Genomic DNA, 44,297 nt, shown 5'->3' with positions numbered 1-44,297 from the left:
CGCCGACCATGTTGAGGATGACCTGGGTCACCAGCGCCGTCACGGCACCGGCGAAGATGGCACCCCACGAGACCTGGTTGAGAAGGACGGTGCGGGTATCGCTCGCGACGAGCGGCGAGGGCGGAATGCTGGAAGAGGTGGCCACGTGACAAAACTCCGGTGTCGTCGGCCGTCCGAACGATTCGGACGGCCGATAGGGGGAAGACGGTAAAGGGAGAAAAGACGGAAGGTCGAAGCCGCGCGTCAGTCGCGACGCTGCACGAGCAGGCCGATCCCAAAGCCGAGGAGGCCGGCGAGAAGCAACGACGTCACGGGGTATTCAGCAATCTGACGGGTGACCTCGCCGCCGCCCTGGCGCAGGTAACGGCCACCGTTCTGGTAGGCGTCCTCGGCATAGTCGCCGACCGCGTGGCCGGCGCTGCGGACGGAGCGCTCGGCCCGGTCGTAGTAGTCACCGGCAGCATCCTGAGCCTTGCGGGCGCGATCCTTGAGTTCGTCCGCGTCGGAGCCGGCGAGATGATCGACAGAGTCCCGAACCTTGTCGCCAACGTCACGGACGGCATCCTTCGCCTGCCCGTAGAGGTTCTCGGCGGCACCCTGAGCTTCGCGGGCGCGGCCCTCGACGGAATTGCGGTTCGAGCCGGTCAAGTCGCTTGCAGCACTTTGAACCTTGCCGCCCAATTCCTTGGCTGCGCCGGTGATCCGATCCGTGTCGACCATTGTTCTTCTCCTGTACTGAAAGAATGCTCTGATTACACTGCACGGCGTGACCAAGCGTCGTACCGGCTTGGTTCCTGGGTTCGTCCCAACCGTCAGTAATTCTCGAAGAGTCTGTTTGTGGATTTTGCGTTCTCGTCGCTGATCAGCTTTTTCGACCCGTTTTTATCGGATCTGCAGACATCGTCATGAGGATCGAGGCCGCTGATCCGATCGTCTGAGCCTCAGCTTCACCAAGGTTCATGTCTGCGCGCACCAGGTAGATCCTTTGGCGTACCGATCAATGATACAAATGTACTGGTAGGGTGGATTATTTAATTGGTCGCGGAGGCTGGAAATCCATTCTTTCGCCCCCATACGATCGCCTCGGAGCGCTTGTGGACATCGAGTTTCCGATAGAGCGCCGCTGCGTGGTTCCGGACCGTGTTGCGCGAGAGGCTCAGGCGCTTGGCGATGGAATCGTCGTCGAGCCCGGAACAGATGAGATCGAGAATCTGGCGTTCCCGTACGGTCATGTTGGGGGAAATCGAGTCCTGATGGTCCCCGCCGGGTTGGCGGAGATTGGCGAGCTTCTCGATCAGCCCGCGACTGAACCAGGACGTATCGGCCATCACTGTCTCGATGGCCCCGAACAGGTCACGTTCGCTGCGCTTACGCTCGGTGATGTCTTGCAGGACCAGAAGTGCGTAGATCTCGTCGCCGATCTCCACCCGCTCGGCGGAAACGAGGCAATCGAGATTCGTTCCGTCCTCGTGACGCAGGCAGATCTCGAGGCCGAGGACGTAGCCGGTACGCGCCACAGCACTCTCGAACTTCGTCCGGGCGGCATCGTGTACCCAGAGATCGAGATCGGCGGGCGAACGGCCGGTGACCTTGTCGGCTGCATAGCCGAAGATCCTCGAGAACGCCTCGTTCACCCCGGTGATGGTGAAGGTGTCGGCGCGCGCGAGCATGGTCGGCACGGGGGTCAGGCGGAAAGCCTTGGCGAAACGCTCCTCGCTCTGGCGCAGGGCGGTCTCGGCCTTCCGGCGCAATTCGAGATCCGCGAAGGTGAAGAGCATGCAGGGCTCGTCACCGAGCTCCATCGGCTGGCCAGCGACGATCACGTGGCGGGTTCCGCCTCCAGGAAGGTCGAGGCAGGCCTCCATCTGCGGGATGGTGCCTCCGCTGTTGAGGCGAGAGACCGCGAGCTCCCTGTTTCTGGCATTGGCGAGGACATCGATCTCATAGACGCTGCGACCGATGATGGCGTCCCGGGTATAGCCGGTCATCTCCAGGAACCCGAGATTCACCTTCACGTGGCGCAGGTCAGAGAGGCGGCAGATCACCGCCGGGGCGGGATTGGCGTTGAACGTGGCCTCGAAACGCTCTTCGGCCTCGAACTGGTCGGACACGTCCTTGAGGATGAGCGCGAGACAGCTCGGCTTTCCCTCCCGGTCGGTGGCGACGAGACTGCGCAGGGAATGGACGAAATCGACGTCGGGCCTGTCGGTGCGCGTCACCTCGACGACGACGTCTTGGAAGACCTCACCGGAGACGACACGCTCGATCGGATATTGGTTCGGGCTGCGGTTGTTGCGGTACCGCAGGGAGAAGCGCTCCCGATAGGCGTCGATGGTCTCGCCGAGTTCTTCAATGCTCTCCGCGCCATGCATGGCGAGGGCGGCCTCGTTGGCATAGGCGATCGTCTGATCGGGCTCGACCAGGATGACCCCTTCGCTGAGCCCGGCGATGATCTGCCGGAGTTCATGCCTGTCGACGCCGAGTGTCACTGTGGCTCCCACGCTCCGCTAATTCCCCGCAAGGTCCAGCTCGTAACAAGTGCGGGCGAAAGCGGTTCCAGCGTCGCAGACCGAATGTCTGGTATATCTGGATCATTGCCGTGAACGTGATGGCTCAGCGAGGAGCCCGTCTTACGTTTCGAAGAGCTTCCGCACGTTTCGGGGCGATCGTTCACAGGGTAACGACGTGCGGCCGATGCTTCGGTGAGACAGGACGAAGTCTACGTCTCCGCCGTCGTTCGCGGCGATCAGTGAGATCTCCCCGTCGTCTATTGATCAGAGACTATGGTGGTCCCGCGGTGCGGCCTTCCGACCCGCTCCCAGCATCCGATCAAACCGAAATGTCCCAGGCGGACGGCGCTGGCGGCCGGCATGGTCCCAAATTCGGGATGAGATCGGGAGTGAGACGTTTCTCGCCTCACACGGCCTGCGTTTCGCCGATCCCTCGCTCCTGGGCGGACCTCGTCGCCCGCCCCGATCGGCAACTAGGACGATGAGCGATACGATGCCATGAAGAAGAGCTTTGCCAACGCATGCCGCCGAACGAAAATCGCGGACCTACGATGATCTGGGAGCGATCACAGGACCAACCGATCCCGCGCCGGATCAGGGAGCGTCGAAATGCCGATAAGGCCCTGAAAACACAAAAGCTCCGGACATTCGTCCAGAGCTTTGGCTATCAGAGGAATTTGGTGGGTGCACAAGGGTTCGAACCTTGGACCCGCTGATTAAGAGTCAGCTGCTCTACCAACTGAGCTATGCACCCATCGCCTTACGGCGGTCGCTGCGGCCCACCAAGTCCGCTGCGACGAGGGGGCTGATAGCAAAGCCCCCGGAGGGTGTCCACCCCCGGGGCCTCATTTTCCCGGCTAAACCGCCGTGGCGTGCTGGGCGTGCAGACGCACCGCCGTGGCCGAGAGCTTGTTCAGGGCCGAGAGATAAGCGCGGGCCGAGGCCACCAAGGTGTCGGGATCGGCGCCTCGTGCCGTCACGCTGCGCTCGCCGGCCTTGAGACGGACGGAGACCTCGGCCTGGGCGTCCGTGCCCTCGGTCACGGCATCGACCTTGTAGAGTTCCAGTTGCGCCTCGTGCGGGACCAACGCCTGGATCGCGTTGAACACCGCGTCCACCGGGCCGTTGCCGTCGGCCTCCTCGGTGACGATGCGGTCGTCGATGGCGAGCTTCATCGTCGCCCGCTGGGGCCCGCGGGTGCCGGCGATGACCGAGAGCGAGACGAGGCGGATGCGGTCGTGGGCCGTGGCGAGGTTCTCGTCCACCAAAGCCTCGATGTCCTCGTCATAGACGTGCTTCTTGCGGTCGGCGAGCGCCTTGAACCGCTCGAACGCGTCCTGCATCTGATTGTCGGCCAAGTGCAGGCCGAGTTCCTCCAGCTTCGAGCGGAAGGCGGCCCGGCCCGAATGCTTTCCCATGACCAGAGAGGTCTTGGCGACGCCGACGGAGGCCGGGGTCATGATCTCGTAGGTCTCCGTGTGCTTGAGCATCCCGTCCTGGTGGATGCCGCTCTCGTGCGCGAAAGCGTTCCGGCCGACGATGGCCTTGTTGTACTGCACGGGAAAGTTCGTCGCGTGGGAGACGAGCTTCGAGGCGCGGGTGAGCATCGTCGTCTCGATGCCGGTTTCGTAGGGCATCACGTCGCCGCGGGTGCGGATCGCCATAACGATCTCTTCCAGAGCCGCGTTGCCAGCGCGCTCGCCAATGCCGTTCACGGTGCACTCGACCTGCCGGGCGCCACCTTCGACACCGGCCAGCGAGTTGGCGATGGCGAGGCCCAGATCATTGTGGCAATGCACCGAGAAGATCGCCTTGTCGGCATTCGGCACCCGCTCTCGGACCTGACGGAACATGCTGCGGTATTCGTCGGGCGTGGCGTAGCCCACCGTATCGGGCAGGTTGATCGTGGTGGCGCCGGCCCGGATCGCAGCCTCGACGCAGCGGCACAGGTAGTCGATCGGCGTGCGGGTGGCGTCCATGGCCGACCATTCCACGTCCTCCACGAGGTCGCGGGCCTGGGCCACGGTCTTCAGGATGATCTCGATCACCTCGTCCTGCGTCTTCCGCATCTGGTGGGCGAGATGGATCGGCGAGGTCGAGACGAAGGTATGGATGCGTCCGCGCCGGGCCAGGCGCACCGCTTCGCCCGCCCGCGCGATGTCGGCGGGGATGGCGCGGGCCAGCCCCGCGATGGTCGCGCGCTTCGAGCGGCGGGCGATCTCGGCTACGGCCTCGAAATCGCCGATCGAGGCGATAGGGAAGCCCGCCTCGATGATGTCGACGCCCATCGTGTCGAGCAGTTCGGCGACCGCCAGTTTCTCGTCGAGGGTCATGGTCGCGCCGGGGCACTGCTCGCCGTCGCGCAGGGTGGTGTCGAAGATGAGGACCCTGTCCTTCGGGGAGGCATTGGGCTGGGCGGTGATGTCGGTCATGGCGTGTCGTCCTGTCGGAGGCGCGGTCGCTGAGCGGACGCGCACCTCGATCCATCGATCGGCTCGACGAGGCCGTGGAGAGCCCCAGTCGCGAAACGATCCCCTGAGAGCCCAGGCGCAGGCGCCCGGACGGCCCTCAGGGGCGGATAAGGAGCAGAAGGCCGGCGAGGAGCGCCAAGGGACGCGCATGACCGCACGCTGCCGTGAAGGCGGCGTCGGCGGTTCCCTGCGTGGAGCCGGCGCTGGCCAAGGCTCGTCTCTCCCGAATGGCGTGACGGGCGCGCGAACGGCGCGCCCGAGCGGCTTCGTACCCCTCGACGCACGGCTTGACAAGGATCGCCCGGCACGGCGCCCTTCTTCCATCAAATCTCCGTGGACAGGGTTCCGGCCATTGTCGCGTGCCGGTTCGCGACTAGCTTGACATTCGTCCGTTCAAGGGCACGGCGCGGGTCTCGTACCGCATCGACATAACAATATCGGAAGGAAACACCTCTCCATGTCGCGCACTTTCACGCGTCGCTTCGTAATGCCCGGCCTGATTCTGCTTGCCGGCACCGCTCCCGGCTTTGCCATCGATCTCACCAAGACCATCGATATCGCTGCTCCGCCGGCGAAGGTCTGGTCGACGATCGGCGATTTCTGCGGCATCGGAAACTGGCACCCGGCCATCGCGAAATGCGAGCCCTCCACCAAGGGCGGCACGATGCTCCGCACCCTGAGCCTCAAAGGTGGCGGCTCCATCGTGGAGTCGCAGACGGTGCGCGACGACAAGGCGATGAGCTATACCTACGCCATCGTCGAGAGCCCGCTGCCGGTCTCCGACTATTCCTCCACCATCGCCGTGAGCCCGAAAGGGTCCGGATCGACGGTAACGTGGAAGGGCACCTTCAAGGCCAAGGGCGCGCCGGACACGGTGGCGACGGATGCCATCACTGGGATCTACGAATCCGGCCTCGCGGCGATCGCCGAAAAGGCGAAGTAGACGCCGATCGGCAGGCGAAGGCCGTCACTCGGCGCTGGATGCCGAGATTGACCCTTGCCTTGCGTGAAGGCAGAAATCCGGCGCAGCGGCCAAGCTGCGCCGGCATGGCGTGCCGGAACGTGAAGGAACATGCCGTGATCAGGACCGTCGTTTCACCGCAACGCGCCAGCCTGTCGCTGGTCGTCTGCCTTGCCCTCACGCTCGGCGCCTGCACCTTGTCGGGCCCTTCTCCGAAGGTCGCGGCAGTGGCGCCTGTCGCCGCTCCGGTTCTTGCACCCTTGCCGGACGGTTCCGGCTGCGGCCCCAGCATCGCCCGTACCCAGGCCGTGGTCGACAGTGACGTGGCGACCGGCAATCTCAACCAGCCGGTAGGGGCACGATTTTCCTCCGATCTCGCGCGAGCGGCCGAGGCCTGCCGCGCCGGCCGCGACCGCGAAGCGATCGGCCTGCTCGCCGCTGCCAAATCGCGCTACGGCTATCCGTAGGACCGTACAAGGCGGCCTGCCCAGGGTTCGGAGGAAGTAACGGAGTCGCGATCATCGCGCCGTCATTCCGGCCATGACGAACTGTCGATGTCCACGAATACGCTATCCGGACGATCGGGTGGCAGAGATCGAGTTCACCGGCGAGGGGTAGCGCGCTGCTCCGGGAACCTGCAGGTCGTCGAGGAGCGCCCCGAAAAGTCACACCTCCGACATCCCTGCTGCGCCGCCACAAAAGGGCCGGGAAATTCCCTAATGGTCGGCAGTGATGGAATTTCGGTGATAGGCCCCGCGACGCATGAGCTCAGCGCCCAACAATATCACGCGCCTGCCGACCGCGAAGGTCAATGCGCTTCAGCCCAAAGAAGCCGTTACCAACAAAGCCGTTGCCGACGAGACCCTGGCCCGGGAAGAGCGTTCGCGGACCAACGAACTGGCAGTGAACGACGACCGCGAACTGGTGCCGCGGCGCGACGATGATCAAAGGCGCGATCTCGCGCTCGATACCGGGGAAGACGATACCTTTTCTCTCGTGCCCCTGCCGCCCCCCGAGACCGGCTGGGGCATCACGCTGATCAGCTTCGCACTGGTGGTGATTCTGCCGTTGTGCCTGCTCGGCATGTATTTCCTCTTCTTGGCGACGCCGCAATACTTCGCGGAGTTCCGTTTCTCCGTGACCGAAGTGACACCATCGAGCGGGCCTCTCGGCGGCGGAACCAGTGGCGGAACCACCGCCGCCGCCGTCGCAAGCGCCATGGGCGGCCATGGTGGGGCCGTCACCGGCGGCACGGCGCAGAACTTCGTGGTGGTCGATTACCTGAAGAGCCGGCAGGTGATCGACGAGCTGTCCCAGACCGTCAATATCCGGGAGATCTACGGTCGGCCCGAGATTGACTGGCCGAACCGGTTCGACAAGAGCCGGTCCGCGGAGCACCTGCTGAAGTACTGGAACAAGATGATCTGGACCAATTTCGACCCGCTCACCGGGCTGGCGTCGGTCGAGATCAAGGCATTCCGCCCCGATGATGCGCTGAACATCGCCAACCAGCTCGTCACGCTGTCCGAGACCCTCGTCAACAAGATCGCCAAGCGTGCCGAGGAGGATGCCGTCAAGTTCGCCGAGCAGGAGGTGGTCCGTGCCAAGGCGAACCTCGACAAGACCCGCGCCGCCATGGCGGAATTCCGTGAGAAGGAGGGCGTGATCGACCCGATGCCCAGCGTCGTCTCGGGCAACACACAGCTCATCGGCACGTTGCGCGGATCAGTGTCCCAATTGGAAGCCGATTACGACACGATCCGCAGGCAGAACCTGAGCGAGACGGCACCGTCCGTCCTGGCACTCAAATCCCGCGTCCAGGCCGCCCGCGAGCAATTGGCCTCCGTCGAGCGCGAGGTCTCGGGCAGCCGTTCCGGACGCAACGTCCTCGCTGGCGTCGTGGCCCGATACGAGGCGCTCGACATGGACCGGCAATACGCGCAGGCGATCCTCCTGACATCGCTGCAATCCCTCGACCGCGCACGCGCGAGCGCAGCAGCGCAGCATCTCTATCTCACCCCTTACGTTCGACCGGCTCTGCCCGAGAGCGCCGGGGGGCCGCGCGTCTTCCTGTCTATGGTGCTGGGAGGGCTTCTCCTGACGGCGATCTGGTTCGTCGGTCTGCTCTCCGTCCGCTCGCTCCAGAACAGCCGGGCCTGAGCCAAAGCGGCCTCTGATCCGCTGCCATCACCCGGCCAGGGACGATTGAACTCGGCCTCGCGGAGGTGACGAACAGCGTTGCTCGCACGGACATTCGGTCCATGAGAGCAACGCCGTCGACCCCAACCGCTCATATCGCCGCAAGGTCCAGGCGCACCTTCATCACCGTCCCGTCGTCTGTGTCCGGATGGATCACGAATCCGAGGCTGCGGCACACGGCCAGCATAGGGCGGTTCTCGCGCAGAACCGTGCCCTCGATGCGCTGGAGACCCTCCGCCCTCGCCCAATCGATCATCAGTTGCATCAGCGCGAAGCCGAGACCGGTGCCCTTGCGGTCGCTGCGGATGAGGATGGCGTATTCGCCGCTCTCGTGGTTGGCATCGGCGTGCAGACGAACGGCACCGAGCATCACCCCCGTCTCCGCCTCGATGGCGACGAAGGCGATGGCGCGCGCATAGTCGAGCTGCGTCAGCCTCGCCAGGAACGCGTGGTTGAAGTCGCGCACCGGCATGAAGAAGCGCAGGCGCAGATCCTCGGCGCTGACCTGTTCGAAGAAGCTCTTGAACAGCCCCTCGTCCTCCGGCCTCACCGGACGAACGGTGATCTTCTCCCGCTTCAGGACGAGGTTGCGCTCCCATTCCACGGGATAGGGGCGGATGGCGAAGCGCGCGTTGCGGGTGCCGCCCCGCCGCTCCGGGGCGGGCTCGATCATCACGCGGGCATCGAGGGCCAGCACGCCGTTCGCGTCCGCGAGGAGCGGGTTGATGTCGAGTTCGCGCACTTCCGGCAGGTCGGCCGAGAGCTGGGCGAGCTTCACCAGCACGAGGCCGAGCGACCGCCGGTCCACCGCCGGCACGTCGCGATAGGCGGCGAGACGTCGTGCCACCCGGGTTCGGTCGATGAGCTCGCTGGCAAGCCGCAGGTCGAGGGGAGGCAGGCTGAGCGCCCGGTCGTCGATGACCTCCACGGCGACGCCGCCCCGGCCGAACACAACGACGGGGCCGAAGACGGGATCCTCGGCGAGGCCGGCGATGAGTTCGCGGCGCTTGCCCTTGCGCACCATGGGCTGGACCGCGAACCCCATGATCCGCGCATCCGGTCGCTGGCGCCGGGCGCGGGTGAGAATGTCGGTGGCGGCCGCGCGCACATCCGCCTCGCTGGTGAGATCGAGGCGCACACCGCCGACATCCGATTTGTGAACGATGTCCGGTGAGACCACCTTCAGAGCCACGGCGCCGCCCTTGGCGAGGATGGGCCACGCGGCGGCGGCGGCCGCGTCGCTGTCGGGGGCCAGCGTGAGCGGCACGCTGTCGATGCGGTAGGCGGCCAGCAGGCCCGCCACGGCGAGGGGATCGAGCCAGGTCTCTCCCGCTTCGAGGGCCGTCGCCACGATCGCGCGGGCGGCCTCCACGTCCGGCGAGAATTCCCGGGGCAGCGAATCCGGCGTGCGCATCAGGTCGTCCTGCGCCTCGCGGTAGCGGACGAGGTGCATGAAGCCTTCGACGGCGTCCGCATCGGTGGCGAAGCGCGGGATGCCGGCAGCGGCGAGCATCGCTCCGGCTTCCCCATCATCGCCGATCGTCACCGCGAAGACGGGCTTGCGCCGGCCCCCCTTGCGTCTGGCCGCGGTCACCGTATCGGCGATGGCCGCCGCGACGCCGGCGCTGTCGGAGCGTGCGGTGGGAACGTGGATCGCCAGGATGGCGTCGCTGCTGGAATCGGCGAGCAGAGGAGCGAGAGCGTCGGCATAGGCCTTCGCATCCGCCTCGACGCCGAGATCGGCGGGGTTACCGACCGCTCCGGCCGCAGCGAGCGTGCCGCCCCGGTCCGCGAGCCTGTCGGCGGCGAGGGCGCCGATTCCTTCGCCGTTGCCGAGGATGGCCAGGCGCTGACCGGGAAAGGGACGCTGCCGGCCGAGGGTCTCCACCGCCGAGAACATGGCATCGAGCCCGTCGACGCTCAGCAAGCCCGCCCGGCGGAACGCCGCTTCGTAGACCGCATCCGGCCTGGCGAGGGCACCGGTATGGGTGACGGTGTGGCGCAAGGGGGCAATGTGGCGCCCGGTGCGCAGGACGAGGACGGGCTTGGCGCGGGCCGCGGCACGAGCCGCCGACATGAACTTCCGGGCGTTGGGGATCACGCTCAACGAGAGCAGGATCGCCCTGGTATGGATGTCGGCGGCGAAATGGTCGAGGCAATCGGCGATGTCGATGTCGCAGGCGGTGCCCAGCGACAGGATGGCGGAAAAGCCGACATCGCGATGCGCGGCCCAGGCGACGATGCCGGCCGCCACCGTGCCCGATTGCGAGACGAGAGCGAGATCGCCGGCTTTCGGCACTCCTGCGAACAGACTCGCATCGAGTTGCGCGCGCGGCACCATCAATCCCATGCTGTTGGGACCGAGGAGGCGCATGCCCCATTGCCTGGCACGGTTGCGCACCGCCTCGCACAGGTCGTCCGGCATGTCGGGCGTGAGGATGACGGCCACGGCCGCGCCTCGCGAACCCGCCTTCTCCACCCAGCCTTCCACGGCCGGGGCCTCCGCCACGACCACGACGAGATCCGGCGCCTCGATCAGGTCGTCGAGGGTCGGAAGCTCCGTTTCCCCGACGAGATGGACGGGCCCGGCGAACCCGGCCTTCGTCAGGTTGCCGATCACGGCTCGGCCGAGGGCAGCGTTGTCGCGGCCAAGGCCGACGACAGCGATCGCCCGTGGCGCCAGCAACGCCTCGAAGCGATAGGTGCTCATGGATAGGCGTGACCTTCGTTCGGGCCGGCGCGAAGGAATGCGACACCGCGCCAAGTGGCAAGGTATAGGGCGCAGGTCATTCTCGACCGGGGGAAGCGCATGTCAGAGGCCACAGCTTACGAGATTTCCTGCGCGATCGTCGAGGCGATGCGATCGCTGATCACGCTGGGACTGAGCCAGGGCACCGCCGGCAACGTATCCGTACGCTTTCGTGACGGCTTCCTCATGACGCCGTCCGGCATCCCGGCCGACGAGTTGCGGCCCGAAGACATCGTTAGGATGACGATGGAAGGAACCCACGACCATGTTCTCGCTCCTTCCTCGGAATGGCGCTTCCATCGCGACATCCTGAGACGGAGGCCCGAACTGAGTGCCGTCGTCCACGCCCATCCGACCTATTGCACCGCCTTCGCCATGTGCGCGCGCGAAATCCCCGCCGTCCACTACATGATCGCCGCCGCCGGCGGTCCGACGATCCGCTGCGCGCCTTACTCACCCTATGGCACGGAAGAACTCTCGGTCGCAGCGGTCGCCGCCCTCGAAGACCGTCTCGGCTGCCTGCTGGCCAATCATGGGATGATCGCCACGGGCAGGACCCTCGCCAAGGCCCTCTGGCTGGCGGTGGAGATGGAGGCCCTGTGCCGCCAGTATGCGGTGGCTCTCCAGATCGGGCAGCCCGTCATTCTCTCCGATGCCGAGATCGCCCGAACCGTGAAGCGATTCGAAAGCTACGGACCGCGGAACCGGCCTAGCGAACCGTAGGATGGTCCGCCGAATGAGGGCGGCCCGGCACAGGAAGAATACGTAGCGGTTGTCGGCACGCGCCTTTCGAAACATCGGGGGAACCCATCCGAGACCGGAACTTCGCGAAAAGCTCGATGTGCTCCGACATCATTCCGGCGGACGGTGCGGCCGCCCCGGCTTGCTGGCGCGCAATTTTATCGGATCATATTCGATCGTGGAATAGATCACTCTGAGTTGCAGGATTGAACCAAAAAGGTTCGAGCATCGACGAAAAAGTCTCGGTTCAGTAAATGAGCTGCCTAATCCCCGATCATCAGCAATTTTTTTCAATACCGGGCTAGACGACAGATTCTGTATAATGTCTGCGCTATCAGGCGATCATTCGTATGTGGAAGCTGCCATCTCGGACGTAAAGCTTCCGAGCAATGGAATTCTACCGACCTTGTCTTTCTAACGCCTCTTGCGCTTTAATGTCGGCTATCTTACGTACGCTTTAGTGCGTTCCGCCTGACGCAAGACCTTGTCGCCCATTTCAAGAGGCGTTCCGGTCTGCTCGTCTAGGCTGTCTATTTTTGGGGGATGAGCGTGGAAATCGAAGACGACTTCGTGGCAAGTTACATTGAGCTTACGGCGGACATCGTTTCCGCGTTCGTGAGCAACAATTCCGTGCCGGTTTCCGATATTCCGGCGCTCATCGCGTCGGTTCACGCGACCCTGGGAACTCTTGCGACATCCCGGACTCAAGAGAAGATCGAGCCTCCGACGCCAGCCGTCTCAGTCAAGCGCTCGATTACACCGGACTTCGTTATCTGTCTGGAGGATGGAAAGAAGTTCAAATCGCTAAAGCGTCACTTGCGGACGCGGTATTCGATGACACCCGAAGAATACCGGACCAAGTGGAACCTCCCAAGCGACTATCCGATGGTTGCGCCCAACTACGCAGCGGCTCGGTCGGAACTGGCGAAGAACATGGGCTTGGGGCAGCAGCGCAGGAAGACCCGCGCCAAGGCTGCCGTTGTCGAAGCGCCTGCGACCCCTGCACCGCGTGGTCGCAGACCTCGTGCGGCTGCTGCGGCCACCCAATCGTAGAGGCAACGGCTTGGCAGGCCGGAACGGCCTGCCTCGACATGATCGAAGACTCTGCGCGGGACGGTCAGGTCGATACCGCCTGTTTGAATGGCCTACGGAACGCCTGAGAGGCGTCACCCATACGGGCCGAGAAATGATCCACAGGATAGTTCTTGTGGTAGCGAGCTTAGCTTACCACGGATTTGGCACGATCGACCGGTCTTAACCTGGCTGCTTTCGCGTCGCTTTCCTTTTCAAGTCAAATTCTTATCTGAAATTTATTTGATGTCATTTTATTTGGCGCAAAATTATCATATCTCTTATACGCCTTTATGGCACTTTATATTATGAATTCATAATTTTATTCGTATTTTCGCGAAGATTATCTCCAAGATCAAGCATTATTATATGAATTTTATTGTAATCCCAATCGGCGATCCCGATGAGGCCTTCCGAGCACGGCTTAGACGTTAGGCCTGCCGCAAGACCCTCCATGCATCGTGGAACGATGGAGGAGGCCGTCGCGACATCCGCAGCGAACCTCCCGCCGGTGAGGAGGTTCCGCATGTCCGGTCGTTCGAGCCTCGTCGCGCGTCTGTTCTGGACGACCATCATCGGCGGTGCCCTCGCCTTCGGGTTCGGCCTGCCCGCCTTGGCGGCGACCGGTCTCGTACTCCTCTATATCGTCCTGCATAGGCTCGACCGGCCTCGCCGCTTCAGGAGAGCCGCGCGCCGTCTCGCAAGGGTCCATGCCGAGACGCTTGCGTTGCGTCGCCACCAGGAATGTTTCGAGGACGCCTACGGCAACTGGATCGATGACGGCTGGTTGCGCGAGCGGGATTACTTCGCCGAGCGGACGATACTGCCTCATCTCGATGCCAGGGGCTTTGCCGATCTCGCCGATACCCGTTGGGCCGTCGTTCTCGACATCATCGACGACGTCGCCCTATCGGTGGATCTACCGGACGATGCCGAGGTTCCGGATGACGGCATCGCCTACGAACGGTTCTGTGCCGAGGCCCTGCGCGAAGCGGGCTGGTCGGCGCGTCCGACCAAGGCCAGCGGCGATCAGGGGGCCGACGTCGTCGCCGAACGAGCGGGCATCCGTCTGGTCCTGCAGTGCAAGCGCTATACGAAGCCGGTCGGCAATGCCGCCGTACAGGAGGCGGCGGCGGCGGCGCGCTACTGGCAGGCGGACATGGCCGCCGTCGTCTCCAATGCGGGATTCACTCCCGCCGCCCGCAAGTTGTCGGGCGCCACCGGCGTCCTCCTTCTCCATCACGATGCCCTGCGCAGCCTCTCGCCCGGCCGCAAGGCCAGACGGGTCAACGCCGCGCCGGCGTGATGGCGGAAACACCAGAGCGCCGCGACCGACGGACATCACCTGCGCCGGCCGCGAGAAAAGCCGAGTTCGGTCTCAGCCTTCCTTCAGGGGAAGCCAGGCACGCCCATCGCGGGCGAGCAGCGCATCGGCTCCGGCCGGGCCGTCACTGCCCGCCGCATAGGCCTCCACCGGGGCATCGGCCCAAGCCTGGATCAGCGGATCGACGGCAGCCCAACCGGCCTCGATGGCGTCGGCCCGCTGGAACAGCGTCGGGTCGCCGACCATGCAATCGTAGAACAAGGTCTCGTAGCCGACGCTCGGCGTCTCGGCGAAGAAATCTCCGAAGCGGAAGGACGACGTGACCGCACCGAGATGCATTTCCGGTCCCGGCCGCTTGGCGTTCCACTGGGTGCTCAGCCCCTGTTCCGGATCGATATGCAGACGCATTATGTTGGGCGCCAGATCGGTTCCGGCGAACAGGCCGTGGCTCGGCGGCTTGAAATGGACGGCGATCTCGGTGAGCCGCCCCGCCATGCGCTTTCCGGTACGCAGGTAGAACGGCACGCCGGACCAGCGCGGATTCTCGACCGAGAGCTTGAGAGCGACGTAGGTCTCTGTACAGGATAGCTGCGAGACGTTGTCCTCCTCGCGATATCCCAGCACGGACCTGCCCTGCTCCTCGCCGGCCGCGTACTGACCGCGTACCGCATGGTCCGGTGCCACCGGCCGAACGGCCTCCTCCACTCGTGCCTTCTCGTTGCGGATATCCTCGGCGTCGAAGCTGCCAGGCGGCTCCATCGCCACCATCGAGAGGAGTTGGAACAGATGGTTCGGCACCATGTCGCGCAAGGCACCCGTCGGCTCGTAGAAGGCACCACGTTCTTCCACGCCGATCGTCTCGGCGGCGGTGATCTGGACGTGATCGATGTGGTGGGCGTTCCAGATCGGCTCCAGCATGCCATTGGCGAAGCGGAGAGCCATGATGCTCTGCACCGTCTCCTTGCCGAGGAAGTGGTCGATGCGGAACACTTGGCTCTCGTCCGCCTGTTTCAGGATACGAGCGTTGAGGGCCTGGGCCGAGGCGAGGTCGGTGCCGAACGGCTTCTCGATCACCACGCGGCGGAAGGCACCCTCATCTTCCTTCAACAGGCCGGCGGTACCGAGATGGTCGACGACCGGGCCGAAGAAGCGGGCGGACACGGCGAGATAGAAGATCACGCTGCCGCTGATCGCGTGTCCGAGTCGCTGATAGGTGTCGGCAGCCTCGAAATCGCCCTTGGTGAAGTTCAGCCGCTCCCGGATGAAGCCCCAATGGTCGGGATCGATGGAATCCGGATGGAATTCGGAGGTCCGATCCTGCGTGAAGGATTGCATGGTCTGCGAGAGGTCGTCGCGCCATTGCTCGGTCGTGCGATCATTGTGGTCGATGCCGAGGATCTTCAGCCCATCCGGAAGCAAGCCGTCCGAGGCGAGATTGTAGAGAGCCGGCATCAGCAGGCGCTTCGTCAGGTCGCCGGCGGCTCCGAAGATGACGAGGGTGCAGGCCGGAGCCTTCCTGATCTCGTCGTTGGCGCGGGGCTGCTTGCCGCCGCTCGCTGCGGCATCGGTATGGATCATGGGACGGGACGCTCCGGACGTCGACGGCGACGCCGGTCAAACCGCCGATGCGCCGCGCCGTTCCGAAGCATGGTGCAAAGCAGCGATCACTCGTCCGTGCGGACGGCCTGACCTCGATCGATCGGCAGGCGGTCGCCCTTCAATTCGTCGGGAGTCGGCAGGCTGCGTGCGTCCCAGCCGCCGCCCAAGGCGCGGATGAGGGACACAGCCGTGGTGAAGCGGTTGAGCCGTACCTGCAGCGAGGTCACCTCGTTGTTCAGTTCCAGCGCCTGGGCGGTGATGACCGTGGTGAAGTTCTGCGTGCCGGCGCGATATTCGTTGAGGGTGATCTCCACGGCGCGGCGGGCCGAGGCCACCGCCTCCTCCTGCGCCACCTGCTGGCGGGCGAGGATGCGCACGCCGGCGAGGCCGTTCTCCACCTCGGCGAAGGCCGTCAGCACGGTCTGGCGATAGGTCGCCACCGTGGCGTCGTAGGCGGCCCTGACGATCTGCACCGCGGCCGTGCGGGCGCCACCGTCGAACAGGGTCTCGCTGCCCGCGGCGGCCACCGACCAGACCTGGTTCGCCGCCGAGAACACGCCGTTGCTGGTCAGCCCTGAGACGCCGCCGGAGCCCGAGAGGACCAGGGTGGGATAGAAGGCCGCTACCGCGACGCCGATCTGCTCGCTCTGAGCTTGGACGCTACGCTCCGCCTGCGCGATGTCGGGCCGCCGCTCAAGCAGAGCCGAGGGGATGCCGACGGGGACCGCGGGCGGCGTCCTCGGCAGGCTTCCCGCCGGCAGCGACAGCTCGGACGGGGGGCGTCCGATCAGCGTCGCGATGGCGTGTTCGAACGTCGCCCGCTGCAAGCCGACCGCGATGGCGGAGGCCTGCGTCGACTGGACCTGCGTCTGCGCCGTGATCACGTCGGACCGGGCCGCCACGCCGGCATTGTACTGGTTCTCGGTGATGGCGAGGCTTTTCCTGTAGGCCTCCACCGTCTCGTTCAGCAGACGCTGGAGCGAATCCTGGTAGCGCAGGCTGAAGTAGTTCGCGGCGATCTCGGACTGGATCGCGAGGCGGACGGCGGCGAGATCCGCCGCACTCGCCTGCGCGCTGGCGACCTCGCTCTCGATGTTGCGCCGGATACGGCCGAACAGGTCGAGCTCCCAGGAGGCCTGGGCCTGGAGCGACACCGACGTCCGCTCGGTCCCGAGCGTCCGCGAGCGCGTGATCGTCGGCGCGCCGATCACGGTCGGGTAGAGTGCCGAGCGCGCCTGGGCGACGAGGCCACGCGCCTGATCGTAGGACGCCACCGAGACGCGCAGGGTCTGGTTGTCCACGTCGACGAGGCGGATCAGCCGGTCGAGGGCGGGATCGCGGAACACGCGCCACCAATCGCCGCGCTCGGCCCCGTCATTGGGCTGGGCCGCCCGCCAGCCCTTCCGGGTGGCGACATAGGCCGCGCCGTCCTCGCGCATTCCGCCCTGCTTGAACGCAAGAGGAGTTTCCACGGAGGGGCGGGAATAGTCGGGTCCGACCATGCAGCCGGAGAGGGTTGTTGCGAGGGCGAGGATGGTAACGAGCAAGCGCGACGGGCTCCCTCTCCTGGAAGGAGAGGGACCTGCGCCGTCATCTGAGAGCGGCGCACTCCCGCTCGAAAGGGAAGCGACGAGCCCGCTCATGCGACTGTCCGTCAAACCGCCCACGCTCATTCGGCCGCGCCCGGAACTACGCCCAAGGCCGGGCGGCGCCGGCGGAGGCGGTCGAGATAGAGATAGACGACGGGCGTTGTGTAGAGGGTCAGGAGCTGGCTCACGATCAGGCCGCCGGCGATGGCGATGCCGAGCGGGCGGCGCAGCTCCGATCCTTCGCCGCCAGCGAGGATGAGAGGCGCGGCGCCGAGCAGGGCCGCCAGCGTTGTCATCATGATCGGCCGGAAGCGCAAGAGGCAGGCCTCGAAGATCGCGTCCTTCGGCGAGGCCCCACGCGTACGCTCGGCGTCCAGCGCCACGTCGATCATCATGATCGCGTTCTTCTTGACGATGCCGATGAGCAGGAACACCGCGATCAGCGCGATGATGGTGAATTCCGTGCCGGAGACGAGGAGCGCCAGCAGCGCGCCGATGCCGGCCGAGGGCAGGGTCGAGAGGATCGTCACCGGGTGGACGAAGCTCTCGTAGAGGATTCCGAGGATGGTGTAGACGGCCAGCAGAGCCGCCAGGATCAGCAGCGGCTGGCGCGAGGACGAGGCCTGGAAAGTCTTGGCGGCGCCCGCGAATTCGCCGTGGATCGTGGCCGGCAGGCGCAATTGCGCCTCGGCTTCCTCGATGGCGGTCGTGGCGTCAGACAGGCTCTTGCCCGGCGCCAGGTTGAACGAGATCGTGGTGGCCACGAACAGGCCCTGATGGCTGACCTGCACCGGCGCGTTTCCGGTCTCGATCCGCGCGAAAGCCGAGAGCGGGATCATCGTCTCCTTGGCGCTCGAAACGGGCGCGCTCGACGACGCCCCCGCGCCGCCGGCAATGGCGTTGGAGGCGGCATTGCGGGCCGAATCCGTGGCGATGGTGGCCGCCGTTCCCGTCGTCGTCGCGCCGGCCACCGTCCCGGCCACCGCGTTGGTGACCGCCGAGCCGCGCGCCTTTCCGCCGGAGGTCGAGACGAAGACGGTCTTCAGGGTCTCGGGGCTCTGCAGATAGCGCGGCGCGATCTCCATCACGACGTGGTACTGGTTGAGCGGATTGTAGATCGTCGAGACCTGTCGCTGGCCGAAGGCGTCGTAGAGGGTGTTGTCGATCTTGTCCGGCGTGATGCCGTAGCGGTAGGCCGTGGCCCGATCGATGACGAGGCGGCTCTCCAGCCCGCCCTCCTGCTGGTCGGAGGTCACGTCGGCGAAGACCGGGTTCTTCTGCAGCGCCTCCACGAGCCTGGGCGCGGCGGCATAGAGCTCGTCGGCCGTGTCGCCCTGCAGGGTGTACTGGTATTGCGCGAAGCTCTGGCGCCCGCCCATGCGCAGGTCCTGGCGCGGGAACAGGTATAGCCGGGCCCCCGCCACCTGCGCGAGCTTCGGGCGCAGGCGGGTCATCACCTCGGTGATCGACGCCCGCTCGCCCCGCGGCTTCAGGCCGACGAAGACGTTGGCCGAGTTGGTGGCACGGCCTCCCGTGAAGCCGACCACGCTGTCCACCGCCGGGTCGGCCTGGACGATGGCGGTGGCCTGTTCCAGCTTCTGCTTCATCGCCTGGAACGAGATGCGCTGGTCGGCCTGGATGCCGCCCATCATCTGCCCGGTATCCTGCTCGGGGAAGAACCCCTTGGGGACGATGATATAAAGGTAGACGTTGAGCCCGATCGTCGCGAACAGGGTGGCGAGGACGAGGCGACGATGGTTCAGGGCCACGCGCAGAGTGCGCTCGTAGGCGCGCAGCGTCCCGTCGAACGCGCCTTCCAGGGCCCGGATGAGGAGATTGGGACGCGTCTCGCCGGGAGGTCCATGCCCGCTCTCGCGCTTGAGCAGGAGGGCGCACATCATCGGGGTGGTGGTGAGCGAGAGCACGAGCGAGATCAGGATCGCCAGCGACAGGGTCACGGCGAATTCCTCGAAGAGGCGCCCGACCAGGCCGCCCATCAGCAGGATCGGCAGGAACACCGCGATCAGCGACAGGCTCATGGAGATGACGGTGAAGCCGACCTCCTTCGCCCCGATGAGCGCCGCTTCCAGCCTCGGCTTGCCGAGCTCGATATGGCGCTGGATGTTCTCGAGGACGACGATGGCGTCGTCGACCACGAAGCCGGTGGCGATGATGAGGGCCATCAGCGACAGGATGTCGAGACTGTAGTCGAGGAGATACATTGCCGAGAAGGTGCCGATGATCGAGATCGGCACGGCCACCGCCGGTATCAGGGTCGCCCGTCCGGAGCGCAGGAAGGCGAACACCACCACGATGACGAGGACGACCGCGATGACCAGCGTTTCCTCGGTCTCGGCGAGGGAGGCGCGGATGGTGGCGCTGCGGTCGCCGGTCACGGTGAGGTCGATATCGCCCGGCAGCGCCGCCTGGACCTGCGGCAGCGCCGCCTTCAGCGCCTTGATCGTATCGACCACGTTGGAGCCGGGCTGCTTGTAGATGAACAGGATCACGCCCGGCTTGCCGTTGACGAGGCCGAGGTTGCGCTTGTCCTCGACCGAATCCTCCACCTTGCCGACATCGGTGAGGCGCACCCCCGCCCCGTTGCGATAGGCCACGATGATGTCGCGGTAATCCGCCGCCACCCGACCCTGGTCGTTGGCGTAGAGCTGGTAGTGGCGGGTATCGGTCTCGATCGCCCCTTTCGGCGAGTTGGCATTGGCCGAGGCGAGGGCCGCCCGCACGCCTTCGAGCCCGATCCCGTAATTGTAGAGAGCGGTGGGATCGAGCTCGACCCGGACCGCGGGGAGAGACGAGCCGCCGATATCGACGTTCCCGACTCCGGGCAGCTGGGACATCTTCTGCTGCACCACCGTGGCGGCGGAATCGTAGAGCTGGCCCGGCGACAGAGTGTTCGAGGTCAGGCCGAGGATCAGGATCGGCGCGTCGGCCGGGTTAAACTTGCGATAAGTCGGGTTGGAGCGCAGCGCCGTCGGCAGGTCGGCTCGCGCCGCGTTGATGGCCGCCTGGACGTCGCGGGCGGCTCCGTCGATGTCGCGGTTGAGGCCGAAGAGCAGGATGATCCGCACCGTGCCGACGGAACTGGTGGAGGTCATCTCTCCGACATCGGCGATGATGCCGAGGCGCCGTTCCAGCGGCGCCGCCACCGTCGTCGCCATGGTCTCCGGCGAGGCTCCGGCCATCTGCGCCTGAACCAGGATGACGGGAAAGTCGACCTGAGGCAGCGGCGCCACCGGCAGCTTGAAGAACGCGAAGATACCCGCCAGCAGCACCCCGATGGTGAGCAGCGTCGTGGCGACCGGACGGCGGATGAACGGCTCGGAGACGTTCATGGGCGGGGGGCCGGGCGTGTGCGCCTGCCCCCTCCCCCCTCTGCGGGGGAGGGTAGCGCGGCGGTCAGGCCGGGTCGGGAGAGGAGAGCGACGAGGCCAGACGAGGCGCGAGCCAGCCGCGCCTCGACGGTCGCGCCGACCGTGCGGAGGACCGAAGCGAGATCGCTCAGTACACGATCATTCGGGAAGGGCAGAACCTCGAAGCCCTGCTCACGCAACCAGGCATCGCGATCACGGCGCGCGGTCGCGTCATGGGGGGCTTTGTCGAGTTCGACGATCACACGAGCGGAAGCACAGAGGAATTCGGCGATGTAGGGAGGCAGGGGAACCTGGCGTCTGAACCTGAGCCCACGTAAGCGGCTACCACGCACGTGCCGCCAGAACGCATCCTCGGCGAGAGTACGGAGCCGACGTTGCTCGCAGGCGAACGCGCGCAGATGTGGAGTGAGTCTGACAAGGGTCCGCCCATCGTCGCTCTTCGCGTCCGATCCGGAAACCGGGCTCCCCTCTCCCGACCCCCTCCGGGGGCCACCCTCCCCCACAGAGTGGGGGGGGAAGGCAGCGACAAGATCCTGGCTCACAGCGTCACCCCCACCGTCTTCGCCCCGCCGCCGCGCCGGGTGAACCGCCGCTCCAGCCGGTCGAAGGCGAGGTAGATCACCGGGGTGGTGAACAGGGTCAGGACCTGGGAGACGATGAGGCCGCCGGCGATGACGATGCCCAGCGGCTGGCGCAGTTCAGAGCCGACGCCGGTGCCGAGGATGAGCGGCACCGCCGCGAACAGGGCGGCCAGCGTCGTCATCAGGATCGGGCGGAAGCGCAGGAGGCAGGCCTCGTAGATCGCCTCGCGCGGGGCCATGCCGTCCTCGCGCTCGGCCTGGAGCGCGAAGTCGATCATCATGATCGCATTCTTCTTCACGATGCCGATGAGGAGCACGATGCCGATGACGCCGATGATGTCGAGCGGCATGCCGTAGAGCATCAGGCCGAGCAGGGCGCCGATCCCGGCCGAGGGCAGGGTCGAGAGGATCGTGATCGGGTGGACGAAGCTCTCGTAGAGCACGCCGAGCACGATGTAGACGGTGACGATAGCGGCGATCACCAGGAAGAGCTGGTTCGAGAGCGCCGATTCGAAGGCGAAGACCGAGCCCTGCGGCACCACGCGGAAGCTCGGCGGCAGGTCGATCTCCCTGCGGGCTTCCTCGATTGCCTTCACCGCCTCGCCGAGGGCCGCGCCTTCTGCGAGGTTGAACGAGACGGTGGTGGCCGGGAACTGGCCGAGATGGCTGATCAGCAGCGGCGCCCGGCGCTCGCTGATCCGCGCCACCGCCGAGAGCGGCACTTGTCCGGACGCCACGGTGGAGGACGGCAGGAAGATGCCGTTGAGGCTGTCGAGGGTCTTGTGCAGGTCGGGATCGGCTTCGAGGATCACCCGGTACTGGTTCGACTGGGTGAAGATCGTCGAGACGATGCGCTGGCCGAAGGCGTCGTAGAGGGCGTTGTCCACGGTGGCGGGTGTGATACCGTAGCGGCCGGCGGTTGGCCGGTCGATGGTGACGTAGGCCGCGAGCCCGTTGCCCTGGAGGTCGCTCGCCACGTCGGAGAGGAGCGGAGAGCGCTGCAGGGCCTGGACGAAACGAGGCACCCAGGTATCGAACTCGGTGAGGTTCGGGTTCTCGAGGATCACCTGGTACTGCGTCGCGCTCACCGCCGTATCGATGGTGAGGTCCTGCACCGGCTGCATGTAGAGGCGGATGCCGGCGACCCCTCGCGTGGCCTCCTTCAGGCGGCGGATGATGGCGCTGGCATCGGTGGCCCGCCCCTCGTGCGGCTTCAGGTTGATGAGGAAGCGCCCGGAATTCAGCGTCACGTTCTGCCCGTCGACGCCGATGAACGACGACAGGCTCGCCACATCCGGGTCCTGCAGGACGATGCGGGCGAGCTGCTGCTGGCGATCGGCCATCTCCGCGTAGGAGACGGTCTGGTCGGCCTGGGTCACGCCCTGGATCACGCCGGTATCCTGGACCGGGAAGAAGCCCTTCGGGATCACCACGAACAGATAGGCGGTGAGCGCGATGGTGCCGAGGGTGACGATCAGCGTCAGCCCTTGGTGGTTGAGGACGACGCGCAGCATCCGTCCGTAGCCGGAGATCACCCCCTCCATGGCGCGCCGGCCCGCGCGGGCGATGGAGCCCTCGCGGCGGGCCGCTTCCGGGGCATGCTTGAGCAGGCGCGCGCACAGCATCGGCACGAGGGTGAGGGAGACCACCGCCGAGATCACGATGGTGGCCGCAAGCGTGATCGCGAATTCGTGGAACAGGCGCCCGACCACGTCGCCCATGAACAGGAGCGGGATCAGCACCGCGATGAGCGAGACGGTGAGCGAGATGATGGTGAAGCCGATCTCGCGGCTGCCCTTCAGGGCCGCCTCCATCGGTGAATCGCCCTCCTCCACATGGCGCGCGATGTTCTCGATGACCACGATGGCGTCGTCGACGACGAAGCCGGTGGCGATGGTGAGCGCCATCAGCGACAGGTTGTCGAGGGAGAACCCGTAGAGATCCATGATCGAGAGCGCGCCGATCAGCGAGAGCGGCACCGAGAGGCTCGGGATCAGCGTCGCCGACAGGCTGCGCAGGAACAGGAAGATCACCAGCACCACGAGGCCGATGGCGAGCGCCAGCTCGACCTGCACGTCATGCACCGAGGCGCGGATGGTGGTCGTGCGGTCGGTGAGCGGCGTCACCGTGATGGCGGCGGGCAGCGTCCCCTGCAGCTGGGGCAGCAGCGCCTTGATCTTGTCGACGGTGGCGATGACGTTGGCGCCGGGCTGGCGCTGGATGTTGAGGATGACGGCGGGCGTCTCGTCCATCCAGGCACCGAGCTTGGTGTTCTCCGGCCCGTTGACCACGTCGGCGACGTCCGAGAGCCGCACCGCCGAGCCGTTCTTGTAGGCGATGATCGCCTGCTCGTAGGCCTTCGGGTCACGGATCTGGTCGTTGGCGTTGATGGAATAGGACTGGGTCGGACCGTCGATCGTGCCCTTCGGCGTGTTGACGTTGAGGTTGGTGATCGTGGTGCGAAGATCGTCGATGTTGAGGCCGTAGGCGGCGAGCGCACGGGAATTGAAACGCACGCGAACGGCCGGGCGTTGGCCGCCGCCCATGCTGACGAGGCCGACGCCGGAGACCTGGCTGATCTTCTGGGCGAGCCGCGTCTCGGCGAGGTCGCGCACCTCGGTGAGCGGCATGGTCTTGGAACTCAGCGCCAGGGTCAGGATCGGCGCGTCGGCCGGGTTGACCTTGGCATAGACGGGCGGTGCCGGCAGATCGGAGGGCAGCAGGTTGCCCGCCGCGTTGATCGCCGCCTGGACCTGCTGCTCGGCGATGTCGAGACCGAGATCGAGGCTGAACTGCAGCGTGATGACCGAGGCGCCCGCCGAGCTCTGCGACGTCATCTGATTGAGGTTGGCGAGTTGGCCGAACTGCCGCTCGAGCGGCGCCGTCACCGCCGAGGTCATCACCTCCGGGCTGGCGCCGGGATAGAAGGTCTGGACCTGGATCGTCGGGTAATCGACGGAGGGCAGCGCCGAGACCGGCAGGTTGAGATACGAGACCATGCCGACGAGCAGGATCGCCAGCATGAACAGCGTGGTCGCGACCGGCCGCAGGATGAAGATGCGGGACGGGTTCATGGGGCGAGCCCTCCCCCCACTTGATCTCGGACCTGCCCGGCCGTCGGCGTGAAGCGCCACGCGCTCCCTCTCCTGGAAGGAGAGGGAGCCGTGGTGCCCGTGCGATCCGGCCGGACCTTGGCCAGGAAAAAGATCGATGTGACGACCGATACGTCGAACACCGCACCAGTCACAGAAAGCACAGCGCTCATTGCGCCGCCGGCCGCTCTCTGCGGCGCTCGCGCTTCTGCGACGGGTTTTCGGGCGGTGTCCCGGCCGCGGGTGTCGATGTCGTGGCCGCGGCGTCCGTTGCGGGTGCGGCCTGGCCGGCAGCCGCGGCTTCTCCGGGAGGCGGAGCCTGACCCTTGCCGCCCTCGGTGACACGGACCTTGGCGCCGTCGCGCAGACGATCGGTTCCATCGACGACGACACGATCGCCGACCGCCAGCCCCTTGGTGACGGCGGTGCGCGATCCATCAGCCTCGCCCGGCGTGATCGGGCGGACCACGACCTTGTCGTCGCCGTCGAGCAGGTAGACGTAGGCACCGGGGGTCCCACGCAGGATTGCGGCGGTGGGAACGATGGGCGTGTCCCGCACCGTGTCCACGATGAGCTTGGCATTGACGAACTGGTTCGGGAAAAGGCTCTCGTCCTTGTTCTCGAACAGCGCGCGCAGCTTCACCGTGCCGGTGGTGGTGTCGATCTGGTTGTCCACGGTGTCCAGGGTGCCGGTGGCGAGCACGTTGGCATCGCCCCGGTCGTAGGCGGTCACGCCAAGCTTCGCGCCCGAGCGCAGGCGCCGCATCACCCGCGCGACATCGTCTTCGGGCAGGGTGAACACCACCGAGATCGGATGCAGCTGCGTCACCACCACGATGTTGGTGGACGCAGCGGTGACGTAATTGCCCTGGTCGATCTGGCGCAGGCCGACGCGGCCGTCCACCGGCGAGACGATGCGCGTGTAGGCGATGTTGAGCTTCTGCTGATCCACCTGGGCCTGATCGATGGCGACCGTCCCCTCGTTCTGCTTCACGAGGGCACCTTGCGTGTCGACGTTCTGCTTGGAGATCGAGTCCTGAAGGCTGAGACGCTGGAAGCGGGCGAGGTCGAGCTTCGAATTCTGCAGCAGCGCCTGATCGCGGGCGAGCTGCCCCTGATACTGTGCGAGCTGGGCCTCGTAGATGCGCGGATCGATCTGGGCGAGGAAGTCGCCCTTCTTCACGGTCTGGCCCTCGCGAAAGCCGATCTCCATGAGATAACCGCTGATCTGCGACTGGATGGTCACGGTAGCCAGCGGCGTCACCGTGCCGAGCCCCGACAGCACCACCGGGATCTCACCTGTCGAGACCGTGGCGATGCCGACGGCCTGAGGCATGTCTCCGGAGCGACCGCGGGCACCCTTGCCGCGCGCCGGTGCGCCGTCGGTCGTACCCTCGGTCTTGGGCGCGGGAAAGAACCTGGGCGCGAGATAGAACTTGTAGCCGGCCGCTCCCGCTCCGGCGAGGAGGAGGATCAGGATGATCCAGGTGCCCGCGCGGCTTCGCCGGCGCGTCGGCGCCTTGGGAGTCGGTCTGAATTCCCGGGCCGTTTCGGTCCGGACGGGCGATTGTTCGTTCATGCCTCGACGATCCGACCGCTCGTTTCCGAGCGGCAGCGCATAATGTGGACGAAATGGCGACGGGAGTCCCGACGCAACAGGGGGCTCGGCCACCACGCCGCGGGGCGGCGCTCACGGGCGGGCCCGAAGGCGTCGGGTGAAGGCCGGAAGGCCCGGCCTGTCGGTCGATCGATCAGCATCGTCGCCAGTCCTGGCCGTCCATTGCGACACCAGTACGGCGCGGAGGTTTCCCGGCTGTTTCTAGGGGCCGGAGGAGTCGCCCGAAGCCGGGCTCTCCGGCGCCGTCACGGCAGCGGCTTCGACGGATAAGCGTCCACCACCGCGCGATAGGAGGCGTCCGGCGGTGTCACCGGAACCGCGAGACGCAAGACCGCACCCGCCAGGGCGATGACGATGGCGAGGGCACAGCAGGTGCGGGTGCTCAAAGGGTCGTCCTCGTGATGCGGCGTCCGGGATCGGTACCCCGTGACATCGTCGAAGCACAAGCGAAACGCGAAAGGCCGCCACTCCGCGGAGAGTGACGGCCTTCTTCTCGGGAATGATCGGCTTCTTGGGGAAGAATCGGCTTCTTGGGAAGGACCGGAGCGGTACGTCGCCCAACCGAAACGAGGGGGCGGTGTTCCTGTTGAGCGGCGACCGCTCCGGCCATGGACAGAAGTTACGTTACACCTGATGAATGTCAACAATCGTCAGGCGCCGCGCGCAGAACCTGACAGAGAGGCGTGCCATCGCGCACATTTTCGAGGCCTCGCTTCGCCGCCCCGAACGCCCGTGCTACCGAAGCGGACATGCCTTGCGCTCAAGAGCGAGGCATGAGCGAAACCCAGAGAGACACGAGCGTTTTCCGGATGAACTCCGTCTTCGCCGACCTGCCCAATACCGTGTTCGACGTGATGTCGGTGCTGGCGCGAGAACTCGGGGCGATCAATCTCGGCCAGGGCTTTCCCGACGATCCCGGCCCGGCGGATGTGCGCGAGAAAGCGGCCGAGGCCCTGCGCCACGGTTACAACCAATACCCGCCGATGATGGGCCTGCCGACCCTGCGCCGTGCCATCGCCGCGCATTATCGTCGCCACCAGGGTCTCGCCCTCGATCCCGATACGGAAGTCATGGTGACATCCGGCGCTACGGAGGCTCTGGCCGCGAGCCTCCTCGCCCTGGTCTCGCCCGGCGACGAGGTGGTGCTGTTCGAGCCGATGTACGACGCCTACCTGCCGATCGTCCGGCAGGCCGGCGGCATCCCGCGCTTCGTCACCCTGCGGCCCCCGTATTTCCGCCTCGACGCGGCCGCGCTCGCGCAGGCCTTCTCCGAGCGCACCAAAGTGGTCGTGCTCAACAACCCGCTGAATCCCACGGCGACCATGTTCCGCGACGACGACCTCGCGCTGCTGGCGACGTTCTGCGAGCGTTTCGACGTCACCGCGATCTGCGACGAGGTGTGGGAGCACGTGACCTTCGACGGCAGGGCGCACCGCCCGCTAATCGGTTTGGACGGCATGCGCGACCGCACCGTGAAGATCGGGTCGGCCGGCAAGATCTTCAGCCTCACGGGATGGAAGGTCGGCTTCGTGATGGCCTCTTCGCCTTTGCTCAAGGTGGTCTCCAAGGCGCACCAGTTCCTCACCTTCACCACCCCGCCGAACCTCCAGGAGGCGGTGGCCTACGGTCTGGCCAAGGACGAGGCCTACTTTCTCGACATGCGGGCGCGGTTCGCCCGCTCGCGCGACCGGCTCAGCGCCGGCCTCACCGAACTCGGGTTCCGGGTCCTACCATCGCAGGCGACCTACTTCCTCACCATCGATATCGGCGAACTGGGGCCCCGGCTCGGCTGCGCGGACGACGTCGCCTTCTGCCAGATGCTGGTGCGCGAGCACGGGGTGGCGGCGATCCCGATCAGCGCCTTCTATGCGCAAGGGGCGGTGTGCAACCTCGTGCGGCTCTGTTTCGCCAAGCAGGATGCGACCCTCGATGCCGCTCTCGACCGTCTCTCCGGACTGATGCGGAGCAGGAGCGCATGAGGGCTCCGGGCCGCGCGAGCATGCCGCTTGCAGGTGGCCGTGGCCAGGGCCACATCCTGCATCATGACCACGACGCGCATCCCCCGGAGCCCCGCCATGGCCTTCAACGACGCCGTCTTTCCCGCCCGCGATTTCGACAAGCGGACCCAAGACGAGCGGGCGCAAGAGTCGAGCGCGACGCGCTTCCAAGTCCAGCCCGACAGCCGGGAGGCGACGCTCCTTCGCCTCGAACAGTTCGCCCATGTCATGGACACGGCGTTCCTGATCCCCGGCACCAACCGACGGGTGGGATTGGATGCCGTCGTCGGCCTCGTTCCGATCATCGGCGATGCCGCGGGCATGCTACTCGCCTCCTACATCGTCTACGAGGCGCGCCGCCTCGGTGCGCCGAAATGGCTCCTCGCCCGGATGGCCATGAACGTGGCTTTCGACGGCGTGATCGGTGCCGTTCCGATCGCCGGCGACATCTTCGATGCGGCGTTCAAGGCCAATCGCCGCAACGTCCGCCTGCTGCGCCGCCATCTCGAGAAGACCGGCGGACTGCGCCCCAACGAGATAGAGGGAACCGCCGTCCGTCTCGACGGCTGATGCGCAATCCAATAGGGGCGGACTCATGAACGAGATCGCCCGCCCCGCGGAAGCCGTCCCCGTCGAAATCCCGCCTCCCCTCGTGCACTCGGCACGGGGGCTGTCGCCGCTGAACCGGCGGCGGCTCGCGAATTTCCGGCACAACCGCCTCGGCTTCTGGTCCTTCGTGATCTTCGTCGGACTGTTCACCCTGAGCCTGTTCGCCGAATTCATCGCCAACGACCGGCCCCTGGTGGTGTCCTACAAGGGCGAGATCCTATTTCCCGTCCTGATCGACTATCCGGACGAGAAGTTCGGCGGCTTCTATGCGCGGCCGAACTACCGCTCTGCCGAGACGCGGCAGGAGATCGCCGATAATGGCTGGGCGATCTGGCCGCCGATCCCCTATTCCTACGACACCATCATCGACGGGCTGCCGACCCCGTCTCCCTCGCCGCCGACCTGGATGCTCACCGACGAACAGTGTCAGGCTGCGGCCAAGCAGCGTGGCGAGGAAACCGCCGGGAGGGCCGGGTGCAGGGGGCTGGAGATGCACTGGCTCGGCACCGACAACACCACCCGCGACGTGCTGGCCCGCGTGATCTACGGCTTTCGCATCTCGGTGCTGTTCGGGCTGATCCTGGCCATCGTCTCCTCGGTGATCGGCGTGATCGCCGGGGCGGTGCAGGGCTATTTCGGCGGCTGGGTGGATCTCAGCCTGCAGCGCTTCATCGAAGTGTGGAGCGGCATCCCGACCCTCTACCTGATCATCATCATCTCGGCCTTCATCGCACCGGGCTTCTTCGTGCTGCTCGGCATCCTAATGCTGTTCTCCTGGGTGGCCCTGGTCGGCGTGGTGCGGGCCGAGTTCCTGCGGGCGCGCAACTTCGAATACGTCCGGGCCGCCCGTGCGCTGGGCCTCTCCAACATCCGCATCATGAGCCGTCACCTCCTGCCCAATGCCATGGTGGCGACGCTCACCTTCATGCCGTTCATTCTCAACGGCTCGATCGGGACGTTGACCTCCCTCGACTTCCTCGGCTTCGGTCTGCCGCCCGGATCGGCCTCGCTGGGCGAGTTGCTGGCCCAGGGCAAGGACAACATCCAGGCGCCCTGGCTCGGGCTGACCGGTTTCTTCGTCGTGGCGGTGATGCTGAGCCTGCTCATCTTTGCCGGCGAGGCCGTGCGCGACGCCTTCGATCCCCGCAAGACGTTCAAGTAGGGAAACACGTTAAAGTAGGGAAACCGCGGATCGAGCAGGCCAGCCGCGACGACTTTCGCGTTTTAATCCCCCGCGCGCCTCCACCGCAGGTCCCGATGGAATCCGATCGGGCCGACGCGCGTTGTCGGAGGGCGGCGTCAGTGATCCGGCCGCGAGATTCACTCCTCTCGGATCCGGAGACCCGATGTCCGACCCCGCGAATATTTCGCCGTCCCGTCGTCTGTTCATGGCCGGCAGCCTCGCCGGCATCGGCGGCGTGCTCGCTTCCGACCGCGCCGCGTCCCAGGCGATCCCGACGACGCCCATCGGCCGGCCCGAGCCCAAGCTCGATCAGCCGCCGCCGCTGCCGCGCGACAAACATCTCGGCTGGGCGGTGGTGGGGCTCGGCGACTTCGCCCAGGCGCAGGTCCTGCCCGCCCTGGAGAGATCGCGGCGCTCGAAGACCGTCGCCCTCGTCTCCGGCAATCCGGAGAAGGCCAAGGCCGTGGCGGCCCGATACGGAGTCGAGTCCGGCGGACTCTACGATTACGGCTCGATGGGCAAGATGGCCGACAACACGGACATCGCCGCGGTCTACATCGTGACGCCGAATTCCACGCATGCCGACCTGACGATCAAGGCACTGGAGGCCGGCAAGCACGTCCTCTGCGAGAAGCCGATGGCGACCACGTCCGCCGATTGCCAGCGGATGATCGACGCCGCGAAGGCCGCCGACCGGCGGCTGATGATCGCCTACCGCGTCCATTGGGAGCCGCACAACCTGCGCGCCAAGGCGATGATGGACAAGGGCGAGTTCGGCGAGGTCCGGTTCGCCTCTTCCGACCATCACCGCCCGCTGGAGCCGTCGCGTCCGCGTGACCAGTGGCGCATCCTCAAGGCCGTGGCCGGCGGAGGGTCCCTGGTCGATATCGGCATCTACGGCCTCAACGGCATACAATGGTTCCTCGGCGAGAGCCCGTCCTCAGTCTCGGCCTCCATGTTCTCGCCACCCGACGATCCGCGCTTTGCCGAGGTCGAGGACGTGTTCACGGCACAACTGGTCTTCCCGTCCGGTCGGCGTGCCACGGTGTCGTCCGGCTACACTTCCGACAAGAAGCGGATCGACCTCTGGGGCGAGAAGGCCGTGGCCACCCTCGATCCTGGCACCGCCTATCAGGGCAACCGCCTCGTGGTCGGCAATGCCAAGCGTGCCGACGAAATCCTGACGGTGGAAGGTGACGCGGTGCAGTTCACCGGCGAGATCGACCACCTGTCGCAGGTGATCGCCGAGGGCGGGGAACTGCGCACGCCCGGCGAGATGGGCCTGCGCGACATGCGCCTGATCGAGGCGCTCTACCAAGCGGCCGCGACACGCAGATGGGTCGACCTCAACCCCGACATGACGATTCGGTCGGGCGCGCTCTGAGGGCGAATGGGAGAGGCCGCCCGCGGGTTGGGCCTCTTCGTGGGAAATTGTGCGGCTGAGATCGGTCTTGCGTATGGGTCGTGATGATTCCGGCGAAGAACGTGCAGGGACAAGTCGGTTGTCATGGACGCGTATGTACTCATGCTCGGCGGTTTTGGAGCACTCGTCCTCCTCACCGCCTGGCTGCCGATGGTGCTCCGGCAATTGCCGCTGTCGCTCCCGATCTGCTGCGTCGCGATCGGGGCCGGCCTTTCGCTGATCCCCGGAATGGCCGACCTTTCGCCGCAGCCCCAGCACCACCTGCGGCTCATCGAGAGGGTCAGTGAATTCGTCGTCATCATCTCGCTGATGGGCGCCGGACTGAAGCTCGACCGCCGCATCGGTTGGAGACGCTGGATGGTGACATGGCGCCTGCTCGCCCTCGCCATGCCGCTGACGATCCTCGTTCTCGGATTCCTGGCCTCGAACCTGCTCGGTCTCGGCATCGCCTCCTCGCTGCTCATCGCGGCATCGCTCGCGCCGACCGATCCGGTCCTCGCCTCCGACGTCCAGGTCGGACCGCCTTCGCAGGGCGACGAGGACGAGATGCGCTTCGGCCTCACCTCCGAGGCCGGACTAAACGACGGGCTCGCCTTCCCCTTCGTCAACCTCGCCATCGCGCTCGCCGTCTCGAACGGCTTGAATGCGGGCGAATGGGCCGAATGGGTGGGGATTTCGCTGGTGTGGAAGATGTTCGCCGGCATCGTCCTGGGCGCCGCCATTGGGCGAGGTCTCGGCTGGCTGACCTTCCATCTTCCGAACCGGGCCCGCCTGTCGCGCACGGGTGATGGTTTTGTCGCCCTCGGCATCACCTGCCTGACCTATGCCGTCGTGGAGGCGGTGCATGGCTACGGCTTCGTCGGCGTCTTCGTGGCGGCCTTGGCGATGCGATGGTCAGACCGGGGCAACGACTACCATCACGCCCTCCACGGATCGGCCGAAGCCTTCGAGCGCCTGGCGATGATGGTGCTCCTCGTGGGTTTTGGCCTCGCCATCGGCGCCGGCCTCCTGCAGGGCATCGGGTGGCAGGGCGTCGCCTTCGCATTTCTGGTGATCTTCGTCGTCCGGCCGCTCTGCGGTTGGATCAGCCTCATCGGGCATGACAAGCCCGCCAGCGAGCGGGCCGTGATCAGCGTCTTCGGAATCAGGGGGCTGGGCACGATCTACTACCTCGCCTTCGCCCTCGGGCATGCGGGGTTCGAGCAGCCGGGGCTGCTGTGGAGCACGGCCGGGTTGACCATCCTCCTGTCGATCATCCTGCACGGCGTATCCGTGTCACCGATCCTCGGCTTCCTCGACCGCCGCAGCGGACGCGACACCGAGAGCGCTCAGCTCGACCTGCCGCTGGTCTCGTCGCCCGCCGAATGATGCTCTGCCGAAAATGGGAACGGCACCACGAAATGCCGGACATTCTCCAAATTTCGCGCGGCGCCCTGAAACATAAAACGCAAGTTTTTCGTGCCGTTTGCTAAATCGTCTCACTGGGAGTACACAACAGAGATCGATCGGTGATCAGATTTTCTTTTGCGTGAGTCGCGAGACTCCCTTTAGAGAGTCAGGTTCGGGTCGAGACAACGGAGAAGGCCGTGCATCTTCGTGCGGACCTCCGAACTATGATGCCCGCAAGGGCGAAGGATTATGATGGCTGTCGGTACTGTTAAGTGGTTCAACGAGCAAAAGGGCTTCGGCTTCATCCAGCCGGATAACGGCGGCAACGACGTGTTCGTGCACATCTCCGCCGTAGAGCGCGCAGGCATGCGCGGCCTCGCCGAAGGCCAGAAGGTCTCCTACGAGATGGAGACCGACAAGCGCAGCGGCAAGCAGTCCGCCGGCAGCCTCCAAGCCGCTTGAGCCAAGTGAGGCTCTTTTAAGAGCTTCACTATGGACTAAGAGCCGCTCTCCATTGGAGAGCGGCTTCGTGCGTTTTCGATCTTCCCCTTATCTTCCTGCGGCGCTGCCTTGCCGCTTCCCAAACCAGGATTCTGTGTGAGCCAATTCAACGAAAACTCCATGACCGACCGCCTCAAGGCTTCGCAGGAAGCCCGTCAGGCCGCGCTGGCGCGTTTCCGCGACCGCCCGGCCGCCGACGATCCGACGGTGGTCGCCCGCAAGGCCGAGCGTGAAGCGATCGCCCGCGAGCGCGAAATCCGCGTCGCCGCCCGCGAGGCCGAGCGCGCCGCAGCCGCAGCGCAGGCCGTCGCAGAGGCCGAGGCCGAGCGCGAACGTCAGGCCATCGAAGCGGCTCGTGTCGCCGAGGAGAAGATCGCTCTCGCCGCTGCCGCTCGCATCGAGCAGAAGCAGCAGCGCGATGCGCGCTACGCCGCGCGCAAGGCCAAGGCGCGCAAGTAAGATCACGAGCCCGAAGCATCGGCTCGACCCGCGGAATTCGCTTTCCGCGCACGAGCATCGAAGTTCCGACAGTTCGGTGTCGCCGCCGCGGTCGTACGGTCGGGGCGGCCAAGGTCGGATGGGGTTAGCTCGTGTCCTCGCGGGGGTTCGAGCGCCGGGCGGCATCTCCGGACGGGGCTGCCGCTGGACTCGTCACTTTCCGAAGCGGGAAGGCGACGCGCGATCACCAATACCCGTCCGAGGGCGCGGAAGCGTTCCGCGTCAACTCAGAAAGGCAAACCCCATGGCCCACAAGTTCAAGCTCGGGCAGCGCGTGCGCCGCGCGCGCATCGGTTATGCCGATGCCAAGACCGATCCTGCAGACGTGTTCGAGATCGTCCGTCTCGTCCCCGAGGACCAGACCGGCGAGCCATTCTACCGGATCAAGTCCGGTGGCGGTGAGCGCGCCGTGCGCGAAGGCGAGATTACTCTCGCGTCGTGAAGACGGTCTCTGCTCCGGTCAGGCCGGTGGCAGACACTATCAAAAAGGCCCCGCATCCTTCGATGCGGGGCCTTTTTCGTAACTCGATGCTCTCGCTGGCCTGGATCAATGGCCGCTGTCGGTGGCGTTGCGGGTCGCCTCGTAGAGAAACCAGGTCCGCTCTTCGGACTGGTCGATCCACTCTTCCAACAGGCTGGTGGTGGAGACGTCCTTGGCCTCGTCCGTCACCTCATGCAGCTCACGCATATTGGCGGTGAGGTTCTTGTTGTCGTCGCGCAGCTCGGCCAGCATCTCGAGGGGGCTGACATAATCGGCGTCGTTGTCCTCGACACGGGAGAGCTTCGATGCCTGCCCCAGCGAGCGAAGCGTCGTTCCACCGATCTTGCGGGCACGCTCGCCGACATCGTCGATGATGCCGAAGATCTGCTGGGACTGTTCGTCGAGCATAAGGTGGTAGTCGCGGAAGTTCGGGCCGCTGACATGCCAGTGAAAGTTCTTCGTCTTCACGTAGAGGGCAAAGAGGTCGGACAGCAGGACAGTCAGACCTTCGGCGATCTTCTTGGTCGCCTCGGGGGCCAGATCGGTGGGGGTATTCAGGCGGTCGCCGTCGACGCGCGTGCGCCCGCTCGAGCTCTTTGCCATGACGTCATAACTCCGGTTGGATTTCTATCGCGGGCGGCGTCCAGCGCACGCCCCGTGACGGGAAAAAGCCAGAGATGCGGGGGAAGTTCCGATTCTTCGCGTCGAGTCCGGGATGAACTCTCGCAGTCGTTACTCCGGGTTCGGGAGATTCCCGATCGCCGCGGCAGAAATCCGGCGGGTCGAGCCCGCCGGTAGACGCATCAGGTCAGCACAACGACCCGCGAACCGATCTCGACACGACCGTAGAGGTCGATCACGTCCTGGTTGATCATGCGGATACAGCCGGACGAGACGCTGAGGCCGATCGTTTCCGGCTCGAGCGTTCCGTGGATGCGGTAGAGCGTGTCCTTGTTGTCCTGCCAGAGGTAGTGCGCCCGCGCACCGAGCGGGTTGCGCGAGCCGCCCGGAACGCCGAGGCCGCTCTGAAGCTGGCTCACCGAGCGCGCGAGCTTGGGCGTGCGGGCGATCATCTCCTTGGGCGGGTACCAGTCCGGCCACATCTGCTTCGAGTTCACCGTCGAGACGCCGGACCAGGAAAAGCCCTGCTTTCCGACGCCGACGCCGTAGCGCCGCGCCCGGCCGTTGGCCTGGACCAAAGTCAGGTGGTGCGCGCGCGGATCGACAACGATGGTGCCCGGAGGCTCGGTGCCGGTATAGGCGATCTCCTGGCGGAGGAAGAGCGGGTTCGCCTTGCGCCAGTTGAAGGCATAGACCGGGAAAGGCTCGTCGGTGATTGCCGCATACGCCCTGGCGTAGTCGATCGGCCCGTTGTCCACCGGACGCGAGACCTGATCCCCCTGGTTCGCCGGCGGCTGGGCCGCCCTCCGACGGGCATTCGGATCGGCATAGGGATCCGCATCCGGATCGTCCTCGAAGCGCGGCGCGCTCGTGCGCTCGCGATACGGCTCGTAGCGCCCGCCGCGGCGGCGGTAGAGGCGACCGGCGTCGTCCCGGTAGAGACGGTCATCGTCATAGGGCCCGTATCCGTCGTCGGACTCGAGAGAGAGGCGGCCGCGAACCTGTGCCAGGGCAGTGAGCGGGGAACCGAGGATCGTGAGCGCCGCCCCCGCTCCGCTCAGGAGGGTCCGGCGATTGAAAGGAGGATTGGAGCGTTCGGGCATGGATTGCTCAGAGATGGGCCGCTCGCATGGGCGCGAGGACTAAAGCCAAGATTGGGCGGTGACTTAGCAAGACCAGGGCTCGCCGTCACGCGAGGACCATTGCTGACCAGCATTGCGGTCGGATCGGGTCCGAGCCGACTTCGGAATACGGTTAATCCACGGGACCTTCATCATGCTGCGAAAATGAGCAGGAGATGTCCGGATTCCACTGACCTTTGCGATTGCAAAAACCTCCCGGCGCATCGACATAAGCTCACGCTTTTCAAGATCATCGAATCATCGGAAGACGGACCAATCCTGTGCCGATCTCTTCGTTCGCACGCCTTGGTGCGTCGTCTCTGACGCTCGCCCTCGGCCTCCTCCTCGCCGGGCCGAGCCCGATCCTCGCCGGCCCGAAGCCGGCTCAATCGGCGGCCGCGTCCAAGGCCGTCGATTCGTCCCGAACCAGATCCGCCAAGAAGACGAGGTCGGTGAAGGCCAAGCCGGCCCCCGCCGCGACGGGATCACTCGCCAAGGAAGCTGGCTCGACGAATACGAGTTCGACAGACGCCCCGGGGGTGACGTGGACATCGGCCGAGCCGGACGAACTGCGGTGCGGGCGCAGCCGCCGCAAGTTGTGGCAACCCGGCGAAGGTTGGGTGGTCAAGAACGTGACCGTTTGCCGGTAGGCTGGCGGGTAGGACGAGTCGCGGCACCGCGCTACAAAGCTTCGGCCCGGCGCCATCAGGCCCGGGCAGGGTGGGAGCGATGACGTGATCCGGGTGCTGCATACGGGCGACTGGCATATCGGGCAGTCCCTGCGTGGCTATTCGCGCAGCCACGAGCACGCCAAGGCGCTGGCCCATCTCGAAGCCATCGTCGTCACCTACGAGGTCGATGCCCTCGTCGTGGCCGGCGACGTCTATGACAGCCAGAACCCGTCGGGCGAGGCGCAGGCGCTGCTCTACGACGTGCTGGTGCGCCTGCATCGGGCGCGTCCCTCCATGACCATCGTCCTCACCGCCGGCAACCACGATGCGGCTGGACGGCTCGAAGCGCCGAGTCCGATCCTCGAGGCGATCGGCGTGCGGGTGATCGGCAATGTGCGCCGACGCGACGGCGCCCTCTGCATCGAGCGTCACCTCGTGCCGATCCTGAGGAATGGCGACGTGGCGGCGCAGATCCTGGCGGTGTCCTATCCCACCGCCGCCTGCCTGCCCCCCATGCGGAAGGAGGAGGGCTCGCCCATCGTCCGGGCGGTGCGCGCCCTCTACGGTCAGGTGATGGAAGCCGCGACGCCGCATCTTTCCGGCCTGCCCCTTCTGCTGACCGGGCACCTGCATGTGGCCGGGGGAACCGAGTCGGAGGGTGCCGAGCGCCGCATATTGGTGGGCGGGGAGCATGCCGTGCCGCCGGACGTGTTTCCCGCCGAGGCCGATTACGTGGCGCTCGGCCATCTCCACAAGGCGCAGTCGATCGGCGGCGGGATGGTGCGCTATTCCGGCTCGCTGATCCCGCTCTCGGCCACCGAGCAGCCCTATGCCCACGGGGTCAGCCTCGTCACCCTGGGCGACGGGCCGGCACGGGTGGAGCACATCCCGATCCCGCGGCCGGTCCCGTTCCTGCGCTTGCCCGCGCGCGGCGACATGCGGCTCTCCGAACTCGGCGACCATCTCAAAGCGCTGGGCCTCGACCCGGCCCTGCCGATGGAGGAACGGCCCTATATCCAGGTCCGGCTCGCCCGCGAGGGGCTGGGACCGGGTCATCGGGCGGAGGTCGACCGGATCGCGGAGGGCTTCCCGGTGCGCATCGTCGACACCCGTGTGACGGCCTCAGCCGACCCGGTCGCGGAGGCCATCGACGCGGCGCCCCTCGTCCGCCTCTCCGAGCGCGACCCGGAAGACCTCTTCCGCCTCGCCTTCGAGCGCGTGCGAGGGACACCGCCGGCACCGGAGCATCTGGAGGTGTTTCACCGGGTCCGCGCCGAGGCCGAAGTCTGAAAGAGATGGCCGGGGGAGCGTTCTCCCGTTCCGATCGGCTCTTGTCACGATGTCGTTACCCTGCACATAGTCTAATTCGATTGTGCGCCATCGAGATTCGCCGGCCACCGCCGATGCGAGCCGGGCGACGGGGGAAACAGCGCCATGAGACGGAAGATCATCGGATCCACGGTCGTCGCGACCGGCTGTGCCGTCGCGCTCGCTGCCGTCTCCGGCAACGTGGTCCGGGCCGAGGAGGCGGATGCCGCCTCGATCGTTGGCGCCCAGTTCGCCGCGGGCGGCAACAAGCCCGGCGTGCGTGCCAGCGGCGCCAAAGGTGTCTGCGTCTCGGGGCAGTTCACGCCTTCCGCCGAGGCCGCGAGCCTGTCGAAGGCACCGCAATTCGCCAAATCAGTCCCGGTGACGGCCCGGTTCTCCATGGGCGGCAGCAACCCGAAAGTGTCGGACAAGGCCAAGCCCGTGACGCGCGGCTTCGCCATGCGCCTGCGCGATCCGGCCGGCGACCTCGTCCTCGTCATCATCTCGGCGCCGGTCTTCTCGGCGCGCACGCCCCAGCAGCTGTTCGAATTCGCCTCCGTCCGCGCTCCCGGCCCCGACGGCAAGCCCGATGCCGAGAAGATCAAGGCCTTCGGCGTCGCCAATCCCGAGACCACGAAACAGGCGGCCTGGCTCAATGCCCGGCCGGTGCCGGCGAGCTATGCCGGCGTCGATTACTGGGGCGTCCATGCCTACACGCTCACCAACGCCCGGAACGAGGCGAATGTGGTGAAGCTGAAGACCGTCGCGGCCGCGGGCCAGCTCGGCCTGAGTGAGGACGACATCAAGACGAAGCCCGACAGCTTCTATGCCGATGAGCTGAAGGAGCGCCTCGCCCAGGGGCCGGCCACCTTCTCCCTCGTGGCGATCCGCGGAGAGGCCGGCGACCCGACCGCCGATCCGACCGTGATGTGGCCTGAGGACAGCCGCAAGACGACGCCGCTCGGCACCATCGCGATCCACGCCCTGGAGCCTGACGCCACCTGTGACGCGGCCACCTTCGATCCGGTGGTGGATCTCCCCGCCGGCATCGCCGGCCCGGCCGACGATCCGATGTTCGCGATCCGCTCACCGGCCTACGCCGTGTCGCTGTCGCGCCGCTCGCAGTAGCGCCGACGACGTCTCCGGCCGGGTTCAGCCCTGGCCGGAGACGATCATGTCCTTGATCCGGCTCGCCAGCACCTCCATCACGAAGGGCTTGGTCAGCACCTGCATGCCGGGCTCCAGATGCCCGTTTCCGACCACCGCATTCTCGGCATAGCCGGTGATGAACAGGATCTTGAGGTCGGGCCGCGCCACGCGCCCCGCATCGGCCATCTGGCGGCCGTTCATGCCGCCGGGCAGGCCGACATCGGTGACGAGGAGGTCGATGCGCACGTCGGATTGCAGCACCTTCAGGCCGGACGCGCCGTCGGCCGCCTCGATGGCGGTGTAGCCGAGCTCCTCCAGCACCTCCGTCACCAGCATGCGCACGGTGGGCTCGTCGTCGACGATCAGAACGGTCTCCCCCCGCTGCGCGCGCGGGGCGGCGGCGAACTCGCCGGCCTCGTCGATCTCCGAGGCCTCGCCGTAATGACGCGGCAGGTAGAGGCACATGGTCGTGCCCTCGCCGAGTTCGGAATAGATCCGCACCTCCCCGCCCGATTGCCGCACGAAGCCGTAGATCATCGACAGGCCGAGGCCGGTGCCCTCGCCCAGGGGCTTGGTGGTGAAGAACGGATCGAAGGCACGGGCGATCACCTCCGGCGTCATGCCGGTGCCGTTGTCGGTGACGCAGAGGGAGAGGTACTGGCCCGGCTCCAGGTTGCGCTCGCGGGCGGCATGTCCGTCGAGCCACTTGTTGGCCGTCTCGATGGTGAGGCGGCCGCCATCCGGCATGGCGTCCCGGGCATTGATGCACAGGTTGAGCAGCGCGTTCTCGAGCTGGTTGGGATCGACCAGGGCCGGCCACAGACCGGCGGCACCCACCACCTCGATCGTCACCGCCGGCCCCACCGTGCGGCGGATCAGCTCCTCCATCCCCGAGACCAGCGCGTTCACGTTGGTGGGCTTGGGGTCGAGGGTCTGGCGTCGCGAGAAGGCGAGGAGGCGATGGGTCAGCGCCGCCGCCCGGCGGGAGGCGCCCTGCGCGGCGTTGATGTAGCGGTCGAGGCCGGTCAGCCGCCCTTGCGCCATCCGCGTCTGCAGCAGTTCGAGGCTGCCCGAGATGCCGGTGAGCAGATTGTTGAAATCGTGGGCGATGCCGCCGGTGAGCTGGCCCACCGCCTCCATCTTCTGGGACTGGCGCAGGGCCTCCTGCGTCTGGGCGAGGGCCGCCTCGCGCGTCTTCTCGTCGGTGATGTCGCGCGCCACCGCGTAGAAGAGCTCGCCCACCGGGGCGCTGATCCAGTCGAACCAGCGATACTCGCCGCCGGCGGTGCGGACTTGGTTCTGGTGGCGCATGGTGCGGCCCTGGCGCATCGCCTCCACCACCTCCGCACTGCGGGGGAGAAAGTCGGGGTGGATGATTTCCCAGAAAGGCCGCGCCAGCAGGCTCGCCTCGTCGTAGCCGAGCACCTCCGTCCAGGCCGGATTCACGCTGAGAAGGCGACCGTCCAGCGTGCCCGACATCAGGAGATCGGGGATCAGCGTCCAGATCCGGTCGCGCTCCTTGATGCGCTCGGCGATCTCCCTTTCCAGTTCCATCCGCGAGCGGGCCAGGACCTCGCGGGCCTCCACGATTTCCTGGATCTCGGTGCAGGTGCCGAACCAGCGTACGATCCGCCCGGCGGCGTCGCGGACCGGCTGCGCCCGACCGAGCACCCAACGGTACTGGCCCGAGTGATGCCGAAGGCGGTACTCGATATGGTAGGTCTCGCCGGTGGTGAGGCTGTGCCGCCAGACCGTCCAGGCGCGCTCCTGGTCGTCGGGGTGGAAGAGCCCGTTCCAGCCCTCGCCGTCGGTGGAGCCGGCGGGCACGCCGGTATACTCGTACCAGCGCTGATTGAAATAATCGTGATGACCGTCGGGCAGGGTCGACCAGACCATCTGGTCGATGGAATCGGCGATGGCCTGGAACCGTCCTTCGCTCTGGCGCAGGCGCTCCTCCGCTTCCCGGCGCTCGTCGATGTCGATGACCGAGCCGACATAGCCGAGGAATTCGCCGTCGGTGCCGAAGCGCGGGGTCGCCGCGTCGATGGCCCAGCGATAGGTGCCGTCCGCCCGGCGCAGGCGATACTCGACGCGGAAAGGCGCCTGTCTGGCATTGGCCGACAGGAAGGTTTCCGTCGCCAGTCGCTCGTCGTCGGGATGCGTCGCCTTGGTCCAGCCGAGGCCGAGGGCCTCCTCCTCGGTCTGCCCGGTGAATTCGTACCAGCCCCGGTTCAGGTAGATACAGGACCCGTCCGGGATGGTGACCCACATCATCACCGGCGCATGGTCCGCCATGTTGCGGAAACGCGCCTCGCTCTCCGACAAGGCCTCCGCCTGCGCCCTGCGCTGCGTCTCGTCCCGCGCGATCTTGAGGAAACCCGGCGAGCGCCCCTGCATGTCCGGCGGCAGCCGGTGAAGGGAGCCGGCGAGGAACACCCGCGTCCCGTCCCTCCGCCGATGCCAGCGCTCCGCATCGGTGCGCCCTCTCTCCACCGCCTCGGCCATCTCTCGCGTATCGATGCCGTTCGCCCGGTCCTCCTCCGTGAAGATCATCGACCCGTGCCGGCCGAGCGCATCGGCGACGCTCCAACCCAGGACCTCGACCGCGCCGGCCGACCAGCTGGTGACGATGCCCTGCGGGTTCATGGTGAGGACGACATGGTCGCGCGCGCCCTCCACCACGAGGCGCAGGCGCTCTTCGCGCTCGCGCAGTGCTTCCTCGGCCGCCCTGCGCTCGCTGATGTCGCGGTAGAACACGGAGAGGCCGCTGCCCGAAGGATAGACCCTGACCTCGATCCAGATGTCCTGCTGCTTCGAGGTGTGGCGGTAGGTCAGTTCCGCCGATGCGCGCTCGGCCATGGCGCGGCGGTAGAGCGGCCAGGTCGGCATCTGCTCGGCATCCGGCCAGACGTCGAGGAGATGGCGGCCGAGGATCGCCTCGGGCGGACGTCCGTCGAGGCGCAGGCCCTCCGCGTTGATGCGGCGGACCCTGAAGTCGCGGTCGAGCAAGAGGAACCCTTCGCCCATCCCGTCGAGGACGCCACGGGCCTCGGCCTCGCTCTCCCGAAGCCGGCTCTCGGCGCTGATGCGCCCGGTCGTCTCGGTGCAGGCGCAGAAGAAGCCGGCCACCGTGCCGTCCTCCTCCCGCACCGGCGTGTAGGAGAACGCGAAATGCGTCTCCTCGGGGAATCCGTTGCGCTCCATGACGAAGGACACGTCGTCCATCTGGATGGAGATGCCTGCATAGGCATTGGCGACGATGGGCGCGAGATCGCTCCAGATGTCCGACCAGACTTCGGCGATGGGACGCCCCATCGCCTCCGGATGCCTAGCACCCATGAGCCGGGAATAGGCATCGTTGTAGAGGACGATCTGCGCCGGGCCCCATGTGATGAACATGGGCTGGCGGGCGGCGGCCATCATCCGCGTCAGCGTGCGAAGAGAGGCGGGCCAGGATTCGAAGGGTCCGAGGGGTGTCGCGGACCAATCCGTGGCCCCGATCAGCGCACCGCACTCGCCCCCATCTGCGAGGACACTCACTGCCACCCCATCTCCGTCGCGAGCCTCGATGCAGGACGGAACCGCACGTCTGCACAATTGGGGCTGGCCAACCAACGGCCAAGGTCGAACCACCGTTCCCGCCGGAGCCCTCGATCAACGAGAAGGTCGGTCATCGTCATCGCGGCGCGATGACACGAGCCGGCATCCGGTGTCAAAATCGATAGGCGCCGCCGCCGGCACCGGCTCGCGTCGTGCGGACGATCCATGTCGCATGTGGACATCGGCCCGCCGGGCGGCATCGCCGAAGCGCCGATCCGTCATCCTGCGCTATGAAGCAGCGTCATCATCCCGTTTGACGATCCGACGCTTCCGTTCCTTCATCGTTCGAAACGAGGCCACGACCCTTGCGCATCCTGGCGATCCGCGGCGAAAACCTTGCGAGCCTCGCAGCACCCTTCTGCATCGACCTCTCCGACGGTCCGATCGGCGCCACCGGCATCTTCGCCATCACCGGCGAGACGGGAGCGGGCAAGTCCACCATCCTCGACGCCCTCTGCCTTGCGCTCTACGGGCGCTATCCGCGCGTCGCCACGAGCGGACGCGAGAGGGCGCCCGATCCCGGCGGCGATCCCATCACCATCGGCGACGAACGGGCGATCCTAAGGCGGGGGGCGACGGAAGGGTTCGCCGAGGTCGATTTCATCGGCAAGGACGGACAGCGCTACTGCGCGAGGTGGTCGGTCTATCGCGCCCGCGGCAAGGCCAACGGCCGCCTCCAGAACAAGACGCGCTCCCTGAAGCGCCTCGTGGACGGCAGCTTCGTCGGCGACAGCAAGGCGGGCCTCGTCGACGCGGCGATCTGCGACCTCACCGATCTCACCTTCGACCAGTTCCGCCGCACCGTCCTGCTGGCTCAGGGCGAGTTCGACGCGTTCCTGCTCTCTGACGAAAAGGAGCGCTCCGACCTCCTGGAGAAGATCACCGGCACCACGATCTATTCCGGCATCTCGAAGCGGGTCCATGCCGGCGCCGAGGTACAGCGGGCGCAGGTGCGGGACCTCGAGACCCACCGGGACGCGGTCGGCCTCCTCGACGAGGCGGCGCGCGCGGAGAAACATGCCGAGCGGGCGCGCCTCGGGGCGGAGGTGGCGGCCCTCTCCGGCCGGCTCGCGGCGCTGAACGCGGCGTTGGACCATGCGCGGCGCGTCGCCTCCACGCGCATCCAGGTCCAGGCCGCCGAGGCCCGCCTCGCCGCGGCGCGCGAGGCGCTGGAGAGTCACCGGCACGAGAGCCAGCGCCTGGCCGAGCTCGACGAGGTCGAGGCCCTGCGCGAAGCGGCGAAGGCCGCCGATTCGATCACCCGGGATCTCGTCGCCGCCGAGGCGGCACTTGCCGGAGCTTTGGCGAAGCGTGGGGAGGCCGAGACGCGGGCGGAGGCGGCACGTCTCGCCCATGCCCTGGCCTTCGAGGCCGACGAGGCGTCTGAGGCCGGGTTCAAGGCCTTCGGACCGGACTGGACCAGGGCCGCAGATCTCGACAGCAGGATCGGCGAGGCGGCGAGGGAAGCCGCCTCCGCCATCTCCGCCGTCGCCGGCGCGGAGGCGAAGGCGGCGGAGGCCGGAGACGCCCTCGCCGATCTGGAAGCCCGCCTCGGACAGGCTGACGTCGCCTGCCGGGAAGCCGCCGCGCGTTTCGACGCCGATCGGGGCGGGGCCTATCTCGCCCCTCGCGCGCAGGAGGCCGAAGACCTCTTCGCCAAGCGCACCACCCTGAGCGCCGAGCTCACGCAGGCCAGGGCCGCACTCGCGAAGGCCGGGGACGAGGCCTCGCGCTTTGCCGGCATGATCGCCTCGGGCGAGGGAGCGATTCGGACGGCACGGGCGACGCGCGCGGCCGCCATGGAGCGCCGGGCCGAGCGCGCCGCCGCCCTCGCTGAGATGGGGGAGGCCGA

The 44,297-nt window shown here is 66.5% G+C and carries 31 protein-coding genes, 1 tRNA gene and 1 pseudogene; 17 read left to right on the top strand and 16 right to left on the bottom strand.

The genetic code is table 11. From position 1 onward, the window contains the following. From ACFQ4G_RS18840 to ACFQ4G_RS18820, 5 genes and pseudogenes are all read right to left on the bottom strand, one after another. Nucleotides 1-145: pseudogene (locus tag ACFQ4G_RS18840) on the bottom strand (PhnA-like protein); the annotation flags it as partial. A 98-nt stretch (nt 146-243) separates the two neighbouring features. Continuing rightward, the gene (locus ACFQ4G_RS18835; protein WP_238207078.1) at nt 244-720 is read right to left on the bottom strand and encodes a CsbD family protein; all 477 of its coding nucleotides are present in this window, start codon (nt 718-720) and stop codon (nt 244-246) included. Nucleotides 721-1,031: 311 nt separating this feature from the next. Further along, on the bottom strand, nt 1,032-2,489 hold the full coding sequence (locus tag ACFQ4G_RS18830) for a helix-turn-helix transcriptional regulator (protein WP_238207080.1): 1,458 nt from the start codon (nt 2,487-2,489) through the stop codon (nt 1,032-1,034). A gap of 699 nt (nt 2,490-3,188) precedes the next feature. Then, nucleotides 3,189-3,264: transfer RNA gene (locus ACFQ4G_RS18825), tRNA-Lys, on the bottom strand. A gap of 103 nt (nt 3,265-3,367) precedes the next feature. Next, nucleotides 3,368-4,942 (bottom strand): 2-isopropylmalate synthase, encoded by a 1,575-nt coding sequence (locus tag ACFQ4G_RS18820; protein WP_238207082.1) that lies wholly within the window; start codon nt 4,940-4,942, stop codon nt 3,368-3,370. A 496-nt stretch (nt 4,943-5,438) separates the two neighbouring features. Here ACFQ4G_RS18820 and ACFQ4G_RS18815 point away from each other — a divergent pair, with 496 nt between their 5' ends. The 3 genes from ACFQ4G_RS18815 (at nt 5,439) to ACFQ4G_RS18805 (ending at nt 8,102) form a co-directional block, all read left to right on the top strand. After that, nucleotides 5,439-5,924, top strand: a complete 486-nt coding sequence (locus ACFQ4G_RS18815; protein WP_238207084.1) for an SRPBCC family protein — start codon at nt 5,439-5,441, stop codon at nt 5,922-5,924. Between the two features lie 104 nt (nt 5,925-6,028). Beyond that, nucleotides 6,029-6,409 carry a hypothetical protein gene (locus ACFQ4G_RS18810; RefSeq protein WP_379040826.1) on the top strand — a complete coding sequence of 127 codons (381 nt, stop codon included), beginning with the start codon at nt 6,029-6,031 and terminating at the stop codon, nt 6,407-6,409. A gap of 295 nt (nt 6,410-6,704) precedes the next feature. Next, a complete protein-coding gene (locus ACFQ4G_RS18805) occupies nt 6,705-8,102 on the top strand; it encodes a hypothetical protein (protein ID WP_238207088.1) in 1,398 nt (465 codons plus the stop codon). A gap of 130 nt (nt 8,103-8,232) precedes the next feature. Here ACFQ4G_RS18805 and ACFQ4G_RS18800 read toward each other — a convergent pair whose 3' ends face one another. After that, a complete protein-coding gene (locus ACFQ4G_RS18800) occupies nt 8,233-10,851 on the bottom strand; it encodes a bifunctional acetate--CoA ligase family protein/GNAT family N-acetyltransferase (protein ID WP_238207090.1) in 2,619 nt (872 codons plus the stop codon). Between the two features lie 99 nt (nt 10,852-10,950). On the opposite strand from ACFQ4G_RS18800, the gene ACFQ4G_RS18795 reads away from it, so the two are divergent. The 3 genes from ACFQ4G_RS18795 to ACFQ4G_RS18785 all read left to right on the top strand — a co-directional run bounded on the left by ACFQ4G_RS18795 (nt 10,951) and on the right by ACFQ4G_RS18785 (nt 14,008). Further along, entirely contained in the window at nt 10,951-11,613 is a 663-nt protein-coding gene (locus ACFQ4G_RS18795; protein WP_238207092.1) for a class II aldolase/adducin family protein, read from the top strand. 561 nt (nt 11,614-12,174) lie between these two features. Beyond that, nucleotides 12,175-12,684, top strand: a complete 510-nt coding sequence (locus tag ACFQ4G_RS18790; protein WP_238207095.1) for a MucR family transcriptional regulator — start codon at nt 12,175-12,177, stop codon at nt 12,682-12,684. A gap of 544 nt (nt 12,685-13,228) precedes the next feature. Next, nucleotides 13,229-14,008 carry a restriction endonuclease gene (locus tag ACFQ4G_RS18785; RefSeq protein WP_238207097.1) on the top strand — a complete coding sequence of 260 codons (780 nt, stop codon included), beginning with the start codon at nt 13,229-13,231 and terminating at the stop codon, nt 14,006-14,008. A gap of 72 nt (nt 14,009-14,080) precedes the next feature. On the opposite strand, the gene zwf is transcribed toward ACFQ4G_RS18785, so the two are convergent. The 7 genes from zwf to ACFQ4G_RS18750 all read right to left on the bottom strand — a co-directional run bounded on the left by zwf (nt 14,081) and on the right by ACFQ4G_RS18750 (nt 26,280). After that, the gene (gene zwf / locus ACFQ4G_RS18780) at nt 14,081-15,604 is read right to left on the bottom strand and encodes a glucose-6-phosphate dehydrogenase (protein ID WP_238207099.1); all 1,524 of its coding nucleotides are present in this window, start codon (nt 15,602-15,604) and stop codon (nt 14,081-14,083) included. An 86-nt stretch (nt 15,605-15,690) separates the two neighbouring features. Beyond that, on the bottom strand, nt 15,691-17,172 hold the full coding sequence (locus ACFQ4G_RS18775) for an efflux transporter outer membrane subunit (RefSeq protein ID WP_379040820.1): 1,482 nt from the start codon (nt 17,170-17,172) through the stop codon (nt 15,691-15,693). Nucleotides 17,173-17,294: 122 nt separating this feature from the next. Beyond that, on the bottom strand, nt 17,295-20,564 hold the full coding sequence (locus tag ACFQ4G_RS18770) for an efflux RND transporter permease subunit (protein ID WP_238207101.1): 3,270 nt from the start codon (nt 20,562-20,564) through the stop codon (nt 17,295-17,297). Beyond that, complete coding sequence (locus ACFQ4G_RS18765) at nt 20,561-21,106, bottom strand: endonuclease domain-containing protein (protein ID WP_238207239.1); 546 nt, start codon at nt 21,104-21,106, stop codon at nt 20,561-20,563. The genes ACFQ4G_RS18770 and ACFQ4G_RS18765 overlap by 4 nt, the downstream gene beginning before the upstream one ends. A 35-nt stretch (nt 21,107-21,141) precedes the next feature. Beyond that, nucleotides 21,142-24,258: an MdtB/MuxB family multidrug efflux RND transporter permease subunit gene (locus tag ACFQ4G_RS18760; protein WP_238207103.1), complete on the bottom strand. Its 3,117-nt coding sequence runs from the start codon at nt 24,256-24,258 to the stop codon at nt 21,142-21,144. Between the two features lie 187 nt (nt 24,259-24,445). Further along, entirely contained in the window at nt 24,446-25,855 is a 1,410-nt protein-coding gene (locus ACFQ4G_RS18755) for an MdtA/MuxA family multidrug efflux RND transporter periplasmic adaptor subunit (RefSeq protein ID WP_238207105.1), read from the bottom strand. A gap of 284 nt (nt 25,856-26,139) precedes the next feature. Continuing rightward, nucleotides 26,140-26,280, bottom strand: coding sequence for a hypothetical protein (locus tag ACFQ4G_RS18750; protein WP_238207107.1), 141 nt, complete (start codon nt 26,278-26,280; stop codon nt 26,140-26,142). A 423-nt stretch (nt 26,281-26,703) separates the two neighbouring features. Here ACFQ4G_RS18750 and ACFQ4G_RS18745 point away from each other — a divergent pair, with 423 nt between their 5' ends. From ACFQ4G_RS18745 to ACFQ4G_RS18710, 8 genes are all read left to right on the top strand, one after another. Beyond that, the gene (locus ACFQ4G_RS18745; protein WP_238207241.1) at nt 26,704-27,873 is read left to right on the top strand and encodes an aminotransferase; all 1,170 of its coding nucleotides are present in this window, start codon (nt 26,704-26,706) and stop codon (nt 27,871-27,873) included. 96 nt (nt 27,874-27,969) lie between these two features. Further along, on the top strand, nt 27,970-28,461 hold the full coding sequence (locus tag ACFQ4G_RS18740) for a DUF4112 domain-containing protein (RefSeq protein WP_238207109.1): 492 nt from the start codon (nt 27,970-27,972) through the stop codon (nt 28,459-28,461). A gap of 25 nt (nt 28,462-28,486) precedes the next feature. Further along, nucleotides 28,487-29,662 carry an ABC transporter permease gene (locus tag ACFQ4G_RS18735; RefSeq protein WP_238207111.1) on the top strand — a complete coding sequence of 392 codons (1,176 nt, stop codon included), beginning with the start codon at nt 28,487-28,489 and terminating at the stop codon, nt 29,660-29,662. Nucleotides 29,663-29,846: 184 nt separating this feature from the next. Continuing rightward, nucleotides 29,847-31,067: a Gfo/Idh/MocA family protein gene (locus ACFQ4G_RS18730; protein ID WP_238207113.1), complete on the top strand. Its 1,221-nt coding sequence runs from the start codon at nt 29,847-29,849 to the stop codon at nt 31,065-31,067. A 123-nt stretch (nt 31,068-31,190) separates the two neighbouring features. Then, on the top strand, nt 31,191-32,474 hold the full coding sequence (locus ACFQ4G_RS18725; protein WP_238207115.1) for a cation:proton antiporter: 1,284 nt from the start codon (nt 31,191-31,193) through the stop codon (nt 32,472-32,474). A gap of 273 nt (nt 32,475-32,747) precedes the next feature. Next, nucleotides 32,748-32,957: a cold-shock protein gene (locus tag ACFQ4G_RS18720; protein WP_026176335.1), complete on the top strand. Its 210-nt coding sequence runs from the start codon at nt 32,748-32,750 to the stop codon at nt 32,955-32,957. A gap of 135 nt (nt 32,958-33,092) precedes the next feature. Beyond that, the gene (locus tag ACFQ4G_RS18715) at nt 33,093-33,455 is read left to right on the top strand and encodes a DUF6481 family protein (RefSeq protein ID WP_026176334.1); all 363 of its coding nucleotides are present in this window, start codon (nt 33,093-33,095) and stop codon (nt 33,453-33,455) included. Nucleotides 33,456-33,738: 283 nt separating this feature from the next. Next, nucleotides 33,739-33,936 carry a hypothetical protein gene (locus ACFQ4G_RS18710; protein WP_238207117.1) on the top strand — a complete coding sequence of 66 codons (198 nt, stop codon included), beginning with the start codon at nt 33,739-33,741 and terminating at the stop codon, nt 33,934-33,936. Nucleotides 33,937-34,041: 105 nt separating this feature from the next. Here the strand turns inward: ACFQ4G_RS18710 and ACFQ4G_RS18705 are convergent, their stop codons facing one another. Both ACFQ4G_RS18705 and ACFQ4G_RS18700 read right to left on the bottom strand, forming a co-directional pair. Next, nucleotides 34,042-34,578 carry a Dps family protein gene (locus ACFQ4G_RS18705; RefSeq protein ID WP_238207119.1) on the bottom strand — a complete coding sequence of 179 codons (537 nt, stop codon included), beginning with the start codon at nt 34,576-34,578 and terminating at the stop codon, nt 34,042-34,044. A 200-nt stretch (nt 34,579-34,778) separates the two neighbouring features. Then, nucleotides 34,779-35,699, bottom strand: a complete 921-nt coding sequence (locus ACFQ4G_RS18700) for a L,D-transpeptidase (RefSeq protein ID WP_238207120.1) — start codon at nt 35,697-35,699, stop codon at nt 34,779-34,781. A 752-nt stretch (nt 35,700-36,451) separates the two neighbouring features. On the opposite strand from ACFQ4G_RS18700, the gene ACFQ4G_RS18695 reads away from it, so the two are divergent. Both ACFQ4G_RS18695 and ACFQ4G_RS18690 read left to right on the top strand, forming a co-directional pair. Further along, entirely contained in the window at nt 36,452-37,678 is a 1,227-nt protein-coding gene (locus ACFQ4G_RS18695) for an exonuclease SbcCD subunit D (protein WP_238207122.1), read from the top strand. 144 nt (nt 37,679-37,822) lie between these two features. Continuing rightward, nucleotides 37,823-38,824 (top strand): catalase family peroxidase, encoded by a 1,002-nt coding sequence (locus ACFQ4G_RS18690; RefSeq protein ID WP_238207124.1) that lies wholly within the window; start codon nt 37,823-37,825, stop codon nt 38,822-38,824. A gap of 24 nt (nt 38,825-38,848) precedes the next feature. On the opposite strand, the gene ACFQ4G_RS18685 is transcribed toward ACFQ4G_RS18690, so the two are convergent. Next, entirely contained in the window at nt 38,849-42,385 is a 3,537-nt protein-coding gene (locus ACFQ4G_RS18685) for a hybrid sensor histidine kinase/response regulator (protein WP_238207126.1), read from the bottom strand. 365 nt (nt 42,386-42,750) lie between these two features. Between ACFQ4G_RS18685 and ACFQ4G_RS18680 the strand changes: the two genes are divergently transcribed. Then, a partial coding sequence (locus tag ACFQ4G_RS18680; RefSeq protein ID WP_379040813.1) for an AAA family ATPase occupies nt 42,751-44,297 on the top strand: 1,547 nt, incomplete at its 3' end.

The organism is Methylobacterium marchantiae (genome assembly GCF_042679825.1).
In the GTDB taxonomy this organism is placed as follows: Bacteria; Pseudomonadota; Alphaproteobacteria; order Rhizobiales; family Beijerinckiaceae; genus Methylobacterium; species Methylobacterium marchantiae.
The sequence above is the reverse complement of the archived record's forward strand: the minus strand, read 5'-3'. Positions and strand labels throughout refer to the sequence as shown.

What these genes read in the sequence shown, in the direction of transcription:
- ACFQ4G_RS18785 (WP_238207097.1), top strand. Translation starts at nt 13,229, where the DNA reads ATGTCCGGTCGTTCGAGCCTCGTCGCGCGTCTGTTCTGGACGACCATC.
- zwf (WP_238207099.1), bottom strand. Translation starts at nt 15,604, where the DNA reads ATGATCCATACCGATGCCGCAGCGAGCGGCGGCAAGCAGCCCCGCGCC.
- ACFQ4G_RS18730 (WP_238207113.1), top strand. Translation starts at nt 29,847, where the DNA reads ATGTCCGACCCCGCGAATATTTCGCCGTCCCGTCGTCTGTTCATGGCC.
- ACFQ4G_RS18740 (WP_238207109.1), top strand. Translation starts at nt 27,970, where the DNA reads ATGGCCTTCAACGACGCCGTCTTTCCCGCCCGCGATTTCGACAAGCGG.
- ACFQ4G_RS18820 (WP_238207082.1), bottom strand. Translation starts at nt 4,942, where the DNA reads ATGACCGACATCACCGCCCAGCCCAATGCCTCCCCGAAGGACAGGGTC.
- ACFQ4G_RS18815 (WP_238207084.1), top strand. Translation starts at nt 5,439, where the DNA reads ATGTCGCGCACTTTCACGCGTCGCTTCGTAATGCCCGGCCTGATTCTG.
- ACFQ4G_RS18790 (WP_238207095.1), top strand. Translation starts at nt 12,175, where the DNA reads ATGAGCGTGGAAATCGAAGACGACTTCGTGGCAAGTTACATTGAGCTT.
- ACFQ4G_RS18710 (WP_238207117.1), top strand. Translation starts at nt 33,739, where the DNA reads ATGGCCCACAAGTTCAAGCTCGGGCAGCGCGTGCGCCGCGCGCGCATC.
- ACFQ4G_RS18800 (WP_238207090.1), bottom strand. Translation starts at nt 10,851, where the DNA reads ATGAGCACCTATCGCTTCGAGGCGTTGCTGGCGCCACGGGCGATCGCT.
- ACFQ4G_RS18720 (WP_026176335.1), top strand. Translation starts at nt 32,748, where the DNA reads ATGGCTGTCGGTACTGTTAAGTGGTTCAACGAGCAAAAGGGCTTCGGC.
- ACFQ4G_RS18810 (WP_379040826.1), top strand. Translation starts at nt 6,029, where the DNA reads ATGGCGTGCCGGAACGTGAAGGAACATGCCGTGATCAGGACCGTCGTT.
- ACFQ4G_RS18770 (WP_238207101.1), bottom strand. Translation starts at nt 20,564, where the DNA reads ATGAACGTCTCCGAGCCGTTCATCCGCCGTCCGGTCGCCACGACGCTG.
- ACFQ4G_RS18805 (WP_238207088.1), top strand. Translation starts at nt 6,705, where the DNA reads ATGAGCTCAGCGCCCAACAATATCACGCGCCTGCCGACCGCGAAGGTC.
- ACFQ4G_RS18735 (WP_238207111.1), top strand. Translation starts at nt 28,487, where the DNA reads ATGAACGAGATCGCCCGCCCCGCGGAAGCCGTCCCCGTCGAAATCCCG.
- ACFQ4G_RS18725 (WP_238207115.1), top strand. Translation starts at nt 31,191, where the DNA reads ATGGACGCGTATGTACTCATGCTCGGCGGTTTTGGAGCACTCGTCCTC.
- ACFQ4G_RS18795 (WP_238207092.1), top strand. Translation starts at nt 10,951, where the DNA reads ATGTCAGAGGCCACAGCTTACGAGATTTCCTGCGCGATCGTCGAGGCG.
- ACFQ4G_RS18760 (WP_238207103.1), bottom strand. Translation starts at nt 24,258, where the DNA reads ATGAACCCGTCCCGCATCTTCATCCTGCGGCCGGTCGCGACCACGCTG.
- ACFQ4G_RS18690 (WP_238207124.1), top strand. Translation starts at nt 37,823, where the DNA reads ATGAGACGGAAGATCATCGGATCCACGGTCGTCGCGACCGGCTGTGCC.
- ACFQ4G_RS18700 (WP_238207120.1), bottom strand. Translation starts at nt 35,699, where the DNA reads ATGCCCGAACGCTCCAATCCTCCTTTCAATCGCCGGACCCTCCTGAGC.
- ACFQ4G_RS18835 (WP_238207078.1), bottom strand. Translation starts at nt 720, where the DNA reads ATGGTCGACACGGATCGGATCACCGGCGCAGCCAAGGAATTGGGCGGC.
- ACFQ4G_RS18755 (WP_238207105.1), bottom strand. Translation starts at nt 25,855, where the DNA reads ATGAACGAACAATCGCCCGTCCGGACCGAAACGGCCCGGGAATTCAGA.
- ACFQ4G_RS18705 (WP_238207119.1), bottom strand. Translation starts at nt 34,578, where the DNA reads ATGGCAAAGAGCTCGAGCGGGCGCACGCGCGTCGACGGCGACCGCCTG.
- ACFQ4G_RS18745 (WP_238207241.1), top strand. Translation starts at nt 26,704, where the DNA reads ATGAACTCCGTCTTCGCCGACCTGCCCAATACCGTGTTCGACGTGATG.